Below are 56834 nucleotides of genomic sequence, written 5' to 3'. Positions count from 1 at the left end.
GGCGACGGCTCCGCGCACGCCCTTGAGGGGGATGCGGACGCCTGCGGCGGACGAGGCCGACGGGACCGGGGCGGGCAGGCTCGTGACGGCGGAGGCCGCCGCGGTGGCCGCCTCGGCCGAGGGGCTGTCGTGGGCCGCCTTGGCGCGCAGTACGTCCTCGACGTCCGCGCGCAGGATCAGTCCGTCCGGGCCCGAGCCCGCCAGCTGCCGCAGGTCCACCCCGCCCTCCCGGGCGAGCTTGCGCACCAGCGGGGAGATCACGGGAACGGGGCCTTCGGGGTGGCGGGCGGGCACGCGCGCGTGGACCGCTCCGGGGGAGAGCGGAGTCCCGTTCTGCCGCGCCGCTCCGGGCTCCGTCGCCGCGCCCCGCTGCCCGGTCCCTCGTGCCCCGGGCTGCGGGCTCGCGACGGGTGTGCCGTCTTCACCGGTGCCTGCGCTCGCACCGCCGGACGTCACCGGTGTCGGCCGCACCCTTCGGCGCCGCGCGGGCGCTTGCGACGTGCCGTATCCGACCAGGACGTTGCCGGAGCCCTCCGGTTCGGTGTGCGGCACCGGTTCGCCCACCGCCACGGTCAGCAGCGGCGCCCCGACGGGCAGTTCGGTGCCCTCCTCGCCGAAGCGGGAGGTGATCACGCCGCCATAGGGGCAGGGCACCTCGACCATGGCCTTGGCGGTCTCGACCTCGACGACCGGCTGGTCGACGGCGACGACGTCGCCGACCTGGACCAGCCAGCGGACGATCTCCGCCTCGGTGAGCCCTTCGCCGAGGTCGGGAAGCTTGAACTCCAGCACCTGTGCCATCAGCCCTCGGCCTCCCACTGCAGGCGCGCGACGGCGTCCAGGATGCGGTCGACGCCGGGCAGGTGGTGCCGCTCCAGCATGGGCGGCGGGTAGGGGATGTCGAAGCCGGCCACGCGCAGCACCGGCGCCTCCAGGTGGTGGAAGCAGCGCTCGGTGATCCGGGCCGCGATCTCGCCGCCCGGCCCGCCGAACCCGGTGGACTCGTGGACAACGACCGCGCGCCCGGTGCGCCGGACGGACGCGCAGACCGTCTCGTCGTCGAAGGGCACCAGCGAGCGCAGGTCGACCACCTCCAGGTCCCAGCCCTCGGACTGGGCCGCTTCGGCGGCCTCCAGGCAGACCGGCACGGAGGGGCCGTAGGTGATGAGGGTGGCGCTGCGGCCCGGGCGGCGGACGACCGCTCGCCCGATGGGCTCGACGTCCGTCGGCTGCTCGGGGTTCCAGGAGTCCTTCGACCAGTACAGCCGCTTGGGTTCCAGGAAGACGACCGGGTCGTCGGAGGCGATGGCCCGGCGCAGCAGGCCGTAGGCGTCGGCGACGGTCGCGGGCGTGAGCACGTGCAGCCCCGGTGTGGCCATGTAGTAGGCCTCGGAGGAGTCGCTGTGGTGCTCGACGCCGCCGATGCCGCCTCCGTAGGGGACACGGACGGTGATCGGCAGCGGCATCCGCCCGCGTGTGCGGTTGCGCATACGGGAGACATGGCTGATCAGCTGCTCGAACGCCGGGTAGGCGAAGGCGTCGAACTGCATCTCCACCACCGGGCGCAGGCCGTACATGGCCATGCCGACGGCGGTGCCGAGGATGCCCGCCTCGGCGAGCGGGGTGTCGGTGCAGCGGTCCTCGCCGAACTCCTTGGCGAGGCCGTCGGTGACCCGGAAGACACCGCCGAGCGTGCCGACGTCCTCGCCCATGACGTGCACGGTGGGGTCGGCGGCCATCGCGTCGCGCAGTGCGCGTGTGAGGGCCTGCGCCATGGTGGCGGGCTTGACGGCGACAGTGGTCATCGGGCGCCGCCTTCCTGCTCGCCGTGGTGCTCCTGCTCGGCGTCCAGCTCGGCCTGCAACAGGGCGCGCTGTTCCCGCAGCTGAGCGGTGGTCTCGGCGTAGACGTGGTCGAAGAGCGCCATGGGGTCCGGTTCGGGGTCGCGGTTCATGTGTTCCCGCAGGGAGGCGGCCATCTCCTCGGCGTCCTGCCGGGCGGCTTCGAGCGCCGCCGCGTCGATCAGTCCGCGCGTGGTCAGCTCCGCCTCCAGCAGCTCGATCGGGTCGTGCGTGCGCCAGGCCTCGATCTCGTCGTCGCCGCGGTAGCGGGTGGCGTCGTCGGCGTTGGTGTGGGCGTCGATGCGGTACGTCACCGCCTCGACCAGGGTGGGGCCACCGCCCGCGCGTGCGTGGCGGACGGCGTCGCTGAGGACCTCGTGCACGGCCGCCGCGTCGTTGCCGTCGACCAGCCGGCCCGGCATGCCGTACCCGACGGCCTTGTGGGCCAGGGAGGGCGCGGCGGTCTGCTTGGCGAGCGGGACCGAGATGGCAAAGCCGTTGTTCTGTACGAGGAAGACGACCGGTGCCTGCCAGACGGCGGCGAAGTTCAGCGCCTCGTGGAAGTCGCCCTCGCTGGTACCGCCGTCGCCGACCAGGGCGAGCGCGACCACGTCGTCGCCCTTGAGGCGGGCGGCGTGCGCGAGGCCGACGGCGTGCGGCAGCTGGGTCGCGAGCGGGGTGGACAGGGGGGCGACGCGGTGGGTGTGGGGGTCGTAGCCGGAGTGCCAGTCGCCGCGCAGCAGTGTGAGCGCCTCGACGGGGTCCACGCCACGGGCGACGACGGCGAGCGTGTCGCGGTAGCTGGGGAAGAGCCAGTCGCGCTCCTCAAGAGCCAGGGCGGCGGCCACCTGGCAGGCTTCCTGGCCGGTGCTGGAAGGGTAGACGGCGAGGCGCCCCTGCTTGGTCAGCGCGGTGGCCTGCGTGTTGTAGCGGCGGCCGCGGACCAGCTGGGCGTAGAGCCGGCGCAGCAGGTCCGGGTCGGCCTTGGCGGCCGCCTCGGTGCCGAGGACGCGGTGGGGCTCGGCATCGGGCAGCAGCGGCGCGGGGTCCGTACGGGGCTGCCAGGCGGGCGGCGGGGATGGCCGGTAAGCGCCCCGCTGCTCCATGACCGTCATGACGGCACCTCCTCGTGGGAGCGGCTACGGAAGGCGGGTCGGCGGTGACCCGTCTCCCTACCGATTGTTCGGTCGTCGGCACATTTTGGCTACAGGCCCCTTCAGCCTGTGGACAAACGGTTCTCCACGGCCTGGAATGAATGCAGGACGTCCACGGCGAGGGAGCGGGGGGACATGGCAGCTGAACAATTGGCCGACGGACCGCAGGACGGCGTCCCACTGCCGCCCTCGCGTCCGCTGGACGCCATCGATCAGGACATCCTGAAGATCCTCCAGTCGGACGGCCGTGCCTCGATACGGTCGGTCGCCGAACGCGTTCATGTATCGCGTGCCAACGCCTACGCGCGCATCAACCGGCTCGTCGAGGACGGGGTGATCCGTGGTTTCGGCGCACGCGTGGATCACGAGCGGGCCGGGCACAGCACGTCGGCGTACGTCACGCTCAAGATCGTCCAGAACACCTGGCGCACGGTCCGCGAGCAGCTCCGGCAGCTGCCCGGCGCCTCGCACATCGCCCTGGTGGGCGGCGATTTCGACGTCCTGCTGCTGGTCCACACGCCCGACAATCGGGCGCTGCGCGAGCTGGTGCTCACCCGGCTCCAGGCGATCCCCGAGGTGCTCAGCACGCGCACGCTGCTGGTGTTCGAGGAGGAGGACCTGGAGCCGGAGGACTAGACCGGACGGCGCGAAAGGGTGTCCCGCAGGCGTGGCGTCAGGTGCTGCGCAGGCCCGAGAAGACGACCTGGACGACCGCGTCGGCCACCTCGCGCTCGCCGGAGCCACGCGGGTCGGGCCGGTACCACTCCACGATCGAGTTGATCATGCCGAAGACCAGCCGGGTGGCCAGGCGGACCTCCACGTCGCCGCGTACGTCGCCGTCGGCGGCCGCGGCCTTGAGCAGTTCGGCGACCCGGTGGTCGAAGTCGCGCCGCCGCTCCAGTGCCCAGCGCTCGGTCTCGGTGTTGCCGCGCACGCGCAGCAGCAGCGTCACGTACGGCAGCTCGCCCATGAGCACCTCGACCATGCGGCGCACGACGTGCTCCAGCCGGTCGACGGGGCGCCCCACGCGCGCGTGCTCCTCGTCCAGGATGGTGAACAGGCCGTCCAGGGCGCGGCTGACGGCCCGGCGCAGCAGTTCCTCCTTGCTGCTGACGTGGTGGTAGATCGACGACTTGGAGATGCCGGCCGCCTTGGACAGATGCTCCATGGAGGTGCCGTCGTAGCCGCGCTCGTTGAAGACCTGCACGGCGACGGACAGGAGTGTCTCCGGGGTGTACGTGTCACGTCTGGCCGTGGTCATGAGGCGCCCTCCCGCTTGTCGACGGCGTACGCGTGGCGGTAGAGCGCGAGCGAAGGGGCGTAGCGTCCGGACGGGTCGCGCTCGTGCATCTCGTCAAGGACGTCGATGGCGAAGTCGCGGCCGAGCCTGCGGTCCCACTCGAACGGGCCGAGCGGGTAGTTGACCCCGAGGCGCATGGCCGTGTCGATGTCCTCCTCGGTGGCAACGCCCTTGGCGACGGCGTCATGGGCGAGGTCGATGATCCGGGCGACCGTGCGGGCGACGATCATGCCGGGGACGTCGCCGATGACGCTGACGTCCTTGCCCAGCGCCTGGAACAGGCCGATGGCCTCGGCGAGGGTCTGCGGCGAGGTGTCGTGGACGGCGGACAGGGCGATGCGGGTGGCCGTGCGGTAGTCGAGGGCGAGGTCGAAGTAGACGACGTCCCGGAACTCCGCGGAGGTCTGCCCGTCGGCGAGGACGAGCTGGCCGCCGCTGGGCAGCGCCAGGCGGGTGCCGTTGTCCTCGTCCTCCTCGCGGACCTGGATGCCCGCCTCGCGGATCAGCGCGATCAGGTCGGCCGCAGGGCCGAGGCCGCCCTCGACGACGACGTACGCGGGCGGCTGTTCCTTGTCGGCGGTGTGCGGCTCGGCCCGCTCGGCGTCCTCGGCGTAGTCGTACCAGCCGTGCCCGCTCTTGCGGCCGAGGCGGCCGGACTCCACCAGCCGGCGCTGCGCCAGGGAGGGCGCGAAGCGCACGTCCTGGAAGAAGGACTGCCACACCGAGTGCGTCACGGACTCGTTGACGTCCTGTCCGATCAGGTCGGTGAGCTCGAAGGCGCCCATCTTGAAGCCGCCGGAGCCGCGCAGCACCGCGTCGATGGTGGCCGGGTCGGCCGCCTGGGCCTCGTAGACGGCGAACGCCTCGGCGTAGAACGGCCGGGCGATGCGGTTGACGATGAAGCCCGGGGTGTCCGCGCAGGCCACCGGGGTCTTGCCCCACGCGCGGGCGGTCTCGTACGCGCGCGTGGCCGACGTGACGTCGGTGGCGAACCCGGAGACGACCTCGACCAGCGGCAGCAGCGGGGCCGGGTTGAAGAAGTGCAGGCCGACGAAGCGGCCGGGATGGCGCAGGGCACCGCCGATGGCCGTCACGGACAGCGAGGAGGTGTTGGTGGCGAGCAGGCAGTCCTCGGCGACGAGGTCCTCCAGCTCGCCGAAGAGCTGCTGTTTGACGTCCAGCCGCTCCAGGGCGGCTTCGACGACCAGTGCGCAGTCCGCCAGTTCCGCGAGGCCGTCCACGGGCAGCAGGCGGTCGCGGGCCGCGTCCCGGTCGGCCGCGGCGAGCCTGCCCTTCTCCACGAGCCGGTCCAGGCGGGCGCCGATCGCTTCGGCCGCTTCCCGGGCCCGCCCGGCGACGGCGTCGTAGAGCCGCACGGGGTGGCCGGCGACCAGCGCGACCTGGGCGATGCCCTGGCCCATGGTGCCGGTGCCGACGACGGCCACGGGGCTGCTGAGGTCGAGTGCTGTCATGTGCGCGATCCTCCCGCACGGGGTTTTCCACAGATGCGCCGGTCCCCCTTGTCCCGACCGATCGTTCGGTTACTCTAGCTCTGACCGTCTCATCCCGCTGCTCTTTCTGCCAGGTCGTGAACTCGACGAAGAGTTCCCCAGACGAGGAGTTGGTCCCGCATGGCCGCCGAACTGACCGTGTCCGAGCTGATCGCAAAGCACCGGCCCACTCTCGACCAGGCGCTGGAAGCGATCCGTACGCGCGCGTACTGGTCCCCGCACCCCGAGCACCCCAAGGCCTACGGCGAGAACGGCAGCCTGGACGCGGCGGCGGGCAAGGGCGCCTTCGACGCCGTGCTGCACACCCGCCTGGACCTCGGCCAGCCCGGCACGGACGGCTGGACGGGCGGCGAGGTCTCGCCGTACGGCATCGAGCTGGGCGTGGAGTACCCGCACGCGGACGCCGACGTGCTGCTGCCCGCGATGAAGGCCGGGCAGCGCACCTGGCGCGACGCGGGCGCGGAGACACGCGCGGTGGTCTGTCTGGAGATCCTCAAGCGGATCAGCGACCGGACGCACGAGTTCGCGCATGCTGTCATGCACACCAGCGGCCAGGCCTTCATGATGGCCTTCCAGGCGGGTGGCCCACACGCCCAGGACCGCGGCCTGGAAGCGGTGGCGTACGCGTACGCGGAGCAGGTCCGCACACCCGAGGCGGCCGAGTGGACCAAGCCCCAGGGCAAGCGGGACCCGCTGGCCCTGACCAAGCAGTTCACGCCGGTGCCGCGCGGCATCGCCCTGCTCGTCGGCTGCAACACCTTCCCGACGTGGAACGGCTACCCGGGCCTGTTCGCCTCTCTCGCCACCGGTAACGCGGTCCTGGTCAAGCCGCACCCGCGCGCGGTGCTGCCGCTCGCGCTGACCGTGCAGGTCGCGCGCCAGGTGCTCGCCGAGGCGGGTTTCGATCCGAACCTGGTGGCGCTGGCCGCCGAGCGCCCCGGCGAGGGCATCGCCAAGACCCTCGCCACCCGCCCCGAGATCCGGATCATCGACTACACCGGCTCGACGGCCTTCGGCGACTGGCTGGAGGCCAACGCCCGCCAGGCGCAGGTCTACACCGAGAAGGCCGGCGTAAACACGGTCATCGTGCACTCCACCGACAACTACAAGGGCATGCTGTCCAACCTGGCGTTCTCACTGTCCCTGTACAGCGGCCAGATGTGCACCACCCCGCAGAACCTGCTCGTCCCCCGCGACGGCATCCGCACCGACGAGGGCCCCAAGACCTTCGACGAGGTCGCCGCCGACCTCGCCCGCGCGGTCGACGGCCTCCTCGGTGACGACGCGCGCGCGAACGCCCTGCTGGGCGCGATCGTCAACCCGGACGTCAAGGCCCGCCTGGAAGCGGCGGCCGGCCTCGGCGAGGTCGCCCTCGCCTCCCGCGAGATCACCAACCCGGACTTCCCTGACGCGGTCGTGCGCACCCCCGTCATCGTCAAGCTGGACGGCGCCAAGCCGGACGACCAGGCCGCCTACACGAGCGAGTGCTTCGGCCCCGTCTCCTTCGCCGTCGCGGTCGACTCGGCGGCCGACGCGGTGCAGCTGCTGCGCCGCACGGTCCGCGAGAAGGGCGCGATGACGGTCGGCGCCTACACCACCGACCCGGAGGTCGAGCGGGCCGTCGAGGAGGCCTGTCTGGAGGAGGCGGCCCAGCTGTCGCTCAACCTGACCGGCGGGGTGTACGTGAACCAGACCGCCGCCTTCTCCGACTTCCACGGCTCGGGCGGCAACCCGGCGGCGAACGCCGCGCTCACCGACGGCGCGTTCGTGGCCAACCGGTTCCGGGTGGTCGAGGTGCGTCGAGAGGTCTAGGCAAGGGCCCGAGCGGGCGCGGATGCGCCCCCGGTGAGGCTCCAGTGGTACAGCGTCATCGCGACGCTGGTGGCCAGGTTGTAGCTGGAGACCTGGGGGCGCATCGGCAGCGCCAGCAGATGGTCGGCACGCGTGCGCAGCTCGGCGGACAGGCCGCTGCGCTCCGAGCCGAACGCCAGCACGGCGTCGTCGGGCAGCTTGGTGCCCCGGATGTCCTCGCCCTCCGGGTCGAGGGCGAACAGCGGCCCGGCGGGCAGCTCGTCGACGCCGAGGTGCTCCACGGCGGTCGCGAAGTGCAGCCCTGCACCGCCGCGCACCACGGTGGGGTGCCACGGGTCGAGCGTTCCGGTGGTGACCACCCCGGTCGCCCCGAAGCCGGCGGCCAGCCGGATCACGGCACCGGCGTTGCCCAGGTTGCGGGGGTTGTCCAGGACCACGACCGGTGCGGTGCGCGGTGCACGGCCGAGCGTGCGCAGGTTGGCCTCACGGGAGGGGCGTACGGCGAGCGCGGCCACACCGGTCGGGTGGGGCCGCTGCACCAGCGAGGCGTACGTCCGGGCCGGCACCTGGACCAGCAGGGCGTCCAACGCGTCCCGCACGTCCCCGGCCAGTTCCTCGGCCAGGGCGAGCGCGGCCGGCCGGTCGGTGGTGACCGCCACCGGCACCTCGGCCCCGAAGCGCAGCGCGTGCTTCAGGGCATGGAAGCCGTCGAGCAGCACGGCGCTGCCGGCGTGTTCGCGCCAGCGGGTCAGTGGGTCGGTCATGCCGTGAACCCTACGCGGCCCCCACGGATCCCGGCGCGCTCTCCTGCGCCGCCTCCATGGAGCGCGGCGACGGCACCGTACGCTGCCCGCCCCGGGCGGTCCGCCCCCGCGCGCGTGCCGCCAGCGCGCCCAGTCGGCGCAGGAAGGACGTCGGCAGGAAGACCGCGTCCGCGGTGATCATCGCCAGCGAGAAGAACGGCAGCCCGAGGACGACCGCGATCACCGCGTGCTCGAGCATCATCGCCACCAGCAGGACGTTCTTGACCCGCCGGTTGAACAGGGTGAACGGGAAGGCGACCTGCACCATCACCGTGCCGTAGGCCACGGCCATCATGATCGTGCCGCTGGAGGACATCAGATCGGCCAGTCCCGGCCAGGGCGAGAAGTAGTCCAGGTGGAGCGGGTAGTACACGGCGGTGCCGTCCTGCCAGCGGGAGCCCTGGATCTTGTACCAGCCGGCCGTCGCGTAGATCAGGCACGCTTCCGCCATGATCACGGCCAGGGCGCCGTTGTGCAGGATGTTGGCGACGACGTCCAGCAGGATCCTGGGGTCGCGTGCCTTCGCCCAGCGGCCGACGGCCCACCACAGGGCGAGCACCACCAGGACCGTCCACAGCAATGCGGGGATCAGCCAGCCGTTGTCGAACCGTCCGGTGACCGTCACGACAACGAGCGCCAGACCGAGTACCGCCCACAGGGCCGGGCCCACCCGGTCGGCGGAAATCTCCTCCCCCCGCGCGCGTGCCTCCTCGGCTCGTGCCGCCCGCCGCGCGTCCAGCGACCACACCTGACCGCAGCGGGTGAACACGAGGTATATCGACATCAGGTGCAGGACGTTGTCACCGCCGTCGCCGACGAAGACGCTGCGGTTCTGCAGCGACAGCACACCCACCATGAACAGCACGGACGCCGTCCGGGTGCGCCAGCCGAGCAGCAGCGCGACGCTGGCGAGGATCGCCAGCGCGTAGAAGCACTCGAACCAGAACTGCCCGTCGGACCACATCAGCGCCGTGAAGGCGTGGTTGTCGGCGGTCAGCTCCCGGGCCAGGCTCCAGCCCCACGGCCCGGCCGGCCCGTACAGCTCCTGGCGGTGCGGGAACTCGCGCAGCAGGAACAGCAGCCAGGTCCCGGCGAACCCGATCCGGATCACGGCGCTCTGGTACGGCCCGAGAGCGGCTCCGGTGACCCGGGCGATCCCACGCGAGAGAGTCAGGGAGAGACGGTTCACGACCGCACACCCCCCGCGGCCTCGTCGGCGGTCACGGTCCACCAGGACAGCTGGCGGTATACGGGCTGGTCGGACACGCGCTCAGGACTCCACTTCGGCGGCTGCACATTGGTGGTGCTGGAACGGACCTGCACCCGCTGGATGACGCCCAGCCGGTCGGCCGGCTCGTCCCGGTACAGGCGCATCACCACGATCCGGCGCAGGTACTGCTCGGAGAGCGAGCCGCGCGCGCCCACGGGCCGGTTGTCCGCGCCGTGCGTGGCGACGAAGAAGTCCCAGGCCCTGCGCAGCTCGTTCTGCTCGGTGTGGCTGGGCGCCAGGTTGCCGTCTATGGCGGCGCCGTCCTCGGCGGACAGATCGGTCCATCCGGTGGTGCGCAGCCCGCCGTCCTTCGTCCGCACCTCGGCGCGCACCTGGACGGCGATGTTCTGCTGCAGCGGGTTCGGGGCGAACAGCTTCCAGTTCTGCTCGAACTCGGGGTACACCCACTCCTCGACGGCCTTGCCGTGCTGCTTCGTCACCGTGTTCTCGGGGGCGAGGCTGAGGAACACCATCAGCAGATGGACACCGGCGGCCACACCGACCACCGCGAGGGCCAGCGCCGCGCCGACCTGGTAGCGGGGGGAGAGGGCGGCGACACCGGCACGGGGCTGCGAGGGTGCGGGCGCAGGGTCCGGTTCGGCAGACGTGCCCGGCTCGGCGTCCTGAGCCGATCGGGCCTCCGGACCCGGCTCGGCCGCCCAGGCCGGCCCGGACGCCCGGCCCCGCGCTCCGGCCGAGGCCGACCCGTCGGCGCCCGACCCGCCACTTCCCGACCCGTCGCCGCCCAGGTCACGGCCGCCGGTGTCGGTGTCGGTGTCGGTGTCGGTGTCGGTGTCGGTGTCGGCCAAAGGCTCCTCCGGGAGACGCGCCCCGGTCGACCCGTCGGGGCCGGGTCGGACCCCGGCCCCCGAGTCCTCGTCGTACGCGTCCATCCCGTCCCGTCCCCCATTTCGTTTCGGTTCAGTCGTGCGGCCCCGTGATGCGCTCAGTGATCCGGCATCGATCGGTATCCATGCTGCGGCGCCCGTACCGAGCCCCATGGTTCACACACGCCACGGTGCGGCGTCCGCAGAACGGTACTCAGACCCGGCAGTCGAGCGCAGCCCCGGGTACCGGCCGACCCCCGTGGTCCTCGCCACGCCGTACGGCTCGGAACCCTGCCGTACCCGCCCCCGCTCACCTTGTCCACAGGCCGTCCGCAGGAGTTTTCCACAGCGGTTGACACCCCACCGCGGCCCGGCACACCATTGACATCACACGGACCGAACGATCGGTCGGGACCATGTTCACCGCAGAGCCCGAGGTCAGGGGGACCGCAATGGCCACAGCAGCCGCGCAGCGCACAGCCCGTACGGACACGGACAGCACACCGGACACCGTCGACACGACGGCCTACCAGCGCGCCTTCGACACAGCCGTGGCCTCCGACGAGCGCATCGAGCCACGCGACTGGATGCCCGACGCCTACCGCGCCACCCTGGTCCGGCAGATCGCCCAGCACGCACACTCCGAGATCATCGGCATGCAGCCGGAGGCCAACTGGATCACCCGCGCCCCCAGCCTGCGCCGCAAGGCCATCCTGATGGCCAAGGTCCAGGACGAGGCCGGCCACGGCCTGTACCTCTACAGCGCGGCCGAGACCCTCGGCACCAGCCGCGAGGAACTGCTCGACAAACTGCACAGCGGCCGCCAGAAGTACTCCTCGATCTTCAACTACCCGACCCTGACCTGGGCCGACGTCGGCGCGATCGGCTGGCTCGTGGACGGCGCCGCGATCACCAACCAGGTCCCGCTGTGCCGCTGCTCCTACGGCCCGTACGCCCGCGCCATGGTGCGGATCTGCAAGGAGGAGTCCTTCCACCAGCGCCAGGGCTACGAGCTGCTGCTGGCCCTCGGCAAAGGCACCGCGGAACAGCACGCGATGGCGCAGGACGCGGTGAACCGCTGGTGGTGGCCCTCCCTGATGATGTTCGGGCCGCCCGACGACGAGTCCCAGCACTCCGCACAGTCCATGGAGTGGAAGATCAAACGCCACTCCAACGACGAGCTGCGCCAGCGGTTCGTCGACATCTGCGTCCCCCAGGCCGAGTCCCTCGACCTCACCCTCCCCGACCCTGACCTGCAGTGGAACGAGGAACGCGGGCACTACGACTTCGGCCCGATCGACTGGACCGAGTTCTGGGACGTCCTCAAGGGCAACGGCCCCTGCAACGAACAGCGCATCACCCAGCGCAGGCGCGCCCACGACGAGGGAGCGTGGGTCAGAGAAGCGGCAGCGGCCCACGCGGCCAAGCACACCCCCGGCACCGGCAGCACCCCCGGCACCGGCACAACGGCACACACGACAGGAGCGGAGCGAGCATGAGCACCACCGACTGGCCCCTGTGGGAGGTCTTCGTGCGCTCCCGGCGCGGCCTCTCCCACACCCACGCCGGCAGCCTGCACGCCCCCGACGCCGAGCTGGCCCTGCGCAACGCCCGCGACCTGTACACCCGGCGCGGCGAGGGCGTCTCGATCTGGGTCGTCCCGGCCACCGCGATCACCGCGTCCTCCCCGGACGAGAAGGACCCGTTCTTCGAACCGGCCGCCGACAAGCCCTACCGCCACCCCACCTTCTACGACATCCCGGAAGGGGTGAAGCACCTGTGACCGGCCCCGCCACCGTCCCGGTGACCGCCGCGCTCGCCCTCGGCGACGACGCCCTGGTGCTCTCCCACCGGCTGGGGGAGTGGGCCGGCCACGCTCCCGTCCTGGAGGAGGAGGTCGCCCTCGCCAACATCGCCCTCGACCTGCTCGGCCAGGCCCGGGTACTGCTGTCGATGGCCGGCGACGAGGACGAACTGGCCTACCTGCGCGAAGAGCGCGCCTTCCGCAATCTCCAGCTGGTCGAGCAACCGAACGGCGACTTCGCCCACACCATCGCCCGCCAGCTGTACTTCTCCACCTACCAGCAGCTGCTCTACACCGAACTCGCCGCCACCGACGGCCCGTTCGCACCCCTGGCCGCGAAGGCGGTGAAGGAGGTCGCCTACCACCGCGACCACGCCGAGCAGTGGACCCTGCGCCTCGGCGACGGCACGCAGGAGAGCCACGAGCGGATGCACCGCGCCTGCGAGGCCCTGTGGAAGTTCACCGGTGAGATGTTCCAGCCGGTCGAAGACCTGGACGCCGACTGGTCACGCCTGGACGAGCGCTGGCAGGAGTCCGTCGAAGACATCCTCCGCCGCGCCACCCTGTCCCTCCCCGAAGGACCACGCACCGGCGCCTGGTCGGCGGGTGCAGGCCGACAGGGCCTGCACACCGAACCGTTCGGCCGGATGCTCGCCGAGATGCAGCACCTGCACCGCAGCCACCCGGGGGCGACATGGTGACCACCACCGCCCTGGAAACGGAACTGCTGGAGCTGGCCGGCGCGGTGCCCGACCCCGAACTGCCCGTACTCACCCTGCACGAGCTGGGCGTGCTGCGCGCGGTACACGTCCAGGGCACCGACACGGTCGAGGTCGACCTGACCCCCACCTACACCGGCTGCCCCGCCATCGAGGCGATGACCCTCGACATCGAACGGGTCCTGCGCGCCCACGGCATGCGCGAGGTCACGGTCCGCACGGTCCTCGCACCCGCCTGGTCGACCGACGACATCACCCCCGAGGGCCGCCGCAAACTCCAGGAGTTCGGCATAGCTCCCCCACGGGTGCGCGAGAACTTCGGCCCGGTGCCGCTGCCCCTCGGCCCGACCCGCACGATCGCAACGGACGTCACCGCGGATCAGGACCCCGTCCGCTGCCCGCACTGCTACTCCACCGAAACCGAGCTGCTGAGCAGGTTCTCCTCCACCGCCTGCAAGGCGCTGCGCCGCTGCCTCGTCTGCCGCGAACCGTTCGACCACTTCAAGGAGTTGTGATGGCACGCTTCCACCCGCTCCAAGTGGCAGCGGTCGACCGGATCACCGACGACGCCGTCGCCCTCACCCTCACCGTCCCGACCGCACTGCGCGCGGAGTACCGGCACGCGCCCGGCCAGCACCTGGCGCTGCGCCGCAGAGTCGACGGCGCGGAGATCCGGCGCACCTACTCGATCTGCTCCCCCGCCCCCGACCCGGGTGGCGCGGGCCCGGACACCCTGCGGGTCGGCGTGCGGCTGGTGGAGGGCGGCGCCTTCTCGGCCTACGCGCTGAAGGAGATCAACGTCGGCGACGAGCTGGACGTGATGACCCCGGCCGGCCGCTTCACCCTGGACCCGGCGCCGGGACTGTACGCGGCGATCGTCGGCGGCAGCGGCATCACCCCGGTGCTGTCCATCGTCTCCACGCTGCTGGCCCGCGAGCCGGCGGCCCGGTTCTGCCTGATACGCGGAGACCGCACGGCAGCCTCGACGATGTTCCTGGAGGAGGTCGCCGACCTGAAGGACCGCTATCCGGAGCGGTTTCAGCTGGTGACCGTGCTCTCCCGGGAGGAGCAGCAGGCGGGCCTGCCGTCCGGCCGGCTCGACCGGAAGCGGCTGACCGGGCTGCTTCCCGCGCTGCTGCCGGTCGAGCAGGTCGCGGGCTGGTTCCTGTGCGGGCCGTACGGACTGGTGCAGGGCGCCGAGCAGGCGCTGCGCAAGCTGGGCGTGGACCGGTCCCGCATCCACCAGGAGATCTTCCACGTGGACGCGGGCTCGCCTTCCACGGCCCCGGCCGAGGCTCCCACGCACAGCACGGTCACCGCCCGGCTCGACGGACGCGGCGGCACCTGGCCGGTGCGCGACGGCGAGACACTGCTGGAGACGGTCCTGCGCAACCGCTCCGACGCGCCCTACGCCTGCAAGGGCGGAGTATGCGGCACCTGCCGGGCCTTCCTGGTCTCCGGCGAGGTCCGCATGGACCGCAACTTCGCCCTGGAGACGGAGGAGACGGAGGCCGGGTATGTGCTGGCCTGCCAGTCACACCCGTTGACGGAGCGGGTGGAGCTGGACTTCGACCGCTGAGGGCTGCACGGAATCGAATCGGGGGGGAGGGAGGGGGAGGGGGAGGGCCCCAGAAAGGCCAGGAAGACTCCGAAGAAGCCCCAGAAACACCAAGTCCCCCGCCCATTCCCTTCTCCTAGAACCTGTTCTATCTTGACGCTCCGTCAGGTTACTGGGACCCGCCGGAGGGACAGGCCGTGGACTTCACCTTCACCGAGGAGCAGCGAGCGGCGGCCGAGGCGGCGCGCGGGGTGTTCGCGGGCGTCGTACCGGACGCGGTGCCGAGCCCGGCTCTCACCACCGGCGCCGTGGCCGAGGGCTTCGACCGGGAGCTGTGGGCCCGGCTCGCCGAGGCGGACCTGCTGAGTCTGCTGCTCGACGAGGCGTACGGCGGCTCCGGCCTGGACGCGATCGCGCTGTGCCTGGTGCTGCGCGAGTCCGCCCAGGTGCTCGCCCGGGTGCCGTTGCTGGAGCACAGCGCGGCGGCCGCGGCCGTACAGGCCTACGGCGGACCGGAGTTGGCGGAGCGCGTACTGGGGCGGGCCGGCCGGGGCGAGCTGGTGCTCACCGTCGCCGCGAACGGCCGCAGCGGACACGACCCGGCCGAACTGGCCGTGGGTGCACGGCGGGACGGTTCGGCGTGGGTGCTGGACGGGGTGCAGACGGCGGTGCCGTGGGCGTTCGACGCGGACCTGGTCGTCGTACCGGCGCATCTCGAGGGGACGGCCGACGAGCGAAGCGTGCTCGCGCTGGTGCCGCGGGAGCGGGACGGGGTGGTCCTCGCCGAGCAGGTGTCCACCAGCGGGGAGCGGCTGGCCGAGGTGCGGCTGACGTCCGTACGGATCGACGCGGGCGAGGTGATGGAGGCCGACGGCGCCTGGGAGTGGCTGCATGCGCTGCTTGCCACCGGTACCTGTGCGCTGGCGCTCGGGCTGGGCGAGCGGGTGCTGCGGATGACCGCCGACTACACCGCGAAGCGGGAGCAGTTCGGGTATCCGATCGCGACGTTCCAGGCGGTGGCCGTGCAGGCCGCGGACCGGTACATCGATCTGCGCGCCATGGAGGCCACCCTCTGGCAGGCTGCCTGGCGGATCGCCTCGGGGGCGGCGGGGGCGTTGCCGGCCGCCGGGGATGTCGCGGTGGCGAAGATCTGGGCGGCCGAGGGGGTGCGCCGGGTGGTGCAGACGGCACAGCATCTGCACGGCGGGTTCGGTGCCGACACCGACTATGTGCTGCACCGCTATCACGCCTGGGCCAAGCACCTGGAGCTGGCGCTCGGACCGGCGGCGGCGTACGAGGAGCGGCTCGGGGATCTGCTGGCTGCCCATCCTCTGGGCTGAGCAGGGAGCACCGGGCAGGGGAGCTGCAGAGGCCCCCAAGAGGGAAGCTGCAGTGGCCCCAGCGCAGGGGAAGCCACCGAGGCTCCCGGTCGAGGGACCGGCGGAAGCTCCCGGGCAAGCGAGCTGGAGGGAGCCCCCGGCCGGGAGGAGCCCGGAGGACGCAACCGGCCGGGAGGAGCCCGGAGGACGCAACCGGCCGGGAGGAGCCCGGAGGACGCAACCGGCCGGGAGGAGCCCGGAGGACGCAACCGGTCGGGAGGAGCCCGGAGGACGCAGCCGGGCAGGGGGAGCTAGAGGACGAAGCCGGGCTGGCCGTCGTTCGTGATCACCGGGCGGCCTGCGGCCTGCCAGATCTGCATGCCGCCGTCGACGTTCACGGCGTCGATGCCCTGCTGGACCAGGTACATGGTGACCTGGGCCGAGCGACCGCCGGAGCGGCAGATGACATGGACGCGGCCGTCCTGCGGGGCGGCCTCGGTCAGCTCGCCGTAGCGGGCCACGAACTCGCTGATGGGGATGTGCAGTGCTCCCTCGGCGTGGCCTGCCTCCCACTCGTCGTCCTCGCGGACGTCCAGCAGGAAGTCGCCGTCCTTGAGGTCCGTGACCTCGACCGTGGGCACACCAGCTCCGAAACTCATGTCTCCGACGCTACCCGAAAGGTCGGCGGTGTCCCGCGCGAGGAAGCCGCGGCTCAGCCCTGCCCCAGCAGGGACGCCAGCTCGGCCTCCCGCTGGGCGATGTCGGCGCGCAGCCGGCCGGCGATCTCCTCGAGCAGCCCGTCGGGGTCGTCCGGGGCGAGCCGGAGCATGCCGGCGATCGCGCCGCCCTCCAGTTCCCGGGCGACGAGAGTGAGCAGTTCCTTGCGCTGGGCGAGCCATTCGAGGCGGGCATACAGCTCCTCGGCGGGGCTCGGCCGTCGCTCGGGCGGTACCGGTCCGGCTGCCCATTCCTCGGCCAGCTCCCTGAGCAGGGCCTCGTCGCCGCGGGCGTAGGCGGCGTTGACGCGGGTGAGGAATTCCTCACGTCGCTTCTGCTCTTCTTCTTCCTGCGCCAGGTCGGGGTGGGCCTTGCGGGCCAGCTCGCGGTAGAGCCTGCGGGCCTCCTCGCTGGGCCGTACCCGCTCCGGGGGCCGTACGGCCTGTTCGGTGAGCATGGCGGTGGCCTCCGGGAACAGGCCCTGGCCGTCCATCCAGCCGTGCAGCAGTTCTTCCACGCCGGGGATCGGCAGGACCAGGGCGCGGGCCTCCTCGGCGCGCCGGATGTCCTCCGGGTCACCGCTGCGGGCGGCCTTCGCCTCGGCGATCTCGGCGTCCAGTTCCTCGATACGGATGTAGAGCGGGCCGAGGCGCTGTTCGTGCAGGCGGGAGAAGTTCTCGACCTCGACGCGGAAGGTCTCCACGGCGATCTCGTACTCGATCAACGCCTGCTCGGCGGCCCGTACGGCCCGTTCGAGCCGTTCCTCGGGCCGCGGCGCCTGGGACTGATCGGCTTCCGGGGTCGTCACGCCCACAGCGTAGGCGATGCGGCATCCCGCCGTGGGGCTGCCGGTCGTCTTCCGACGCCTTACGCCCCCATACTGCGCGTTACCTCCCCGTACGGTGCGTTACACCCCGTACGAGGGGTCACACCCCTATTTCTGCCGGGATCCGCCCGGCGCGCACCGCCGTCACCAGCTCGGCGTGGTCCGCCTCGGTGCGGTCGGCGTAGGCGACGGCGAAGGCGGCCATCGCCTCGTCCAGTTCCGTGTTCTTGCCGCAGTACCCGGCGATGAGCCGCGGGTCGGCGCTGTGGGAGTGGGCGCGGGCCAGCAGGGCGCCGGTCATCCGGCCGTAGTCGTCGATCTGGTCGGGGGCGAGGGCGGCGGGGTCGACGCTGCCCTTGCGGTTGCGGAACTGGCGGACCTGGAAGGGGCGCCCGTCGACGGTCGTCCAGCCGAGCAGGATGTCGCTGACGACCTGCATCCGCTTCTGCCCGAGGACGACCCGGCGTCCCTCGTGTTCTGCCGGCGCTGTCTCGAAGCCGGCCGTGGCCAGGTGCGGGACGAGCGCGGAGGGCCGGGCCTCCTTCACCTGGAGCACGAGCGGCTGTTCGCGGTGGTCGAGGAGGAGGACGACGTAGGAGCGGGTGCCGACGCTGCCGGTGCCGACCACTCGGAAGGCCACGTCGTGCACGGCGTGCCGGGCGAGCAGCGGGTGCCGGTCCTCGCTGAGGGTGTGGATGTACGGCTCCAGGGACGCGGCGACCGCGTGTGCCTCCTCGTCGGGGATACGGCGCAGGACCGGCGCGGCGTCCATGAACCGCCGTCCGCCGTCCTCGACGGCCTCGGTCGACTTCGCGGCGAACCGGCCGCTGGTGTTGGCCCGGGCCTTCTGCGAGACCCGCTGCAGGGTGCCGAGGAGATCGTGGGCGTCGGTGTGGGAGACGAGTTCCTCGTCGGCGATGGCGTTCCATGCGTCGAGGGCGGGCAGTTTGGCCAGTAGGCGCATGGTGCGGCGGTAGGCGCCGACCGTGTCCTGTGCGGCAGCACGGCAGGTGTCCTCGTCGGCGCCGGCCTCTCGTCCGGCGAGGACCAGGGAGGCGGCGAGCCGCTTCAGGTCCCACTCCCAGGGGCCGTGCACGGTCTCGTCGAAGTCGTTGAGGTCGATGACGAGGTCGCCGCGGGGGTCGCCGTACAGGCCGAAGTTGGCCGCGTGCGCGTCTCCGCATATCTGGGTGCCGATCCTGGTCATGGGTGTGCGGGCCAGGTCGTAGGCCATGAGTCCGGCCGAGCCGCGCAGGAAGGCGAACGGGGTCGCCGCCATCCGTCCGACGCGGATGGGGGTCAGTTCGGGGATGCGGCCGGCGTTGGACTCGACGACGGCGCTGACCGCGTCGGGGCGGACGGTGTCCACGTCGAGGATGCGATGCGTGTCCCGCGGCACGCGCGTGCGCAGTGCTTTGCCCTCCTCCTTGGGCGAGCCCTGGCGCGGCCACTCGGCGAACCCGCGCACCCGGGGCACGCGACGCACGCCGCGCCCGGCGACGGCCACTTCGTCCACAACGGCCGCCCCGTCCACCGCGGTCGTCCTCTCCGCAGTCGTCCTGTTCTCGGTCATCGGCTCCGCGGTCATCGGCTCCGCGGTCATCGGCTCCGCGGTGATCACCTCCACCGCGTCCGTCACTGCTTCCCCGACGGTTTCTCTGCCGGCACCGGTCACCGCGACCGCCTCCCCCGAACACCCAGTAACCGATAAACGGCCTGCACGAACATCAACGAGTGCAGACCGTACAACTCGTCGGCGTGCGGCGAACGTCCGGGAAGGAGAGCTTCCTCACACGAGGCTCAACGCCGGGCGGCATCGATTCGGGGGCGGTGGTGGCGTGATCGGTCTGCGGGCAGCAACGGGCGGCCCTGCCAGAGCGGTTGCACAGTGTCGTGGGCGTGGGCCGGCGCCGGTCCGCGCACCGGCCTCGGCATCGTTCGGTCCCGCCTGCGGGTGATCTGCTCGCACTCCGCCGGTCCGGTTCTCGCTGTGCCTGACGTCGGCTCACCGCAGTCGCGCCCCGCCTGGCAGGCAGGCAGCGAAGGACGGACGGAGGGAGGGAGGGACGGAGGGAGGTAAGGAAGGCGAGAGAGACGGGCGAAGGAAGGTAAGGAGCGAGGGACACCGTCTTCACCTCACCGTCACCCGATCCTGAGACCTTCCTCACAAGCCGTCAGCGGCGCCTGGCGCATCAGCCGAAGATCCACACCTCGGAACCGGGCCGTGTTCTTGCCCACACAGCCGAATGGGCGGCATCGTCTTCACGATGCCGCCCATTCCGTCGGTGCGCGAGGGGGGAGTTGAACCCCCACGCCCTTGCGGGCACTGGAACCTGAATCCAGCGCGTCTGCCTATTCCGCCACCCGCGCATTGGGTGTGTCTTCCGGTTCCTTCCCTTTCGGGTTGGCCCCTTCCGACACCCAGAACATTAGCACGTCGTACGGGGTGGGTTCACATCCCTTCCTGCTGGCCCGGCCCGCTTCGCCGCCCGTCGTCCCAGGCCCCTGCCTGCCCTCGCGTCGCGGGCGGCGGCGCACGTATCAAGCAGACGCGGTTCACGTATCAACCTCGTACCGGTCCCGGCCGTCTGCCCAGGAGGCGGCCGGGTCCACAGCCGGGTGCGGGACACTGGTCTTCGCTCGCCTCTACGATCCATGGCAGGAACCGGCTGATCGCCGGGCGCGTAGATACGATCAGTGAGCAGAGCGAGTAGTACGAAGTAGTCAGCAGTACTGAGCACGGCAAGGCAGACAGTCGACAGGGACGGAGGAGGTGCCCCATGGGAGTCCTGAAGAAGTTCGAGCAGCGTCTCGAAGGTCTGGTGAACGGCACCTTCGCCAAGGTGTTCAAGTCCGAGGTCCAGCCCGTGGAGATCGCCGGTGCGCTCCAGCGTGAGTGCGACAACAACGCGACGATCTGGAACCGCGACCGGACTGTCGTACCCAACGACTTCATCGTGGAGCTGAGCGCGCCGGACTACGAGCGCCTGAGCCCCTACTCCGGGCAGCTCGGTGACGAGCTGGCCGGCATGGTGCGCGACTACGCCAAGCAGCAGCGCTACACCTTCATGGGCCCGATCAAGGTCAACCTGGAGAAGGCCGACGACCTCGACACCGGTCTGTACCGGGTGCGCAGCCGCACCCTCGCCTCCTCCAGCAGCCAGGCCGGCGAGGGCCAGCAGGCACCGCAGGGCGCCGCGGGCGGCTACGGCGGTCAGCCCGCCATGCCCGCCGGTGCGCCCCCGATGCCGTCCGCGCCGCCGGCCGGCGGCCGCGGCGCGGGACAAGGGGCAGGAGGCGGCGGTTACGGCTACCCGCAGCCCGCCGGCCAGCGGCCCCCGGCCGCTCCCGCGAGCGGCGGGCGCCCCCGCTACTGGATCGAGATCAACGGCACCCGCCACCAGATCTCCCGCGCGACGCTGGTTCTGGGTCGCAGCACCGAGGCCGACGTGCGGATCGACGATCCCGGCGTCTCGCGTCGGCACTGCGAGATCCGGACCGGAACGCCCTCGACGATCCAGGATCTCGGCTCCACGAACGGCATCGTGGTGGACGGGCAGCACACCACCCGCGCTACGCTCCGCGACGGCTCGCGGATCGTCGTGGGCAGCACCACCGTTATCTATAGGCAAGCCGAAGGGTGAAGCGGGGGCAATGTCAGAGCTGACCCTCACGGTCATGCGGCTGGGTTTCCTGGCCGTACTGTGGCTGTTCGTGATCGTGGCCGTGCAGGTCATCCGGAGCGACCTGTTCGGTACGCGTGTCACCCAGCGCGGATCGCGTAGGGAGGCCGGGCGCCAGCAGCAGGCCCCCCGGCAGCAGGCCGCCGCACCCCCGCCGCAGCGCGCCCAGCAGCGTGGGCAGCAGAGCGGCGGCCGACGCGGGCGCAACGCCCCCTCCAAGCTGGTCGTGACGGAAGGCACACTGACCGGCACCACCGTCGCCCTGCAGGGCCAGACGATCACACTGGGCCGGGCGCACGACTCCACGATCGTGCTGGACGACGACTACGCCTCCAGCCGGCATGCCAGGATCTACCCGGACCGCGACGGCCAGTGGATCGTCGAGGACCTGGGCTCCACCAACGGCACGTACCTGGACCGGTCCCGGCTGACGACCCCCACACCGATCCCGCTGGGCGCACCGATCCGCATCGGCAAGACCGTCATCGAGCTGCGGAAGTAGTGCTACATCATGAGTGAGCGCGAGCGGAGCGAGCACGCAGCGGCAGGCCGCCATCCGGCCGCCGGCGCGCTCCCGACCGGAGGGTGGGCAGTGTGGCTCGACACGACCGGCTGTACCCGGAACCGACGGGCGAGGTGGGCATGAGTCTGTCACTGCGCTTTGCCGCCGGATCGCACAAGGGCATGATCCGGGAGGGCAACGAGGACTCCGGTTACGCCGGTCCGCGGCTGCTCGCGATCGCCGACGGCATGGGCGGCCAGGCGGCCGGTGAGGTCGCCTCCTCGGAGGTCATCTCCACCCTGGTCACGCTCGACGACGACGTGCCCGGCTCCGACATCCTCACCTCCCTCGGCGTCGCCGTGCAGCGCGCCAACGACCAGCTGCGCGCCATGGTCGAGGAGGACCCCCAGCTCGAGGGCATGGGTACGACCCTGACCGCGCTGCTGTGGACCGGGCAGCGGCTCGGGCTCGTGCACGTGGGCGACTCGCGCGCCTATCTGCTGCGTGACGGAGTGCTCACGCAGATCACCCAGGACCACACGTGGGTGCAGCGGCTCGTGGACGAGGGCCGGATCACAGAAGAGGAAGCCACCACGCATCCCCAGCGCTCGCTGCTGATGCGCGCCCTCGGCAGTGCCGAGCACGTCGAGCCGGACCTGTCGATCCGCGAGGTGCGCGCCGGCGACCGCTATCTGATCTGCTCGGACGGTCTGTCCGGTGTCGTTTCCCACCAGACGCTGGAGGAGACCCTCGCCAGCTACCAGGGCCCGCAGGAGACCGTGCAGGAGCTGATCCAGCTCGCGCTGCGCGGCGGCGGCCCCGACAACATCACGGTCATCATCGCGGACGTACTCGACCTGGACACCGGTGACACCATGGCCGGGCAGCTGTCCGACCAGCCGGTCGTGGTCGGTGCCGTCGCCGAGAACCAGCACCACCTGCACGACAACGGCATCATGCAGACCCCGGCCGGCCGCGCCTCCCACCTGGGCCGCCAGGGTCACGGGCACGGCGGCGGCGAGTTCGGCCCGCCCGGTTCCGGCGACACGACCGGATACGTCCCTGAGGGCAGCTTCGGCGACTACACCGACGACGACTTCACCAAGCCGCGCGGGCGCAGGTGGCTCAAGAGGTCCCTCTACGGCGCCCTCGCCCTCGCCGTGATCGGTGGCGGCCTGTACGGCGGCTACCAGTGGACGCAGACGCAGTTCTACGTGGGCGCCCAGGGCGAGCACGTGGCGCTGTACCGCGGGATCAGCCAGGACCTGGCCTGGGTGTCGCTGTCGAAGGTGGAGAAGGACCACCCCGAGATCGAACTCAAGTACCTGCCGCCGTACCAGCAGAAGCAGGTCGAGAACACGATCGCGGCGGGTGGTCTGGCGCAGGCCGAGGCGAAGATCCAGACGCTGTCGGTGCAGGCCTCCGCGTGCCGCAAGCAGGCGGAGCGGGCGGCCGCGCAGAGCACGAACGAGAAGAACACCAAGGACCGGATCAAGGCCTCGGGCACCACGGGAACCACTCCCAGCGCCTTCACGTCCAAGGCATCACCGACGCCGAACCCGTCGACGTCCGGGACCTCCCCGCACTCCTCGAAGTCCCCGTCCGCGACCGCCAGTCCCAACCCCGGCCCGAGCCTCTCCGAGGATGAGCAGAAGGTCGTCGATCAGTGCGGCAAGCAGTAGCCCCGCCGCGAGAGGCCCTGTCACACGATGAGCAGTACGAGTAATTCGCCTACGCATCACACGTCCACGATCGGTGCGATCGGCGCGCCCAGCCGCCGCAACACCGAACTGGCCCTGTTGGTCTTCGCCGTGGTCATTCCGGTGTTCGCCTACGCCAACGTGGGCCTGGCCATCGACGACAAGGTGCCGGCCGGTCTGCTGAGCTACGGGCTCGGCCTGGGCCTGCTGGCCGGTGTGGCCCATCTCGTGGTGCGTAAGTTCGCGCCGTACGCCGATCCGCTGCTGCTGCCGCTGGCCACCCTGCTCAACGGGCTCGGCCTGGTCTGCATCTGGCGTCTGGACCAGTCCAAGCTGCTCCAGCAGATCCATGTCGCGGGCGGCAAGGCGACCAACCAGCTGCTGTACACGGCGATGGGTATCGCGCTCTTCGTCGTGGTGCTGGTCTTCCTCAAGGACCACCGCACGCTCCAGCGCTACACCTACATCTCCATGGTCGGCGCGCTGGTCCTGCTGCTCCTGCCGCTCGTGCCGGGCCTCGGCCTGAACGTCTACGGTGCGAAGATCTGGATCCACGTCGGCAGTTTCTCCATCCAGCCCGGCGAGTTCGCCAAGATCGTGCTGGCGGTGTTCTTCGCCGGTTATCTGATGGTGAAGCGGGACGCGCTGGCCCTGGCCAGTCGCCGTTTCATGGGCCTGTACCTGCCGCGCGGCCGTGACCTCGGCCCGATCCTGGTCGTCTGGGCGATGTCGGTCCTCATCCTGGTCTTCGAGACGGACCTCGGTACGTCGCTGCTGTTCTTCGGCATGTTCGTGATCATGCTGTACGTCGCCACCGAGCGGACCAGCTGGATCGTCTTCGGTCTGCTGATGTCCGCGGTCGGTGCCGTCGGTGTGGCGAGCATCGAGCCGCACGTGCAGCAGCGTGTGCAGGCCTGGATGAACCCGATGAAGGAGTTCAAGCTCAGCCGCCAGGGCGTCGGCGGCCACTCCGAGCAGGCCATGCAGGCGCTGTGGGCGTTCGGCTCCGGCGGCACCCTCGGCACCGGCTGGGGCCAGGGCCACTCCGAGCTGATCCGGTTCGCCGCCAACTCCGACTTCATCCTCGCCACCTTCGGCGAGGAGCTGGGCCTGGCCGGCCTCATGGCGATCCTGCTGATCTACGGCCTGATCGCCGAGCGCGGTGTGCGCACCGCGCTCGCCGCCCGTGACCCGTTCGGCAAGCTGCTGGCCGTCGGCCTGTCCGGTGCCTTCGCGCTGCAGGTGTTCGTCGTGGCCGGCGGTGTGATGGGTCTCATCCCGCTGACCGGTATGACCATGCCGTTCCTTGCCTACGGCGGTTCCTCCGTGATCGCGAACTGGGCGCTGATCGGCATCCTGATCCGGATCAGCGACACCGCCCGCCGCCCGGCGCCCGCCCCCGCCGCCAACCCCGACGCCGAGATGACCCAGGTGGTCCGCCCGTCATGAACAAGCCCCTGCGCCGGATCGCGATCTTCTGCGGCCTCCTCATGCTGGCCCTGCTGCTTCGCGACAACTGGCTCCAGTACGTCAAGGCCGACTCGCTGCGCACGGCCCCGGAGAACCGCCGGGTGCTCATCGAGCGGTACGCCTCGCCGCGCGGCGACATCATCGTCGACGGCAACCCGATAACCGGCTCCGTCGAGGCCAAGAACGGCGACTTCAAGTACAAGCGCACCTACAAGGACGGGTCCATGTGGGCCCCCGTCACCGGCTACTCCTCGCAGGCCTTCGGCAGCACGCAGCTGGAGAACATCGACGACGGCATCCTCAGCGGCACGGACGACCGGCTCTTCTTCCGCAACACCCTCGACATGATCACGGGCAAGCAGAAGCAGGGCGGCAACGTCGTCACCACGCTGAACACGGCTGCGCAGAAGGCGGCGTTCGACGGCCTCAAGTCGCAGGGCGGCAAGGGCGCGGTGGTCGCGCTGGAGCCGTCCACCGGCAAGATCCTGGCGCTGGCCTCGTACCCGTCGTACGACCCCTCGTCCTTCGCGGGCAACTCCCTCGGCTCGGACACCCAGAACTGGAACAAGCTCCAGAAGAAGAACGACCCGGCCGAGCCGATGCTGAACCGGGCGCTGCGCGAGACCTACCCGCCGGGCTCCACGTTCAAGGTGGTCACCGCGGCGGCCGCGCTGGAGAACGGGCTGTACACGTCGGCGGACACCCCGACGAACTCGCCGTTGCCGTGGATCATGCCGGGCACCACGACCCCGCTCAAGAACGAGGGCAACATCCCCTGCAAGAACGCCACCTTGCGGGCCGCCCTGCAGTACTCCTGCAACTCGGTCTTCGGCAAGATCGGTGCCGACCTCGGCAACGCCAAGATGCTGGCGGAGGCGAAGAAGTTCGGCTTCGACTCCCCGCAGGACACGCCCGTGCGCGCCTATCCGTCGGTGTTCTCCGACAACATGAACTCGTCGCAGACCGCGCTGTCCTCCATCGGCCAGTTCAACACCGCCGCGACCCCGCTGCAGATGGCCATGGTCGCCTCGGCGGTCGCCAACGACGGCAAGCTGATGAAGCCGTACATGGTGGACAAGCTCCAGTCGTCCAACCTCGACACGGTCTCGCAGACCCAGCCGGAGGAGCTGAGCCGGCCGCTGTCCTCGCAGAACGCGCAGGTCCTGCAGTCGATGATGCAGACGGTGGTCGAGAAGGGCACCGGTACGAACGCGAAGATCGGCGGCATCACCGTCGGCGGCAAGACCGGTACCGCCCAGCACGGCGTGGCGAACAGCGCGAACCCCTACGCGTGGTTCATCTCCTTCGCCAAGATGCCCGACGGCAGCTCGCCGGTGGCGGTGGCCGTGGTCATCGAGGACGGGAGCGCCAACCGCGACGACATCTCCGGTGGCGGTCTGGCCGCGCCGATCGCGAAGAGCGTCATGCAGGCGGTCATCAACTCCAAGAAGTGACCTCGACCCCCTCAGGGAGTGACGCCCGTCACGCCATCTTCACATCGTTGCACGTTGCGATACCGGTCCTGTATCGGGTTCCGGGCTTGGCCAGGTCATACAAAGCGAGCCGGGTACGGTAGGCCCGGAAGCAGCCTCCGGCAGCGCACGACGGTGTGCGGCCGGGACCGACGGAGAGGGCTGGTAGGTAGCTATGGAAGAGCCGCGTCGCCTCGGCGGCCGGTACGAGCTGGGCCAGGTGCTCGGCCGTGGTGGCATGGCGGAGGTCTACCTCGCGCATGACACCCGGCTCGGCCGCACCGTGGCGGTGAAGACGCTGCGCGCGGATCTCGCGCGTGATCCGTCCTTCCAGGCCCGGTTCCGCCGGGAGGCCCAGTCGGCCGCCTCGCTCAACCATCCCGCGATCGTCGCGGTCTACGACACGGGCGAGGACTACATCGACGGGGTCTCGATCCCGTACATCGTGATGGAGTACGTCGACGGCTCCACGCTCCGTGAGCTTCTGCACAGCGGCCGCAAGCTGCTGCCGGAACGCGCGATGGAGATGACCATCGGCATCCTGCAGGGCCTGGAGTACGCCCACCGCAACGGCATCGTCCACCGTGACATCAAGCCGGCCAACGTCATGCTGACGCGCAACGGCCAGGTCAAGGTGATGGACTTCGGCATCGCCCGCGCCATGGGCGACGCCGGGATGACGATGACGCAGACGGCGGCGGTCATCGGTACGGCCCAGTACCTCTCGCCGGAGCAGGCGAAGGGCGAGCAGGTGGACGCCCGCTCGGACCTGTACTCGACCGGCTGCCTGCTCTACGAGCTGCTCACGGTCCGCCCGCCGTTCGTCGGTGACTCGCCGGTGGCCGTGGCCTACCAGCATGTGCGCGAGGAGCCCCAGTCCCCGTCGGTCTTCGACCCGGAGATCACGCCCGAGATGGACGCGATCGTCCTGAAGGCGCTGGTCAAGGACCCGAACTATCGCTACCAGTCGGCCGACGAGATGCGCGCCGACATCGAGGCCTGCCTGGACGGCCAGCCGGTCGGCGCGACGGCAGCCCTGGGCGCGGTCGGCTACGGCGGCTACGCCGACGACCAGGCGACGACCGCGCTGCGGGCGGAGCCGGGCGGCGCGGCGGCGACCACCATGCTTCCGCCGATGAACCCGGACGACGGCGGCTACGGCTACGACGAGCGCCCCGACCGCCGGGGGCGGGGGCAGAAGAAGTCCAACACCTCCACGATCCTCCTGGTGGTCGCGGGCGTGCTGGTCCTGATCGGCGCGATCCTGATCGGCAAGTGGGCGTTCAGCGGGAACAGCGGGAACCAGTCCTTCGACGCCCCGAACTTCGTCGATCACACCTACGCCGACGCCCAGAAGATGGCGGTGAACTCCGACCTCAAGCTGGCCGCGCCCACCCGCAAGCCCTGTGCGAACGAGCCCAAGGGCACGGTCTGCTCCCAGGACCCGGCGGCGGGCTCGCAGGTGAAGAAGGGCGACACGATCACCCTGGTGGTGTCGACGGGCGCGCCCAAGGTGGCGGTGCCCAGTGTCCTCGGCCAGAGCTACGAGGACGCCAAGGCGACGCTGGAGGGCGACCAGTACCAGTTCAAGGTCGTACGCAAGGACGAGGTCTCCTCGGAGCAGGCGGGCACCGTCCTGAACCAGGACCCCAAGCTCGGCGCGGAGGTCCAGAAGGGCTCCACGATCACCCTCACCGTCGCCAAGGCGGAGGAGAAGGTGACCATCCCCGGCGACCTCGTCGGCAAGTCCTGTGACGACGCGAAGAGCGAACTGACCCAGCTGGGTCTGTCGCCGAGCTGCAACGACAGCCCGACGACCGACCAGACGCAGGACGGCAAGGTCATCTCGACCAACCCGCAGGCCGGCGATTCGGTCGTCAAGAACACCAACGTGGTGATCAACGTCGGCAAGTTCCAGGGCGGCGGCCAGACGCAGGGCCAGGTGCCGAACGTCGTCACCCAGACCCTGAAGCAGGCCCAGCAGACCCTGCAGCAGGCCGGCTACACGCAGATCCAGGTCAGCGGTCCGACCGACGACAAGGCACGGGTCATCACCCAGACCCCGCCGGCGGGCAGCCAGGCCAATCCGAGCAGCACCACGATCGTCCTGACCACCATGGACATCGGCGGAAACGGCAACAACGGCGGCGGCCTCTTCGGCGGCAACAACGGCTGACGCCGAAGCCCGGCCCCAACGGCACAGGCCCCGGAGCGCGCGTGCGCTCCGGGGCCTGTGCCGTACGGCTTCAGCGCAGCTCCGCCGGCGGTGTCCGCTTGCCGTCCACCTTCTCCACCCGGACCAGCTCGCCCCACACGACGTAGCGGTACTCCGAGGTGTAGACGGGCGTGCACGTCGTCAGCGTGATGTAGTGGCCCGGCTTGGTCGTGCCGGACTCCTTGGGGACCTGAGTGAGGACCTTGACGTTGTACTTCGAGGTCTCGGGGAGGATCGAGTAGACCTTGTAGACGTACCAGTCGTCCCGTGTCTCGAAGACGATCGGGTCGCCCTTCCCGATCTTGTCGATGTTGTGGAACTTCGCGCCGTGGCCGTCGCGGTGGGCGGCGAGGGTGAAGTTTCCGTCCTTGCCGGTCATGGGGAGTGTGGCCTTGACCGGGTCGGTGTAGTAGCCGGCCACGCCGTCGTTGAGGACGTCCGTGCCGGTGCCCTTCTCGACCAGCACCTCGCCGTTCTTCATCGCCGGCACGTGCAGGAAGCCGATGCCGTCCTTGGTGTCCAGCGCGCCGGGCCCGGAATCCTTCTCCTGCGCCCAGTGCTGACGCACCTTGTCGGCCTGTTTGTCCGCCTTGCGGTCCGCTATCACGTTCGTCCACCACAGGGAGTAGACGACGAACAGAGCGAGCAACAGGCCCGCCGTGATGAGGAGTTCACCGAAGACGCTCACCGCCTTCGCGATCCGCCCGGGTCGCCGGTGGTGCTCGGCGGGCTCCGGCTCGGACGCGTCCGGGTGTGTTTGGGTCTCGTCGGCGGTCGCTGCCACTGTCTTCCTCTGCCCCTGTGTGATGAGCCCTACTCGATGAGCGCGTCCGGCTTGCCCTCGCTGCGCGGGCGTTCCTGGACCATCTTGCCCCAGACGATCAACCGGTACTTGCTGGTGAACTCCGGCGTGCAGGTGGTGAGGGTGATGTAGCGGCCGGGCCCGGTGAATCCGGAGCCCCTCGGAACCGGGTCCAGCACGCTGGTGTTGGACGGCGAGGTCACCGGAAGCGTCGACGTCACCTTGTACACGTAGTAGGTGTCCTGCGTCTCGACCACGACCGCGTCACCGGGCTTGAGCCTGTTGATGTACCGGAACGGTTCGCCATGGGTGTTGCGGTGCGCCGCGAGACCGAAGTTGCCGGTCCTGGCGTCGGGCATCGCCGTCTTCAGCGGCGCCTCGCCGTAGTGCCCGACCATGCCCTTGTCGAGCACCTTCGCGTTGCTGACGCCCTCCGCGATCGGCGCCACCACGTCCAGCGTGGGGATGTGCAGGATGGCGAAGCCCTGCCCCGGCGCGAAGACGCCCGGGTTGCGCTTGCCGCTGGCCCAGTCGTCCTGCAGCTGGTGCGTCTCGCTGCCCGCCTGCGCATGGGCGCGGACGTTGGTCCACCACAGCTGGTAGGTGACGAACAGCAGCATCAGCACACCGGTGGTGATGAACACCTCGCCGATGGCCCGGCTCGCAACGACGGCCGGAGACGGTTTGCGCAGCCGCGCCTGCCGGCGGGCCTCGACCCGGGACAGCGGCCGGCCGGTTTCCGGTGCCGCGGCGGGCGCGGTCCCCCGGTTCCCGCCGTGCCGCCCGCCGCCACGGCGCTTGGCGGCCTTTCTGCGGGCCGCACGACCGCCGGCCGCGGGTTCGGGCGAGGAGGAGGCCGAAGAGCCCGCAGAGACGCTTACAGCCTCGTTCTGCGGGCCCGCCGCCGGATCGGGGACCCGTAGCGCCATCGTCTCGTCGTCGAGAGGATCCCGGTACGGCTCGTACGGCTCGTACGGCTCCTCGTACGGCTCCTTGTAGGACCCCTGTGCCCCGTGCGGCTCACGGGCGCCCGTCGCGTCCCACTGCCCGAGCGCACCGGAGGCCTCGTACGACTGATCCCCGTACGAGGCATCGGTCTTGCGCTCCGGGCGCAGCGCGGTCACGCCGTGGCCCTGCCCACCACCGGGGCGAGCCCCGCCGACCTCGCCACGGCACCCTGGTCGCCGCATTCCACCAGCCAGTTGGCCAGCATCCGGTGCCCGTGCTCGGTCAGCACCGACTCGGGATGGAACTGCACGCCCTCGACCGGCAGTTCACGGTGGCGCAGGCCCATGATGATGCCGTCGTGCGTGCGGGCGGTCACTTCCAGCTCGGCCGGGACCGTGTCCGGCTCGGCGGCCAGCGAGTGGTAGCGGGTCGCGGTGAAGGGCGAGGGCAGGCCCGCGAAGACGCCCTTGCCCTCGTGCTCGACCAGCGAGGTCTTGCCGTGCAGCAGCTCGGGCGCCCGGTCCACCACGCCGCCGTACGCCACCTGCATCGACTGCATGCCGAGGCAGACGCCGAAGACGGGGACGCCGGTGGCCGCGCAGTGCCGGACCATCTCCACGCACACGCCCGCCTGCTCCGGCGTGCCCGGGCCGGGCGAGAGCAGCACACCGTCGAAACCGTCCTGGGCGTGCGAGGTCGACACCTCGTCGTTGCGCAGCACCTCGCACTCGGCGCCCAGCTGGTACAGGTACTGGACGAGGTTGAAGACGAAGCTGTCGTAGTTGTCGACGACGAGGATCCGGGCACTCACTGGTTGTTCACCGTCACATCGTTGAAGGGCAGCAGCGGTTCGGCCCACGGGAAGACGTACTGGAAGAGGACGTAGACCACGGCCAGGATCAGTACGAGCGAGATGAGCGCCCTGACCCATGCGTTCCCCGGCAGATGCCGCCAGATCCAGCCGTACATGCCGTTCCTTCCGTATCCCCACGGCACCTGACTCACGCCGTACGCCACCAGACTAATGGCGCAGAGCCTTCGGTTGGCCTGCCTCCACAGGTTGTGTGGAATCCAGGTGCGCCCAGACGATGAGCCGGTGACTGTGCCCCCATTCCGGATCGCACGTGGTCAGCGTCAGATAGCGGCCCGGACGCGTATACCCGGACTTACGTGGCACAGGGTCGATGACCTCAACGTCCGTCGGCACGGTTTTGTAGGGCCCTTTGTCGATCCGATACGTGAACCAGGTCGTCCCGTCCGTGAGCACCACGGCGTCGCCCGGCCGCAGCTCGGGGAAGTCCAGGAACGGGTCGCCGTAGGTGCGCCGGTGACCGGCCACCGCGAAATTGCCCTCCTGGCCGAGCCCGGCGGTGCCCTGGTAGTGGGCGAGTCCCTTGGCCAGCACGTCCCGGCCGGTGCCCTCCAGGACGGGCTTGTTCCACGTGAAACCGAACCGCGGGATGTACATGATCGCGAAGGCCCTGCCGTAGTGGTACGGCGCCGGGTCCGACACGGCCGGCGTCTTCTTGCCCGGGGTGGCGGCGGCCGGCTGCACGCTCCCCTTCGCCCACTGGCGGTGCAGCTGGTCGATCTGGTCGCTCATGGCGCCGTCGGCCCGCACACCCGTCCAGAACAGGATGTAGGCAACGAAGAGCACGATCAGGGCACCGACGGTGAGGCACAGTTCGCTGAAGGTCCTGACGATCACGCGCACCGGCGCCTCCGGGACGGATGGCTACTGCACGGGCTTGGCGTAGTGCAGATCCACTGTGCCCGAGTAGCCGGGAAGAGTCACCGTCCCGTCGTCGGTGACTTTCCAGCCGAGGCCGTAGACGTTGACGTACACCATGTAGGTCTGGATCGCCTTGCTCGCCGCGAGCGACTGCTGGAGTTTTCCGGGGTCCCCGATCGCCGTGATCTTGTACGGCGGCGAGTAGACGCGGCCCTGGAGGATCAGGGTGTTGCCGACGCAGCGCACCGCGCTGGTGGAGATCAGCCGCTGGTCCATGACCTTGATGCCCTGGGCGCCGCCCTGCCACAGGGCGTTCACCACGGCCTGCAGGTCCTGCTGGTGGATGACCAGGTAGTCGGGCTGGGGCTCGGGATAGCCGGGGAGCTTGGCGGTGGCGTTGGGCGGGGCGTCGTTGAGGGTGACGGTGAGGCCGTGGCCCGTCAGCGGCTGGGTCCCCGCGCTGCGCTCCAGCCCGCGGACCTCGCGGTCCTGGGCCTTGCTGCTGCCGCCGTCACTCTTGGCGAGGGACTCCACGCTCTCGCGCAGGGCCGCGTTGGACTCGTCCAGGCCCTTGTTCTTGCGGCTGCGCTGCTGGATCAGGTCGGACAGCTTGAGCAGCGAGCCGTCCTGCCGGATGTCGGTGCCCTTGGCCGTGTTGAAGCTGGTGAAGAAAATCAGCCCGGCGAGGGCGAAGACGGCCGCGGTGAGCACCCGCACCGGGCGCAGACGCGGACGGACGCGGGGGCCGGAGCCCGTTGATTGCGTCCCGGGGGAGTCGGCAGAATTGCTCAACGGACCCTTATCTCCTTCAGCGCCGCGGAAGCACTACGCTAACGGACGCCCGGGGGAGTACACAGAGTCGTCATGGTGGCCCCTTGTACGCTGCCCCGAGCCCCGAACCGGTTACCTGCGCGGCCACGCAGCGCATCGACAGGAGAGACCCTCGTGCCGAAGTCACGTATCCGCAAGAAGGCCGACTTCACGCCGCCGGCGGCGAAGCAGGCGCAGGCGATCAAGCTGACCAGTCGCGCCTGGGTCGCGCCTGTCATGCTGGCCATGTTCGTCATCGGTCTGGCCTGGATCGTCGTCTTCTATGTGACCGACGGTTCGCTGCCCATCGACGCCCTGGACAACTGGAACATCGTGGTCGGCTTCGGCTTCATCGCCGCCGGCTTCGGTGTCTCCACGCAGTGGAAGTAGCTCTCCCCAGGGCTATCCACTGAGTTATCCACAGCCGTTTTCCACAGTGGGGAAAAAGAACGACGATCTGTGGATAACTCATCGAGTGTTGACGCCGGTGTGACTGCCCCACCGGTCCTCACACATCTGTTCGCCCCCTGTCCGACCTGGGAAAACACATCCGAGCGACAGGGGGCACAGCTGTGCCCGCACGCGGTGCACAAGATCCGGCACACGCTGTGGACAACGGTTCGGTATCGGCTTCGGATCAGGTGAGCTGAGCGGTTCTGACCAGGGTGAGGACCACGGCCACCACCAGGACGAGGGCACAGGTGCCGTACTGCACCAGCGCCCGCCGCTCGCGCGGGGCGTGGACCATGGCGTACCCGGTGACCACGCCGGCCACCAGACCGCCGATGTGTGCCTGCCAGGCGATGCTGCCCCAGCCGAAGGTGATGACCAGGTTGATCACGAGCAGCGCGATGACCGGCCGCATGTCGTAGCGCAGCCGGCGCATCAGCACCGCGGTCGCTCCGAAGAGGCCGAAGATCGCTCCGGAGGCGCCGAGCGAGGCCTCCGTCGGCGAGGCGAGCAGGTACGTCAGCGCACCGCCGGCCAGGCCGGAGACGAAGTAGACCGCGAGGTAGCGGGCCCGGCCCAGGGCTGCCTCCAGCGGACCGCCGATCCACCAGAGGCTGAGCATGTTGAAGCCGATGTGCCAGTACTCCTGGTGCGTGAACATCGACGTCACCAGGCGGTACCACTCGCCGTCGGCCACGCCCATGGTCGGCGCATACGGCTTCGGGGGCCACACGCCGATCAGCACCAGCTGGTCCAGAAGGGACTTGTCGGCCTGGACGGCGATGAACACCGCGATGTTGATCCCGATGAGGATCTTGGTGAGGAGCCGGGGATCGGCGGCCACCGTGCCGCCCGCGACCGTGCGCGGCCGGGACGCCGAAGCGGCGTGTCCCGTGCCGGACCCGGAGCGGACACAGTCCGGGCACTGGAAGCCGACCGAGGCACTGATCATGCACTCCGGGCAGATGGGGCGGTCACAACGGGTGCAGCGCACACCGGTCTCGCGGTCCGGGTGCCGGTAGCACACGGGCACACTGCGGGCGGCGTCCTGCGCGCTGCCTTCGGCCTGGTCCATCGGTTCCCCTTGCTCGTCGTGGGCATGCCCCCCCCGGCAACGCCCCGCCCCGCACATCCTTGGTACGGACGAGCGGGGCGTTTGGTTCCCCTCGCCGTTTTCCCGCGAGGGGGCTGGGCCGTGGTGGTCGGCCCTAGGTCCTGTCCTCACATTCCCGTCGCGAGGCAGACGGAATGTGACGACAGGGCCTAGCGCTTCTCGATGACGACCGACTCGATGACGACGTCGTCGGCCGGACGGTCGTTGCGGGCCGTCTTCACCTCGGCGATGGCCTGGACGACGGCCTGACTGGCCTTGTCCGTGACCTCACCGAAGATGGTGTGCTTGCGGTTCAGCCACGTCGTCGGGGCGACGGTGATGAAGAACTGCGAGCCGTTGGTGCCCGGGCCGGCGTTGGCCATGGCCAGCAGGAACGGCCTGTCGAAGGACTTCTCCGGGTGGAACTCGTCGCCGAACTTGTAGCCGGGGCCGCCTATGCCGGTGCCCAGCGGGTCGCCGCCCTGGATCATGAAGCCGCTGATGACGCGGTGGAAGATGGTGCCGTTGTAGAGCGGCTTCTTCGCCTTCTCACCCGTGCCGGGGTGCGTCCACTCACGCTCGCCCTGCGCCAGCTCGACAAAGTTGCGGACCGTCTCGGGCGCGTGGTTCGGGAAAAGCTCGACCACGATGTCGCCGCGGTTGGTCTTGAGGGTGGCGTACAGCTGCTCAGCCACGATCTGCCTTCCGTTGTCTTCGAGTGACTCACCGATCCTCGCACGGCCGGATCCGTACGCCGCCGACCGGCCATGATTTCCGCGACTTCGGCCGGGAAGGAAGCGCTCGGCCCCGATTCGTGGCAGTGTCGACAACAGGCTCGGCTTGCCCGGCATTCACCCGGAATCGAGCTGAAAGAGCGGTCAGCACCCATATGCCCGCCCGCACATGCCGCACAGGCGGTTGGCAGGCATGATCCGTAAAAGGGTGGAAAGTCGAAATACCGTACGCCACCGAGGAGGAGGAACCCGTGACCCGCATCGACAGCGTGCGCGCCGCAACCGGCTCGGCGAAGGACAGCGTGCTGCACGCCGCGGAAGTGGTGGCGCCCTACGCCGACACGGCCAAGGAGCGTGCTGCGCTCTATGCGCAGGAGGCACGCGTACGGCTGGCGCCCGTGATGTCGCAGGCCGCCGACCAGGCCCGCGTGCAGTACGACGCCCGGCTCGCCCCACGGCTGGAGCAGGCCCGCGCGCATGTACCGCCGAAGGTGGATCTGGCGGCGCACGAGGCTGCCGTCCGCACCCGCAAGGCTGCCCGGCAGGCCGCCGAGTACTCGCGCCCCAGGCTCGAGCAGGCCAGGGCCGCGGCCGTCCCGGTGCGCGACGAGGCCGCCGCCCGCGGCGCCGCCGCCCTGGCCGCGCTGCGTGGCAATGTCTCGGCCGAGGACATCCAGAAGCTGGCCCGCAGGAACAAACGCCGGTGCCGCGGCGCCCGCGCCCTCAAGGGGCTCGCACTGCTGGCCATGCTGGCAGGCGGCGCCTTCGCTGCCTGGAAGTGGTGGGACAAGCAGGCCAACCCCGACTGGCTGGTCGAGCCCCCGGCCGCGACGGAGGTCCCCGAGTCGAACCGCCTCGGCTCAGTGGACGGCACCTCTCCCCTGGACCCCGACGTCCAGGCCAAGCAGGCCGAGGAGGATGCCGCGGACCGCGAGGACCGGGACTGATCCCTCACCGCCTGCGGCCTCATGTGTGCTGCCCACGGCTCGTTTCACGTGAAACCACCTGGCACGCCACACACCGCACTGCGCACCCTGTACCCCACACTCCGCATCCCCATCCCGTGAAAGTGCCCTCCCACACTGCGTCTGCGCAGGTGGGAGGGCATTCCTCTGGGCGGTGGGGCAACGGCCGTCCGCCACGGAAAACGCCCCCTGAACCCGCGTTTCCGCAGTTCAGGGGGCGTCTGACAAGTGGAGCCTAGGGGAGTCGAACCCCTGACATCCGCCATGCAAAGACGGCGCTCTACCAACTGAGCTAAGGCCCCGGAAAGGAGTGACCGGCCGGAGAAATCATGTTCCGGCAGGCACCGCAGACCAGAGTACCGGGTCACCCCCGGTATTCCGCAAAAAGATTGGGGGTCCCCGCGGATGACCACTCTCCGTAAGATGCTCGGCGTGGTTCGCTACAGCGAACCGCGGTTTTCTGGGGAAGCGATGGGGAGACGCAATGGACGCCGCACAGCAGGAAGCCACCGCCAGAGCGCGGGAGCTGCAGCGGAACTGGTACGGGGAGCCGTTGGGGGCGCTCTTCCGTAAGCTCATCGAGGATCTCGGCCTCAATCAGGCCCGTCTCGCGGCGGTCCTCGGGCTGTCCGCTCCGATGCTCTCGCAGCTGATGAGCGGTCAGCGGGCCAAGATCGGCAATCCCGCCGTGGTCCAGCGGGTGCAGCTGCTGCAGGACCTGGCGGCCCAGGTGGCGGACGGCAGCGTCAGCGCCGCCGAGGCGACCGAGCGCATGGAAGAGATCAAGAAGTCGCAGGGGGGATCCGTGCTCAGCAACACCACCCAGACCACGAGCGGTTCCGGCGCGCCGACCGTCAAGCGCGTGGTCCGCGAGATCCAGTCGCTGCTGCGCTCGGTGGCCGCGGCAGGCGACATCATCGACGCCGCGGACAGCCTCGCCCCGACCCACCCCGAACTGGCCGAGTTCCTCCGCGTCTACGGCGCCGGCCGCACCTCCGACGCGGTCGCCCACTACCAGTCCCACCAGAACTGACCCGTCGGAAACCGGGGGGTAGTAAGACCAGTGGTGGGGGTAGTGGGGGCTTAGCGGTCAGGGGGACGCGCGGGGCGAGGGGGAGGAGCTACGGGCTGCCATGGGTGAGGTCTTCGCCGGCCGGTACGAGCTGGCCGACCCGATCGGACGTGGTGGTGTGGGCGCCGTATGGCGCGCCTGGGACCACCGCCGACGGCGTTATGTGGCCGCCAAGGTGCTCCAGCAGCGCGACGCCCACTCCCTGCTGCGCTTCGTGCGCGAGCAGGCCCTGCGGATCGACCACCCTCACGTCCTCGCCCCGGCCAGCTGGGCCGCCGACGACGACAAGGTGCTGTTCACCATGGACCTGGTCGCCGGCGGCTCGCTGGTCCATCTGGTCGGCGACTACGGTCCCCTGCCGCCGGCGTATGTGTGCGCCCTGCTCGACCAGCTCCTGTCCGGGCTCGCCGCCGTCCACCGGGAAGGAGTAGTGCACCGGGACGTCAAGCCCGCCAACCTCCTCCTCGAAGCCACCGGAACCGGCCGACCCCGGCTGCGGCTGTCCGACTTCGGCATCGCCATGCGGCTCGGCGAACCCCGCCTGACGGAGACCAACCTCGTGGTGGGCACGCCCGGTTACCTCGCCCCCGAGCAGCTGCTCGGCGCCGAACCCGACTTCCCGGCCGACCTGTTCGCCGTCGGCCTGGTCGCCCTGTATCTCCTCGAAGGCGCGAAACCCGACGCCAAGGCACTCGTGCAGTACTTCGCCGAGCACGGTACGCCCCCCGCGCCCAAGGGCATCCCCGAACCGCTCTGGCAGGTCGTGGCCGGCCTGCTCCAGCCCGACCCGGCCGCCCGTTTCCGCACGGCCACAGGCGCGCGCAAGGCCCTCGCCGGTGCGGCGGAACTCCTGCCGGAACCCGACCTCGACGACGAGCTGATCGAGATCTTCGACCAACTCGGCCCGCTTCCCCCCGGGTTCGGCCCCGCCGGCCCCCTCAAACCGGCTCCCGGAGTGGCCAGGGAGCTGATCCCGAGGGGGGATTCGGACCCGGACGCGGACGCCGCTTCCGGCCGTAACGGTGGCGCGGAACCGACCGGCACCGGCTCCCTGTCGGACACCGGAAGCTTCCGGCTGCCGCCGCCCCAGGCGCTTCCGACCCCGGCTCCCGAGCCGTACACCCTCCCCCACGACACCCCTCACGGCTGTCCCCGCAACTCCCCCCACGGCACGGCGGATTCGGTGCCTTCTCCGTCTCCTGCGCCGCCGGACGCGCCGCCACTGCCGCAGTCCCCCGCTCCTTCTGCCCCTGCCGCCTGGTCCGCAGAGCTGTCGGCTGCCGATCTGGCGGCCACCGACCCGTCCCTCACCGCTTCGTACACCGCCCGGGACCCGCAACTCCCGTCGTTTCCAAGGCCGATGGCCCCTCCGACGGCCCGGGCGAGGCCCCCCGGGCACGGTCGGCGCGGGCGCCGGGCCCGCCGGGGGCGGCCCGGCCCGCCGGCCAAGGCAGTGGTACCGATCCTGCTGCTCGCACTGGCCTGTTACGCGGTGGGCTTCTGGGCGCTGACCCGGGTGGTCTGAGACCGCCGGGCCGCCACCGTCCACCCGCCGAGCACCAGCAGCAGGAGCGTGCCCAGGCCGATCCCGCCGGCCGCGACCAGCTTCATCACGAGGTCGCCCCCGCTCCCGGCGCCGCCCTCGCCCCCACCGCCGCTGCCGCTGCCGGTGAGCACCGCCGCCCGGTCCTCGGCCGTGACCGTGAAGACGTCCCCCGGCACGGGCCGGCCGGCGTACTGCGGCCCCGCGTGTGCCTGCCCGGCCACCCGGACCCGCAGGGTCACACCGAACGGCCCCCGCCCGAACGGGCCGGCCAGCTGGTCGCTGAGGTGCAGGACCAGGTAGTAGTCACCGGCGAAACGGACGGAGGTCACCGCGGCAGGGACGGCGTAGCGGTTGGCGTACTCCACCGGCGGGACCGGGGCGAGCACCGCGGACTTGGGGGTGCCGGTGTAGCCGGGGGCGACGTCCTCGACGTAGCCGCGGACGGGGTTGTAGAGGGAGAGGTTCAACGCACCGCCCACCAAGGCGTGCCCCTGGGCGCCGCCCAGTTCGGCGGAGGCGTGCAGTTGCCGCCCCCAGTCGAGGGGCACCTTGTAGAACCGCGTCTCGCCCGGCACCAGTTCGGTGCGCCACACCCCCTGGCCCAGCGGGCGGGCCGAGGCGAAGCCCGCGCCGCCCGGCCGGTCCTCGGGTGCCCCGGTGACCGGCTCTGGCGTGGCGGAGTCCCAGGTCTGCGGTGCGGCGCCGGTGCCTGCGTGCGCCGGGCGCGGTTCCGTGACCGGCGCGATCTCCAGGTCCCAGCGCCGGGCCGGGGCCGATGCGCCGGAACTCCCGGTCTCGATGCGCTGGACCTGCACGTAGTAGGTCCCGCCGCCCTGGCACAGCGTCCGGCCGGTCTCGCGCTGCGCCAGCGCGGTGACCGGGCGCGGGCTGAGGCCGGCGCCGAAGCGGGCCGAGGCGATGGAGCAGAGCGTGCCGCTCGCGTTGCGCACGGAGACGCTGATGCCGTCGGTGGCGGAGACCGGGGCGTTCGCCGGGGGTACGGCGGTGACCGGGACGTACGCCGTGTCGGCGGCCGTGAGCCGCAGCCGGTAGGAGAGCTTGCCGTTGTCCGGCAGGAAGCTGCGGTAGACACGGCCGGGCTCCAGCCGCCCGGCGTCCGCGGTGCCTTTCCCGCCCGCGACCGTGCGCGCGCCGGGTGCGAAGGCGTACGAGGCGTCGCCGGCGGCAGCGGCCGTGGCGCCGGGCAGCGCGACCAGGGCACAGAGCCCCGGCAGCAGGGCCAACCACCACACCGTCAGTCGCCTTCGCCCCCGCACGTGCCGGCCTCCCCAGTCGTCGCTCCGCAAGCCGTACCGGACCGTGGCCCATCCTGCCCCGCGCGCGCCCGCGCCATCCCGGGAACGCGGACGGCCGTCCGAAAAGCCCGGCACCCACGGCAGAGGCCGGACGACGGTCCGACGCCACCGGGAAGGGCCGTGCACCGACCCGACGCCACCGGAACAGGCCGGACACAGACCCGGCACCACCGAAAAAAGGGCCGCACACCGACCCGGCACCACCAGCAAAAGCCGCACACCGACCCGGCACCACCGCCAAAAGCCGCACATCGACCCGGCACCACCGCCAAAAGCCGCACACCGACCCGGCACCACCGGCAAAAGCCGCACACCGACCCGGCACCACCGCCAAAAGCCGCACATCGACCCGGCACCACCGCCAAAAGCCGCACACCGACCCGGCACCACCGGCAAAAGCCGCACACCGACCCGGCACCACCGCCAAAAGCCGCACATCGACCCGGCACCACCGCCAAAAGCCGCACACCGACCCGGCACCACCGGCAAAAGCCGGACCCCGGCCGGCCTGTCGCCCCCGCCACACGCCTACCGCACCCCGCGCGCCCCCGCAAACGCAGAACCCCGGCCGCTCGGGCGACCGGGGTCTGTTCAGATTCTGGTATCAGGCACTCACGAACCCGTGGGCACGGAGTCAGTCGCCTCCGTCCACAGGTCCTGCTCGGCGCGATCCGCCTGGATCTGGCGGTACACGAGGAGCCCGCCGATGGCGGCCAGTGCGACCAGGAGCAGCTTCTTCACCGCGCGACCTCGTCTTTCCTTGACGTAGGGGACCTCTGCCGCCCGACTATACACACCGGCCGATATCGATCGGTGACCTGCGTCAGGGCTCAACTCCCGCCTCCGTGAGCGCAATAGGGCAGGTCCGGGGCCGTTCCGATCGGAGGGTGATCACACCTCCACGGAAGGTTACTTTGCTCCCTCTTCGCTCACCCTCACCAGGTTTTAGGCGCTTTCCAGCCCTCTTGCGGCCATCCGGGTGGTGTTCATCGGAACATCGACGCGCCACGGGCGTCGGTCCACCACTTCGCGACCCACATACACATCATGAGGAAAGTACGCAAATCGCCCAACCCGAAAGTGAGGGGCCATGACCCAGAACAAGGTCATGAACCTGTGGACCGCCATCGTCACCGCCTTCCTCGCGCTGTGCACGGCGCTCGGACTCGTCACCACCACGACCGCCACGACCGCGACGGCCGCACCCGAGAACGAGAGCCCCCACACGGGCACCAAGGAACGAACGGCCCCGACGATCATCCCGGCACAAAGCCGCTGGGCCTGGTCCCACGCCAGAGCGCTGCCCCCCACGATGAAACAGCGGATCCGGGCGGAAGCCCACGGAAAGTCCCCGAGCTGCCGGCACCGGCCCCTCGACACGACGGAGGCGGAGGAAACCGCCCCTGATCATCCCCCGGCGGCACTGCTCGACTGCTGATCCGCCGTCGGCAGCACCGCAACCGCAGCCGTCTCGACGAAAAGGGCGACTTGCGTACCTCACGAGTCGACACGGAAAAGACCCCCGGCCGGGGCCCCGGCCGGGGGTCTCGCGCTGTCGGGCCTGCCGCACCGCACGGAGGAGGGCCGGGCAGTGCCTCCTGACTCCTACTCCGCTCCGTCCGTGAGCGTGATTGCCTGCGAAGGGCACTTCTCCGCCGCTTCCCTCACCTCCGGCTCGTCGCCGGACCCCGCACCGCCGGGCCGTACGACGCCGTATCCGTCCTCGAAGGCGAACACGGCCGGCGCCCGGTGCGCGCACTCGGCGGAGCCGTAGCACAGGGAGCGGTCGACGGAGACCTTCATGCGTCCTCCAGTCGTGGGCGAGAGCTTCCAGGACGTCACTGCCCCGCGAACCACGCCCCGAACCGGGTCCGCCAGCGCTACTGCCCGCCGCCCGCGACCGAGAGCCAGTGGGCCACCCGGCGGACCGTGGGCTCGTCGAGCAGGTCGGCCATCGCCCGCACCGCCTCGCCGTCCTCGGGGCCCAGGTCGTACAGGCCCGCCTTGCCCAGCCCGGCCATCAGCACCTGGTGGCGGCGGTCCGTCATGCGTTCCACGAGCCTGGCCGGTCCGGCGGCGCCGGAGGCGGGCCCGTCGGCCGGGGTGGCGGGCGCCTTGGCGGAAGCCGGAGTGTCGAACAGGCGCCAGGCGCCGTCCTCGGGCCCCCACAGCGCGACCGTCACCTCCTCGCCGCGCGCCCGTACGGTCCGGGTCATGTCCGCGACGGCGTAGAGCACGGGAGCCCGGTCCGGGGCCTCGGCGCCCACCGTCCAGGAGTCCTGCGCGGGCCCGCGGAACATCGCGACCCAGCGCGGAGCACCGGGCGGCTGCGGGCACGAGGGACGCTTCTCCATGACACTCCACCCCTTCGGGAACGACCGGCTGGGCGACCGTATCTGACGATGCGTCAGATATCCAGGCCGCCGACCCGGGATCGCCGCACGCTTCTGGCCTCTTCGGGTCCGGCATGGCACCCTGCCGCCCGCACCCAGGGAGGCCGAGGATGAGCGAACGGGACGAGCCGAACGGACGGGCCAAAAAGGATGAACGGCACGAGCCAAGTGAACGGGACGAACAGAAAGAACAGGAAGAAACGGCGGCCGAAGCACTGCGCAGGACCCATGGCGCCCGCGCGCACAGCGCCTACGACCGGGCACTCGCCGCATGCCGGTACGCCGGTGTCGACGAGGACGCGGCCGTGACCGTACCGAGGGACCCCGTCGGCCGGGCCGCCAATGCGCTACGGCTGTCGGCCACGTCGCTCGCCGGCCTGGCCTCGTCCGCCCCGGACCCCGCCGCGGACGCCCGCTGCGCCCGCAACACCGCGGCCACCGCGGCACTGGCCGCCCAGCTGGCCGCAGCCCACGACGGCAGCGCGGCCTCCGCATCAGCGCTGCGCGCTGCACTGGCGGCGTCCCTGGCCGCCGCGGGCGCGGCCGGCGGGAGCACACCGGGACAGGACCCGTCCCTGAACACCTCCGCCGATCAGGCCGAGCGGCACGCCGTGGCCACGGCTCAGGCAGCGGGCTGGGTCTGAACGGCCCCCGGGCGAACACCTGAGGGAGCATCGAGAAGGCCACCGCCCGCCCGGCACCGGTCCCTCCCCTCGTGGGGACCGGTGCCGAACGGAGCGGGGCGATCGACCCGTGCCGCGTCGGCTCGTCACGGGTCGACGAAGGAGGCTGGTTCCTGGACTGGTCGCGGAATCACGCGCCGGCCTCGCAGCCGCTCCCTGTCTGCGGTGGAACCCACTCGTCCGCTCTCGGCGGAAGTTGGCCGAGATCCTTCGCCTACGTGGGCTGCCTTTCCCCACACGAGGCCGGTGGCCTGTCCGGACGGTGTGTGATGGGTCCACTACCCGGACCGGATCCTGCCATCTGTCGTCGCCGACGAGGAGATTCCGGTCTCCGGTCTCGTGCTTACTCGCAGGTCAGGCGTATAAGGTGAGTTTTCCGGTCCGGACATCCAGATACGGGGGGAACGTAAAGGGGTGGGGCCTTGAGTTCCGACTCAGGGGCACGCACAGCTTTCGCCGAGCGCCTTGCGCTCCTCTACAAGGAGGCTGGAAACCCTCCCCTCAAGAGCGTCGCCGAGGCGGTCGTCCGGCTGCAGCGCGTCGACGAGCGCGGGCGGCCCGTGCGGGTGTCCGCCCAGCGCATCAGCGACTGGCGCCGGGCCAGGAACGTACCGGCGCAGTTCGCCGCGCTCGCCGCGGTGCTGCACATCCTGATCCCGGAGGCCCGCCGGCTGCGGCCCGGACCGATCTCCACCGGTCTGTACGACCTCGCGCACTGGCAGCGGCTGTGGGAGTGCGCGCTCGCCGACCCGGTCGGCGACCGGCCCGCCCCGCCCGCCGAGGAGAACCGGCGGCCACCCGCCCAGACCCCGCCCGTCACCGGAGGCGTGTGCCCCTACCGGGGGCTGTCCCCCTACCGGCAGGAGGACGCCCGCTGGTTCTTCGGGCGGGAGCGCAGCACGAGCGCACTCGTCGCCCAGTTGCGGGCCGCGGAGCGCACCGGTGGTCTGGTGATGCTGGTCGGCGCCTCGGGAGCGGGCAAGTCGTCCCTGCTCAACGCCGGTCTGGTCCCCGCCGTCCGCGGCGGCGCCCTCGGCGGGGGCCGGACCGGCACGCCGGGTCCCGTGCTCCAGCTGGTGCCGGGCGCCGATCCACTGGGCGAACTGGTCCGCCGTATCCCGGAACTGGCTCCGGTCGCCGCCGAGGCGCGCGAGGCGGAGCGGGAGGCGACGCGGAACCCGGCGGTGCCCGGCTCCGACACTCCCCGGCTCGCCCGGGCGGCACGCGAGGCGGTCTCGGTGTGGGCGCGTCGCGCGACACCCACCGGGACGGAGCCGACCGAGTCCACGCCCTCCGACGGTCCGCCCGCCGCCAACCGGGCGGCCGACAGCCGGGCGGCCGACAGCCGGGCGGCCGACAACCAGGCGGCCGACAGCCGGTTTTCCGGCAATCGGTTTTCCGGCAATCGGGCGTCCGACGGCGAGCCGTCCCCCGACACCCGCCCAGTCGTCATCGTCGACCAGTTCGAGGAGGCCTTCACCCTCTGCCCCGACGAGGCGGACCGCCGTACCTTCCTCCAGTTGCTGCACGCCGCCTGCACCCCGCCCGCCGGCGGGGACGGCCCGGCCCCGGTCGTCGTCGTGCTCGGCATCCGCGCCGACTTCTACGAACAGTGCCTCGGCTACCCGGAACTCGCCGACGCCCTCCAGCACCGGCACATGGTGCTCGGCCCGCTGACCAGCGCAGAGCTGCGCGAGGCGGTGACCGGACCGGCCAAGGCGGTCGGGCTCGAGCTGGAACCGGGGCTCGCCGAGCTGATCGTGCGCGAGGTGAGCGTCGACGGCCCGCGCGGGGCGCACGACGCGGGCGTGCTGCCACTGCTGTCCCACGCCCTGCTCGCCACCTGGCAGCGCAGGAAGGCCGGACGCCTGACGCTGGCCGGCTACCGCGCGGCGGGCGGGATCCAGGGCGCGGTCGCGGCGACCGCCGAGCGCGCCTGGTCGGGGCTCGACCCCGCGGCCCGTACGGCGGCCCGGCTGCTCCTGCTGCGCCTGGTACGCCTCGGCGAGGACACCCAGGCCACTCGCCGGCGCGGCACCCGGCGTCAGCTCGCGGAGGAGTCGGCGGACCCCGGCAAGACGGAGGAGTCCCTCGAGGCCCTCGTCCGGGCCCGGCTGGTGACGCTGGACGCGGACACCGTGGAGATTACCCACGAGGCGCTGCTGCACGCCTGGCCCCGGTTGCGGCACTGGATCGACGACAACCGCAACGACCATCTGCTGCGCCAGCGGCTGGAGGAGGACGGCCGGGCCTGGGAGGACTCGGACCGGGACAACTCGCTGCTGTACCGGGGCTCACGGCTGGAGCAGGCCCGCAGCTGGGCCAGGTCCGCCGGTGACACCTTCCTCACCCGCAGCGCGGTGGAGTTCCTGGCCGCCTCGGTCCGGCTGCGCCGGCGCTCGGTGTGGCTGAGCCGCGCCGCGGTGGCCGCGCTGGTCGTGCTGGCCCTGGTGGCCGGCGGCTCGGCGGTGATCGCCCGGCAGCAGCGGGACGACGCCGTGTTCGAGCAGGTACTCGCCGAGGCGGACCGGGTGCAGCACACGGACCCCTCGCTGGCGGCCCAGCTCGCCCTGGTCGCGCACCGGCTGCGCCCGGACGACGAGGGGACGTACAGCAGACTGATCTCGATCGTGAACGCGCCGCTGGCCACCCCGCTGTCCGGCCACACCGGCGCCGTCTACCTCACCTCCTACAGCCCCGACGGCAAGACCCTCGCCACGGCCAGCTACGACCGGACGGTCCGGCTGTGGAACGTGGCCGATCCGAGCCGCCCGAAGCCCCTGGGCCGGCCGCTGACCGGCCACACCAGCTGGGTGAGCAGCGCGGTGTTCAGCCCGGACGGCCACACCCTGGCCAGCGCGGGCGACGACGGCACGATCCGGCTGTGGGACGTGACCGACCCCGCCCACCCGACCGCCGTCGGCAGACCGCTGACCGGTCACACGGGCACGATCTACCTGGTCGCCTTCAGCCCCGACGGCCGCACCCTGGCCTCGGCCGGCGAGGACCACACCGTACGGCTGTGGGACGTGGCCGATCCGCACCGGGCGAAGCAGCTGAAGGTGCTGGGCGGACACACCGCCGCGGTGCGCTCCGTGGCGTTCAGCCCCGACGGCAGGACCCTGGCGGCGGGCGGCGACGACGAGACCATCCGGCTGTGGAACACCGCCGACCCGCGTCGGCCCGAGCCGCTGCCGGCCGTGCTCAAGGGCCACACGGACATCGTTCACTCGGTGGCCTTCAGCCCGGACGGCCACACCCTGGCCAGCGGCAGCGCGGACGACACCATCCGGCTGTGGGACCTGTCCGACCTCGCCCACCCGGCACAGCTGGGCTCCCCGCTGACCGGCCACACCGGCCCCATCTGGTCGGTGGCGTTCAGTCCCGACGGCGGACGGCTGGCCGCCGCGAGCGCGGACAGCACGGCGAGTCTGTGGAACGTCAGCGACCCGTCCTCCCCCTCGCAGATCGGCGAGCCGCTCGAGGGCAGCAGCGGCGAGATGTACGCGCTCGGCTTCAGCCCGGACGGGCGGACGCTGGCCACCGGCAGCGGTGACAGCAAGGTGCGGCTGTGGTCGATCCCGACCTCGGACATGATCGGCCACAGCGCCGCGTTCCGGCAGGACGGGCGGATGCTGGCGACGGCCGCGCGGGACGGCCGTGTCCGGCTGTGGAACGTGGCCCGCGCCGACCGGCCCAAGCCGCTCAGCACGCCGTTCATGCCCGCCGACAGCGGCCAGCGGGACCTGCGGTTCTCCCCCGACGGCCGCACCCTGGCCGTCCTCACCGGCGCACGCAGGATCTATCTGTGGAACGTCGCCGATCCGGCCCACCCGGTGATCGCCGGACCGCTCCTGCATCTGGCGACGCGTTTCATGGGCCCGGACGCGCTGGCGTTCAGCCCGGACGGCCGCACCCTCGCCACCGCCTGGGACGATCACACCCTGCGGCTGTGGAACGTCACCGACCCCGCCCATCCCGCACCGCTCGGCAAGCCGGTCACCGGATTCCGGGGCTACGTCAACGCCCTCGCCTTCAGCCCGGACGGCCGGACCCTGGCCAGCGGCAGCGCGGACAGCACCATCCGCCTCTGGCGGGTCACCGCACCGGCCCACCCGGTCCCGCTCGGCCGGCCGCTGACGGAGCACTCCGGCCCGGTCAACGCACTCGCCTTCACCCCCGACGGCCACACCCTGGCCAGCGGCAGCGATGACGACACGGTACGACTGTGGAACGTCACCGACCCCGCCACCGCCAGCGCCCTCGGCGCCCCGCTCACCGGGCACACCGAGGCGGTCACCTCGCTGAGCTTCAGCCAGGACGGCCGGACGCTGGCAAGTGGCGGCAACGACAACACCGTCCGGCTGTGGAACGTCACCCGCCCCGCCTCGGCGACCCCGATCGGCCAGTCGATGAGCCCCAACGCCAAGACGGGCTACTTCCTCTCCTTCAGCCCCGACAGCCATGTCATCGGCGTCTCCAGCGGCGCCGACACGGTCCGCCTGTGGAGCCTGGACGACGAGGCGGCAATCAGCCATATCTGCTCGGTCACCCGGGGTGTTTTGACCCCGCAGAAGTGGCACGAGTACCTGCCCCGCCTCTCCTACGACCCTCCGTGCGGTCGCTGATCGGCCAACCTGCCCATTTCCCCGTCGACTTGGCCCCCGTAATCAGCCCAACCTTGTTACCCTTGGCCATAGCCCGATCGCTGGTGCATCCCCCGTCGCCAGCGGTCGGGTCTTTCCATGTGCACCAGGACCTGTCCGGGCCGGGGCGTGCCAACACCTGCTCGCCGGGCTCGAGCTGGGCCGCGGCGGCCGTGGACGGATCGGCTCGCCCGGGCCCGGCCGCCCAAGCGCGGGCCACGGTCGCATCGCCGTGGCAGCCGCTCTCCCCTCACGACCGTGTGCGACGAACTCGCCGAGCCGGATCATGGTCGGCGCTCCGGCCGGGCAACAGAAGAAGACCCCCGATCCATCCGGACCGAGGGTCGACACTCCTGATGACCAGGGTGTGCACGTGTGTCGTGCTCTGCACTCTCGCCGCCTCAGACCCCGTTCGCTTCCTGATTCGGGCGAACGCTGCCGGGGTCAACCGGCTCGGCGGTGATCATTGCAAGGGCGTCCTGGAGTCGGCGGACGGCATCCTCCGCCTCCGTGTATTCCTCAGGGCCTGGGAGGACAGTGCCGAAGCTGCCGCCACGGTCGGCTGGCAGGGCACGCCAGCGCAGGACGGGCTCAAGCGCATTGAGAGCGCCAGAGAGAAACCAGGCCAGACGGCCGTGAGTACGCGCGAGGGAGATGGCCAGGGCGGCGAGACATTCCCGCAGGTGTTCAAGCCGCTTGATCTGCGGCAAGGCCTCCTGGACGTCCGGCGGGCCGACAACGTTGCGCAGGCGGGCTTCGGTCTCAAGGGCGAGTGCGCGGTCGCTCGGCGCCAGATCCCACACCTGGTCTTGAATCTGCTGCTCAGCTTCCTCGGCCAGCACTGCGACGATCCTGCGCATGTCCATGCAGATCATTCCAAAAGAACGGGCTTGGGCATGGGGGTACACGTCGGTCGTCACTGAGCGGCTTCGGACGGCCCATCCAGTGGCGCGGCACACCCTGTTGAGCTGCTCTCTCTCAGTTAGGCGGCGGCGGCGTCGGTCACGGTCTCTCGTATCACCAGGATGGTGTCGGTTCCGGTGATCTCGAACAGCCGCTGAAGCTGTGCTGGCGGTGCGGCCACGCGCAGGGTTCCCGCTTGGTGGGCAAGGATCAGCAGGTTGAGGAATGTCGAGTCCGCGAAGTCAACGCCAGAGGCGTCCAGGACGACCTTCGCATGCTTCCTGACAGCGGCGTCCAATGCCTCCGCCAGAGGCGGGGACGAGTGCATGTCATAGGAGCCGTGAGCGGCGACCACCCACGCGCCACGGCATTCGTACTGACGCAACGCAGTCGTCGGCCCAGGCTCACTGGATTGCACCGACCACCGCTTGCCACCGACGCCACTCGTGAGCGTTGGCATGACGGCCTCACTCGCAGACACCTTCGGGGCTCCTTCCGTGGCGCGCCAGCGCAAAGCCGCCAGCGGTTACCGGAAAAGTATGTCATGTAACTGAGTTCGGGCAATGGGGGTCCCCTAAAAAATGGGGGTCCCCTAAAATGCGAGGCATGGTTGGAGTGCCCGAACCTCACAGCGGATGGACGTTCATCACCAGTCACGCGCGCGTACTGGCGGCCATCGCCGACAAGCCGAACGTCCGGATCCGCGACATCGCCGCCCACTGCCGGCTCACAGAGCGCGCGGTCCAGCGCATCATTTCCGACCTCGAGCAGGACGGTTACCTCTCGCACACCCGTGAGGGGCGCGCGAACACTTACCGCATCGAGCCGGACAAGGTGCTGCGCCATCCGGCAGAAGCCGGCCTGCCCGTGGCGTCCCTGCTCTCTCTGCTCGTGCAGGACGAGAGCCATCGCGGCAAGGCGTCGGGGCCGATCATGGCGGATGCCTCCTCGACCCACCACTGACCCCAGCTCCCATCCCGTACGCCGTCGACCCACACCGCACCGTGGAGCGGGCGTGGTTCCTGGCATCCAGGTGGAGCGCGCCACTGCACGAACGACCTGGACGCCAGGGGCCGCGCCTGCTCGGCTCTGCCTGGGTCGACGGTGTGCGGGATGGGAGCCCCAGCATCCGCCACGATGGACCCGCAGTCGGCGACGGCGTCCCTCCATCCCGGTGCCGGCCGACCCCCGCCGGAGGCACGGTTCTGACCCGGCCGCGTATGCGGTGATCGACTCATGGCCACCGGCCCAGTCCACACGTGGGCGCGCGTCGGCGCAGCGCGGGCGGAGCGGGCCGGAGGCAGGAGCGGCGCCCGCCGCGGAGCCGGGAGCGCGCCCGGCGGAGCGGAGCGCAGCCGGGGCTTGATGAGGTAGAGAAACCTGTAACAGCTCATGGTCAATACGGGTGTCCGATCCCGGTAGATGCTTGACAGTTCGGTCCCAGCTGATGGTTGACAGTGGCCGTGATCGGCTTTTCTGTGCGTGTCGTTGCGGCGCGTGTGGGGAGGCCGGGATTGGCGCTGGTGGAGTTGTCGGTTGTCGAGCAGAGATACCGGGCTGTCCTGGCTGTGCTGGCGGGTGCGACGGTGACCGAGGTCGCCGCGTCGTTGGGGGTGTCCCGGCAGACGGTCAGCGGCTGGAAGTCCCGGTATGAGACCTCCGGTCTGGCCGGGTTGGCGGATCGTTCGCGCAAGCCGGCGTCGTGTCCGCATCAGGTCTCTGCCGAGGTGGAGGCGGCCGTGTGTGAGCTGCGGCGCAAGCACCCGAAGTGGGGTCCGCGGCGGATCGCGCATGTGCTGGAGCGGTCCGGGGCGGTGAGCCCGGTGCCGTCGCGGATGACTGTGTATCGGATCCTGGTCCGTCACGGCCTGGTGGAGCCGGGGGTGCGGCGCCGGAAGCGGTCGGATTACAAGCGCTGGCAGCGGGACCGGCCGATGCAGCTGTGGCAGATGGACATCGTTGGCGGCGTGATGCTGGTCGACCCGGTGACCGGGGAGCTGACCGAGGCCAAGGTCGTGACCGGGGTGGACGACCATTCCCGGTACTGCGTGATCGCGTCGGTGGTCGAGCGGGCGACCGGGAGGGCGGTGTGTGCGGCCTTCGCCCGGGCCTTGCAGGCGTTCGGGGTGCCGGAGGAGGTGCTGACGGACAACGGCAAGCAGTTCACCGATCGGTTCGGGCAGGGCGGTGAGGTGCTGTTCGACCGGATCTGCCGGGAGAACGGGATCGCGCACCGGCTCACCCAGCCGGCGTCGCCGACCACGACGGGCAAGGTCGAGCGGTTCCATCAGACGCTGCGGCGTGAACTCCTCGACGACTGCGGTGCGTTCGAGAGCATCGAGGCGGCTCAGGCGGCGCTGGATGCGTGGGTGGAGGAATACAACTCCATGCGGCCGCACCAGGCGCTGGACATGCAGTTCCCGGCGGACCGGTTTACCCCGGTTGCTGAGCAGGAGCGGGACGTCCTGGGCCTGAGGGTGCCCGGAGTGCTCGCGCTGGTGCCGCACCAGCGGACGGCCCCTGCGGTGACGTCGGAGCCGGCCGAAGCGCCGCCTGCCCCTGCCCCTCTTCCCGAGGCGGTGCAGGTGGACGAGGGCGGGCCGGTGGAGTTCGAGCGGGTGGTGCCTGCGAGTGGGAATCTGCAGGTCGCGGGCAAGCAGTTCTGGCTTGGACCGGCCCGCTCAGGGCTGACGGTGACCTTCTGGGCGGACACCTCGGTGATCCATCTGCTGATCGCCGGGGCGCGGATCAAGACCGTGCGGTCGCACTTGTCTGTGGCGGATCTGGGACGGCTGGCCGCCCGGGGCGGACGTGCGGCCGGGCCGGCACCGCTTCCGGCCGGTGAGGGGGCGGCGTTCGAGGTGGACCGGGTCGTGAACAACAGCGGCCTGGTCGGCCTGGGCGGGCACCAGGTGCTGGCAGCGGAGATCCTCGGCGGCCGCCAGGTGGGCATCCGGATCGATGACGAGACGCTGTCGTTCTTCGATCCGTCCTCGCGGGAACTGCTGAGGGTGCGGCCCAACCCGCTGACCGGCGAGGAAGTCCGCAGGCTGCGGGGCTTGCGTCCGGCCGGACCGCCGCCGCGGCCGGGTATCGAGCCGGTGCGGGTGCAGCGGCGGGTCAGCGCGGTGGGCACGGTCATGGTCTGCCGGCAGGTCGTGTCCCTCGGCCGCCCGTACGCAGGGCAGACCGTGACCGTGCACGTGTCGGACACGACGATCAGTGTCGAGCTGGACGGCCAGGTCCGGGTGATCCGGCGCACGACCGACGTCCCGGTCCGTAACGTGAAAGCGAACAAGCCCCACGGGGCTCCCTATGTTGTCTAGGTCCACCGTCAAGCATCACCTGGGACCAGAACGTCAGGCATCAGCTGGGATCCGACAATGGTCAATACGGGTCTTGGCGCTGGTCATGACTCCGTGGTGATCTGGCAGCGAAGCACAGACAGGGGGGCAGGGTGCAGCCAGACGACTTGGCGGAGAACCGGCCGGGCGACGCGGTGCGCCGCAAGATCCGTGAGTTGCAGCCGAACCCACTGCTGAGGCTGATCGGCCGGCGGATGCCGGGCTCGGAGATCCACAGTTGGGCTGGCGGATGAGAGGGTCCGGTCTACCTGTTCAACCTTGAGCACGAGGACCCGCTATCTACCAGGTAGCGCGGGATGCCCGAACCTGGGCCGGTTAGGACCTGTCCGACGGGTCGCGTCACTGCCCCGGCACCCGACAGCGCTGTCACTCGAATGGCGCAACATCACATGCCACCCACATGGGCGAAGATCAAGCTGACTAGTGGCCCCAACCGAGGCAATCCGTGAAAGGGGAACCAAATGCGCATTCGACGAATCCTCGCCGCCGTCATCGCCACGGCAGCCCTCGCCGGACTCGGCCTCACAGGTGCCGCCAGCGCCGCCACCACCGCACAGGGCGCCCCATCGTACGTCACCCCTTCTCAGTGCAGGCAGGGCGGCGGAACGGTCGACCTGAAGGACAACCTCTGCAAGGGCGGTACGCACGACGGGCAGAAGATCGACTAAACCCCACAAGGCGCCCCGCAGCCACGCGCCGCGGGGCGCTCCCGCGCGAGCGCAGCCAGGAGAGTCGCAGGGATTGGGCCGACCCATCGGGCACGCCCCCAAGGGCCGTTCGTGAGTGACCTGACAGTCTCAGGCGGAGGGCTTGCCGGTCGCCATGAGTCGGCTGGTGAACCCTGCACGGCACAACCGCTCGTACGCCTCGGTCACATCGTCCGGTACCTGCTGGCTGATCATGAAGCCCTGCTCTGGGTAGATCAGCAGTCGCTGTAGCGCCCCCACAAGCATGTCGATCACCAAACGGGCGTCACCGATGGAGTCGACGTACTCGTCCAGCGTCATCGGGCTGGACGCGCTGACGATCTCAACTTCGGGCCATAGCTTGCGTGCGGTGGCGTAAGCCCGCCTCTCCTCGTACGGCTTGCTGATCAGCAGGACAGACGACACATCGACGCCGACCTCTTCCAACAGCTCTCGGGAGAAGCGGATGTTCTCGCCCGTGTTCCGGGCGCGCTGCTCCACCAGGACAGCTGAGCTGGGGACGCCAAGCTCAAGTGCGCGCTCTCGGTAGTGGACGGCTTCGCCTCGGGGCATGCGTTCCCGCGTCGTGGGGCTGGTGGCTCCGGTGAACACGAGAAGTGGAGCCATGCCGCGCTTGTACAGGTCGACCGCTGCGTCGGCCACGCCCAGGTCGTGACTGCCGAGTCCGATTGCAACCGAGCACGGTCGGGGCATGTGGCCCATCTGGTGGTAGTCCCACAGGCACCGAGTGTCCGCCCAGTCCTGTGCCGTGATCACTGCTGACCTTCCCTGTCCTTCGCCGAGTCGGGAACCTGGAAGTCGTACTCCCACGCGAAGCGTGAAGCCGCGTGCACCCCGATGGCGAATTCGACCACTGTGCCGGAGGCCGTGTAGGTCGTCCGGTGCAGCTCCACGACAGGTTCGCCTGGCGGCAGCTGAAGAAGCTTCACCTCGTCCGGGCTGGGGGAACGAGCGAAGAGTTCTTCCTTCATGTGATCGATCTCGTAACCGTCGTCGTACAGCACGCGAAATCCGCCGCCTCGGCCGGCTGGGCCCGGCGTCGGGTCCACCAGACGCGTTCCCTCAACGTGCTCCGGCCGGTAGTAGCTGGTCAGCATGTGTGTTGGCTGCTCGCCTTCCTTCACCAGCCGCGCGCGCGTAGACCTCGGCGCCGACCGGTAGCGCGTGGGCGGCTGCCACCGCGGGGGGGTGCTTCGACGAGACTGACGGTCTGGGTCTGTTCGTTGCGGCGGAACGCCCGGCCGGTGGCCACGCGGTCCGCGATGAATGCCACCTCGTCCCCGTCCCGCCACTTCGCCTTGTCGTACCGCGCGATGCCAAGGCGCTTGAGTGGGACCTGCTGCCGCACGACAGTGCCATGGCCTCGCGACGAGGTGACCAGGCCTTCCGCTTCCAGCGCCTTGTAAGCGGCGTGGACGGTGGCCTTGGAGCCCTCGCCGGCCTCGGCCAGCTCTCTGATGTGCGGCAGCTGCTGGCCCGGAGCGTAGTCACCCCTCTTGATCTGCTCGGCCAGCTTGTCCGCCAGCTCTCGCCGCTTGGGCGCCATCACGAACCCCTCTCGCCTCCGAGCACGGCGGCCTGATCGATCCGGTCGGCTTCTCCCGGACCTTCGAGCGGCTCGTGAAGCATGCCGACGTCCGCCGCATCACGGTCCGGCTCGCCCGGCACACCTGCGGCACCCTGCTCGCCTTCCCCAAGATCGCTCAGGCGATCCTGTGGCACAGTCAGATCAGCATGACCATGGACGTCTACACGCACGCGGTGGGTGACAGCGAAAGGGAAGCTGTCGGGATGCTCGCCGAACTCCTGGAAGACCCGCTCATCGGCTGACCGTCGCAATGCACGGCCGTTGATGTCAGCCATAGATGTCAAAGACCCCCAGGCTTGATCGCCTGGGGGTCTCCTCGCTGGTGGGGCTAACAGGATTTGAACCTGTGGCCTCATCCTTATCAGGGATGCGCTCTAACCAACTGAGCTATAGCCCCGCCGCGCTCTGCGGTGTGTGTCCCGCGCGCTGACTCCTGAAGATTAGCGCACGACCACGTCAGTCCCAAAATCGGTTGTCGGGGGACCATCAGGTCAGGGACTCGCGGGGCGGCCCAAGGGCCTCACTCGTCCTCGGCCAGGGTCAGCTCGATGCCGCCCACGAAGCTCGCGGAGAGGTTGTAGATGAACGCGCCGAGCGTCGCGAGCGCCGTGGCCAGGACCACGTCGATGACCGCGATGATCGTCGTGAACGTCAGGACGTGGGGGAGGGAGAGGAACGACTGCAGGTCGAAGCCGTTCGCCTCGTTCGACCCGGTCGCCTCCGAGATCGTGCCGCCCACCGTCGAGAACACGCCCATCGCGTCCATGACCATCCACAGCACCGCCGAGGCGACGATCGTGCAGATGCCGAGCGCGATGGAGAGCAGGAAACTGACCTTCATCACCGACCACGGGTCGGCCTTGGCCACCCGCAGCCGCGCCTTGCGGGTGCGCGGCGTCGTCCGCACGCCGGTGCGCGGCCGGCGTACGGCACCGGCCGGCGCCTCGGCCGCCGGATAGGCCTGCGGCGGGTGGTACGGCCCGGCAGGCTGCTCGGGGCTCCGCTCGTGGGGGAGCGGCGACGACGCCTGCGCCTCACCGGCCGGGACCGGGCCTCGGGTGTCCGTCACAGTTCCCCCCTGGGGTGACGTGCCGGAGGAGGTCCTGCCCGGAGTCCCGGAGTCCTTCACCGGCTTCAGGTTGGTCGTGTGCGGGTCGGTGGCCCGGTCCGCACGCACGGCAGAGCCACGGCCGCCGCCGTCCGTTTCCGTACCCGTGGAGGTACCGGCCGATCCGGCGCCCGTGGCTCCGCTCACGATGACTCTCTCCTCGTGCTACTCGGCCGAGGGCGACTCACCCTCGTCCGTGCCGGCGGCCTGGGCACCCTCGGCGGTCTCGTCGACGATGTCCCCACCGTCGACCTCCTCCGCCTCGCGCCCGGCCTCGGCGTTACGTGCGATACCGACCACGGCATCGCGCTTGCCCAGGTTGATCAGTTGGACGCCCATGGTGTCACGGCCCGTCTCCCTGACCTCGTTGACTCGCGTACGAATCACACCGCCAGAGAGGGTGATCGCGAGGATCTCGTCCGTCTCCTCGACGACCAGCGCGCCGACGAGCGAACCACGGTCCTCCACGATCTTGGCGGCCTTGATACCGAGGCCGCCACGGCCCTGGACGCGGTACTCGTCGACGGCCGTCCGCTTCGCGTACCCACCGTCGGTGGCAGTGAACACGAACGTACCGGGTCGCACCACATTCATCGACAGAAGTTCGTCGCCCTCACGGAAACTCATGCCCTTGACGCCGGAGGTGGCGCGGCCCATCGGGCGCAGGGAGTCGTCCGTGGCCGTGAACCGGATCGACTGGGCCTTCTTGCTGATCAGAAGGAGATCGTCGTCGGCCGAGACCAGCTCGGCGCCGATCAGCTCGTCGTCCGAACCGTCCTCGCGCTCGCGCAGGTTGATAGCGATCACACCGCCGGAGCGGGGCGAATCGTAATCCTTCAGAGGCGTCTTCTTGACCAAGCCGGACTTGGTGGCCAGCACCAGGTACGGCGCCGCCTCGTAGTCGCGGATGGCGAGGATCTCGGCGATCGCCTCGTCCGGCTGGAAGGCGAGCAGGTTCGCCACGTGCTGGCCGCGCGCGTCCCGGCCGGCCTCGGGCAGCTCGTACGCCTTCGCCCGGTACACCCGGCCCTTGTTGGTGAAGAACAGCAGCCAGTGGTGGGTGGTGGAGACGAAGAAGTGGTCGACGATGTCGTCTTCCTTGAGCTTCGTACCGCGCACGCCCTTGCCGCCGCGCTTCTGCGCCCGGTAGTCGTCCGTCTTGGTCCGCTTGACGTAGCCGCCGCGCGAGACGGTGACGACGATGTCCTCCTCGGCGATCAGGTCCTCGATGGACATGTCGCCGTCGTAGGGCACCAGCATCGTCTTGCGGTCGTCGCCGTACTTCTCGACGATCGCGGCCAGTTCCTCGCTGACGATCCCGCGCTGGCGGACCGGGGAGGCCAGGATCTCGTTGTACTCGGTGATCTTCGCCTGGAGTTCGTCGTGCTCCTGGACGATCTTCTGCCGCTCCAGGGCCGCAAGGCGCCGCAGCTGCATCTCGAGGATCGCGTTCGCCTGGATCTCGTCGAT

The 56834-nt window shown here is 70.6% G+C and carries 53 protein-coding genes, 3 tRNA genes and 1 pseudogene (2 of these 57 running past the window's edge); 25 read left to right on the top strand and 32 right to left on the bottom strand.

The genetic code is table 11. The features are described 5' to 3' along the window. The 3 genes in view from GQF42_RS23185 to pdhA are tightly spaced (each overlapping or abutting the next) and all read right to left on the bottom strand, a layout consistent with a single transcriptional unit that may run on beyond the window. Positions 1-801 carry the 5' portion of a dihydrolipoamide acetyltransferase family protein gene (locus GQF42_RS23185; RefSeq protein ID WP_158922847.1) on the bottom strand. The gene continues 645 nt to the left of window position 1, outside the view, so only the first 801 of its 1446 coding nucleotides appear in the window; it begins with the start codon at positions 799-801; its stop codon lies off the left edge, out of view. Then, positions 801-1805, bottom strand: coding sequence for an alpha-ketoacid dehydrogenase subunit beta (locus GQF42_RS23180; RefSeq protein WP_158922845.1), 1005 nt, complete (start codon positions 1803-1805; stop codon positions 801-803). Before GQF42_RS23180 ends, GQF42_RS23185 begins: the two co-directional genes overlap by 1 nt. Then, positions 1802-2956: a pyruvate dehydrogenase (acetyl-transferring) E1 component subunit alpha gene (gene pdhA / locus GQF42_RS23175; protein WP_158922843.1), complete on the bottom strand. Its 1155-nt coding sequence runs from the start codon at positions 2954-2956 to the stop codon at positions 1802-1804. The genes GQF42_RS23180 and pdhA overlap by 4 nt, the downstream gene beginning before the upstream one ends. A 174-nt stretch (positions 2957-3130) precedes the next feature. On the opposite strand from pdhA, the gene GQF42_RS23170 reads away from it, so the two are divergent. Further along, complete coding sequence (locus GQF42_RS23170; RefSeq protein ID WP_158922841.1) at positions 3131-3631, top strand: Lrp/AsnC family transcriptional regulator; 501 nt, start codon at positions 3131-3133, stop codon at positions 3629-3631. Between the two features lie 37 nt (positions 3632-3668). Here GQF42_RS23170 and GQF42_RS23165 read toward each other — a convergent pair whose 3' ends face one another. After that, entirely contained in the window at positions 3669-4256 is a 588-nt protein-coding gene (locus GQF42_RS23165; RefSeq protein ID WP_158922839.1) for a TetR/AcrR family transcriptional regulator, read from the bottom strand. Beyond that, a complete protein-coding gene (locus tag GQF42_RS23160) occupies positions 4253-5767 on the bottom strand; it encodes a 3-hydroxyacyl-CoA dehydrogenase (RefSeq protein WP_158922837.1) in 1515 nt (504 codons plus the stop codon). Before GQF42_RS23160 ends, GQF42_RS23165 begins: the two co-directional genes overlap by 4 nt. A gap of 159 nt (positions 5768-5926) precedes the next feature. On the opposite strand from GQF42_RS23160, the gene paaN reads away from it, so the two are divergent. Next, positions 5927-7618 (top strand): phenylacetic acid degradation protein PaaN, encoded by a 1692-nt coding sequence (gene paaN / locus GQF42_RS23155; protein WP_158922835.1) that lies wholly within the window; start codon positions 5927-5929, stop codon positions 7616-7618. Here the strand turns inward: paaN and GQF42_RS23150 are convergent. From GQF42_RS23150 to GQF42_RS23140, 3 genes are read right to left on the bottom strand one after another with little or no spacing between them, the layout of a single operon-like run. Further along, entirely contained in the window at positions 7615-8382 is a 768-nt protein-coding gene (locus GQF42_RS23150) for a TrmH family RNA methyltransferase (RefSeq protein ID WP_158922833.1), read from the bottom strand. The genes paaN and GQF42_RS23150 overlap by 4 nt on opposite strands. Before the next feature lie 10 nt (positions 8383-8392). Continuing rightward, the gene (locus GQF42_RS23145) at positions 8393-9610 is read right to left on the bottom strand and encodes an HTTM domain-containing protein (RefSeq protein WP_158922831.1); all 1218 of its coding nucleotides are present in this window, start codon (positions 9608-9610) and stop codon (positions 8393-8395) included. Then, complete coding sequence (locus GQF42_RS23140) at positions 9607-10584, bottom strand: DUF5819 family protein (protein ID WP_158922829.1); 978 nt, start codon at positions 10582-10584, stop codon at positions 9607-9609. The genes GQF42_RS23145 and GQF42_RS23140 overlap by 4 nt, the downstream gene beginning before the upstream one ends. A 386-nt stretch (positions 10585-10970) precedes the next feature. Between GQF42_RS23140 and paaA the strand changes: the two genes are divergently transcribed. The 6 genes from paaA (at position 10971) to GQF42_RS23110 (ending at position 15939) form a co-directional block, all read left to right on the top strand. Continuing rightward, positions 10971-12017 (top strand): 1,2-phenylacetyl-CoA epoxidase subunit PaaA, encoded by a 1047-nt coding sequence (paaA, locus tag GQF42_RS23135; RefSeq protein WP_158922827.1) that lies wholly within the window; start codon positions 10971-10973, stop codon positions 12015-12017. After that, the gene (gene paaB, locus GQF42_RS23130; RefSeq protein WP_053660983.1) at positions 12014-12301 is read left to right on the top strand and encodes a 1,2-phenylacetyl-CoA epoxidase subunit PaaB; all 288 of its coding nucleotides are present in this window, start codon (positions 12014-12016) and stop codon (positions 12299-12301) included. The genes paaA and paaB overlap by 4 nt, the downstream gene beginning before the upstream one ends. After that, complete coding sequence (gene paaC, locus GQF42_RS23125; RefSeq protein WP_158922825.1) at positions 12298-13023, top strand: 1,2-phenylacetyl-CoA epoxidase subunit PaaC; 726 nt, start codon at positions 12298-12300, stop codon at positions 13021-13023. Before paaB ends, paaC begins: the two co-directional genes overlap by 4 nt. Next, on the top strand, positions 13017-13556 hold the full coding sequence (paaD, locus tag GQF42_RS23120) for a 1,2-phenylacetyl-CoA epoxidase subunit PaaD (RefSeq protein WP_158922823.1): 540 nt from the start codon (positions 13017-13019) through the stop codon (positions 13554-13556). Before paaC ends, paaD begins: the two co-directional genes overlap by 7 nt. Continuing rightward, on the top strand, positions 13556-14620 hold the full coding sequence (locus tag GQF42_RS23115) for a 2Fe-2S iron-sulfur cluster-binding protein (protein ID WP_158922821.1): 1065 nt from the start codon (positions 13556-13558) through the stop codon (positions 14618-14620). Before paaD ends, GQF42_RS23115 begins: the two co-directional genes overlap by 1 nt. A 176-nt stretch (positions 14621-14796) precedes the next feature. Further along, positions 14797-15939, top strand: coding sequence for an acyl-CoA dehydrogenase family protein (locus GQF42_RS23110; protein WP_158922819.1), 1143 nt, complete (start codon positions 14797-14799; stop codon positions 15937-15939). Positions 15940-16229: 290 nt separating this feature from the next. Here GQF42_RS23110 and GQF42_RS23105 read toward each other — a convergent pair whose 3' ends face one another. The 4 genes from GQF42_RS23105 to GQF42_RS23090 all read right to left on the bottom strand — a co-directional run bounded on the left by GQF42_RS23105 (position 16230) and on the right by GQF42_RS23090 (position 19831). Further along, positions 16230-16559 (bottom strand): rhodanese-like domain-containing protein, encoded by a 330-nt coding sequence (locus GQF42_RS23105; protein ID WP_158930467.1) that lies wholly within the window; start codon positions 16557-16559, stop codon positions 16230-16232. 71 nt (positions 16560-16630) lie between these two features. Beyond that, the gene (locus GQF42_RS23100) at positions 16631-17443 is read right to left on the bottom strand and encodes a hypothetical protein (protein ID WP_158922817.1); all 813 of its coding nucleotides are present in this window, start codon (positions 17441-17443) and stop codon (positions 16631-16633) included. A gap of 118 nt (positions 17444-17561) precedes the next feature. After that, positions 17562-19064: a DUF2252 domain-containing protein gene (locus tag GQF42_RS23095; RefSeq protein WP_375990985.1), complete on the bottom strand. Its 1503-nt coding sequence runs from the start codon at positions 19062-19064 to the stop codon at positions 17562-17564. Between the two features lie 683 nt (positions 19065-19747). After that, positions 19748-19831: transfer RNA gene (locus GQF42_RS23090), tRNA-Leu, on the bottom strand. Positions 19832-20241: 410 nt separating this feature from the next. On the opposite strand from GQF42_RS23090, the gene GQF42_RS23085 reads away from it, so the two are divergent. The 6 genes from GQF42_RS23085 to pknB all read left to right on the top strand — a co-directional run bounded on the left by GQF42_RS23085 (position 20242) and on the right by pknB (position 28464). Next, positions 20242-21105 carry an FhaA domain-containing protein gene (locus GQF42_RS23085; RefSeq protein ID WP_158922815.1) on the top strand — a complete coding sequence of 288 codons (864 nt, stop codon included), beginning with the start codon at positions 20242-20244 and terminating at the stop codon, positions 21103-21105. Positions 21106-21115: 10 nt separating this feature from the next. Then, entirely contained in the window at positions 21116-21646 is a 531-nt protein-coding gene (locus GQF42_RS23080) for an FHA domain-containing protein FhaB/FipA (RefSeq protein WP_158922812.1), read from the top strand. A gap of 140 nt (positions 21647-21786) precedes the next feature. Continuing rightward, positions 21787-23328 carry a Stp1/IreP family PP2C-type Ser/Thr phosphatase gene (locus GQF42_RS23075; RefSeq protein ID WP_199272763.1) on the top strand — a complete coding sequence of 514 codons (1542 nt, stop codon included), beginning with the start codon at positions 21787-21789 and terminating at the stop codon, positions 23326-23328. Positions 23329-23355: 27 nt separating this feature from the next. Next, on the top strand, positions 23356-24795 hold the full coding sequence (locus GQF42_RS23070) for an FtsW/RodA/SpoVE family cell cycle protein (protein WP_158922810.1): 1440 nt from the start codon (positions 23356-23358) through the stop codon (positions 24793-24795). Next, on the top strand, positions 24792-26270 hold the full coding sequence (locus GQF42_RS23065; RefSeq protein ID WP_158922808.1) for a peptidoglycan D,D-transpeptidase FtsI family protein: 1479 nt from the start codon (positions 24792-24794) through the stop codon (positions 26268-26270). Before GQF42_RS23070 ends, GQF42_RS23065 begins: the two co-directional genes overlap by 4 nt. Positions 26271-26463: 193 nt before the next feature. After that, a complete protein-coding gene (pknB, locus tag GQF42_RS23060) occupies positions 26464-28464 on the top strand; it encodes a Stk1 family PASTA domain-containing Ser/Thr kinase (RefSeq protein ID WP_158922806.1) in 2001 nt (666 codons plus the stop codon). Between the two features lie 70 nt (positions 28465-28534). On the opposite strand, the gene GQF42_RS23055 is transcribed toward pknB, so the two are convergent. The 6 genes from GQF42_RS23055 to GQF42_RS23030 are packed head-to-tail and all read right to left on the bottom strand — an operon-like array spanning position 28535 to position 32777. Beyond that, a complete protein-coding gene (locus tag GQF42_RS23055) occupies positions 28535-29287 on the bottom strand; it encodes a class E sortase (protein WP_158922804.1) in 753 nt (250 codons plus the stop codon). Between the two features lie 29 nt (positions 29288-29316). Continuing rightward, positions 29317-30429 (bottom strand): class E sortase, encoded by a 1113-nt coding sequence (locus GQF42_RS23050; RefSeq protein WP_233273428.1) that lies wholly within the window; start codon positions 30427-30429, stop codon positions 29317-29319. Next, the gene (locus GQF42_RS23045; protein ID WP_158922800.1) at positions 30426-31064 is read right to left on the bottom strand and encodes an aminodeoxychorismate/anthranilate synthase component II; all 639 of its coding nucleotides are present in this window, start codon (positions 31062-31064) and stop codon (positions 30426-30428) included. Before GQF42_RS23045 ends, GQF42_RS23050 begins: the two co-directional genes overlap by 4 nt. Continuing rightward, complete coding sequence (locus GQF42_RS23040; RefSeq protein WP_199272762.1) at positions 31061-31222, bottom strand: hypothetical protein; 162 nt, start codon at positions 31220-31222, stop codon at positions 31061-31063. Before GQF42_RS23040 ends, GQF42_RS23045 begins: the two co-directional genes overlap by 4 nt. Before the next feature lie 52 nt (positions 31223-31274). Then, on the bottom strand, positions 31275-31967 hold the full coding sequence (locus GQF42_RS23035) for a class E sortase (RefSeq protein WP_158922797.1): 693 nt from the start codon (positions 31965-31967) through the stop codon (positions 31275-31277). Positions 31968-31988: 21 nt separating this feature from the next. Beyond that, a complete protein-coding gene (locus GQF42_RS23030) occupies positions 31989-32777 on the bottom strand; it encodes a DUF881 domain-containing protein (protein ID WP_158922795.1) in 789 nt (262 codons plus the stop codon). Between the two features lie 153 nt (positions 32778-32930). Between GQF42_RS23030 and crgA the strand changes: the two genes are divergently transcribed. After that, a complete protein-coding gene (gene crgA / locus GQF42_RS23025) occupies positions 32931-33185 on the top strand; it encodes a cell division protein CrgA (RefSeq protein WP_158922793.1) in 255 nt (84 codons plus the stop codon). Positions 33186-33432: 247 nt separating this feature from the next. On the opposite strand, the gene GQF42_RS23020 is transcribed toward crgA, so the two are convergent. After that, a complete protein-coding gene (locus GQF42_RS23020) occupies positions 33433-34320 on the bottom strand; it encodes a rhomboid family intramembrane serine protease (RefSeq protein WP_158922791.1) in 888 nt (295 codons plus the stop codon). 188 nt (positions 34321-34508) lie between these two features. After that, positions 34509-35033 (bottom strand): peptidylprolyl isomerase, encoded by a 525-nt coding sequence (locus tag GQF42_RS23015; protein WP_158922789.1) that lies wholly within the window; start codon positions 35031-35033, stop codon positions 34509-34511. 290 nt (positions 35034-35323) lie between these two features. On the opposite strand from GQF42_RS23015, the gene GQF42_RS23010 reads away from it, so the two are divergent. Next, entirely contained in the window at positions 35324-36019 is a 696-nt protein-coding gene (locus GQF42_RS23010; protein WP_158922787.1) for a DUF5324 family protein, read from the top strand. Positions 36020-36266: 247 nt separating this feature from the next. Here the strand turns inward: GQF42_RS23010 and GQF42_RS23005 are convergent. Further along, a tRNA-Ala gene (locus GQF42_RS23005) sits at positions 36267-36339 on the bottom strand. Positions 36340-36521: 182 nt separating this feature from the next. Between GQF42_RS23005 and GQF42_RS23000 the strand changes: the two genes are divergently transcribed. Further along, on the top strand, positions 36522-37070 hold the full coding sequence (locus GQF42_RS23000; protein ID WP_158922785.1) for a helix-turn-helix domain-containing protein: 549 nt from the start codon (positions 36522-36524) through the stop codon (positions 37068-37070). Between the two features lie 100 nt (positions 37071-37170). Then, positions 37171-38634, top strand: coding sequence for a serine/threonine-protein kinase (locus tag GQF42_RS22995; RefSeq protein ID WP_158922783.1), 1464 nt, complete (start codon positions 37171-37173; stop codon positions 38632-38634). Here GQF42_RS22995 and GQF42_RS22990 read toward each other — a convergent pair. Together GQF42_RS22990 and GQF42_RS46025 are read right to left on the bottom strand one after the other, a co-directional pair. Further along, positions 38595-39908: a hypothetical protein gene (locus GQF42_RS22990; protein WP_233273788.1), complete on the bottom strand. Its 1314-nt coding sequence runs from the start codon at positions 39906-39908 to the stop codon at positions 38595-38597. The genes GQF42_RS22995 and GQF42_RS22990 overlap by 40 nt on opposite strands. Positions 39909-40583: 675 nt before the next feature. Beyond that, the gene (locus GQF42_RS46025; RefSeq protein ID WP_003999697.1) at positions 40584-40712 is read right to left on the bottom strand and encodes a DLW-39 family protein; all 129 of its coding nucleotides are present in this window, start codon (positions 40710-40712) and stop codon (positions 40584-40586) included. A 349-nt stretch (positions 40713-41061) separates the two neighbouring features. On the opposite strand from GQF42_RS46025, the gene GQF42_RS22980 reads away from it, so the two are divergent. Then, a complete protein-coding gene (locus GQF42_RS22980) occupies positions 41062-41409 on the top strand; it encodes a DUF6344 domain-containing protein (protein WP_158922777.1) in 348 nt (115 codons plus the stop codon). Between the two features lie 167 nt (positions 41410-41576). Here GQF42_RS22980 and GQF42_RS22975 read toward each other — a convergent pair whose 3' ends face one another. Both GQF42_RS22975 and GQF42_RS22970 read right to left on the bottom strand, forming a co-directional pair. Then, positions 41577-41774: a ferredoxin gene (locus GQF42_RS22975; protein WP_158922775.1), complete on the bottom strand. Its 198-nt coding sequence runs from the start codon at positions 41772-41774 to the stop codon at positions 41577-41579. Positions 41775-41851: 77 nt separating this feature from the next. Beyond that, a complete protein-coding gene (locus tag GQF42_RS22970) occupies positions 41852-42325 on the bottom strand; it encodes a hypothetical protein (RefSeq protein ID WP_158922773.1) in 474 nt (157 codons plus the stop codon). Between the two features lie 149 nt (positions 42326-42474). Between GQF42_RS22970 and GQF42_RS22965 the strand changes: the two genes are divergently transcribed. After that, positions 42475-43008, top strand: coding sequence for a hypothetical protein (locus GQF42_RS22965; RefSeq protein ID WP_158922771.1), 534 nt, complete (start codon positions 42475-42477; stop codon positions 43006-43008). A gap of 461 nt (positions 43009-43469) precedes the next feature. Further along, a complete protein-coding gene (locus GQF42_RS22960) occupies positions 43470-47675 on the top strand; it encodes an nSTAND1 domain-containing NTPase (RefSeq protein WP_158922769.1) in 4206 nt (1401 codons plus the stop codon). Between the two features lie 419 nt (positions 47676-48094). Here the strand turns inward: GQF42_RS22960 and GQF42_RS22955 are convergent, their stop codons facing one another. Next, positions 48095-48559, bottom strand: a complete 465-nt coding sequence (locus GQF42_RS22955; protein WP_233273427.1) for a hypothetical protein — start codon at positions 48557-48559, stop codon at positions 48095-48097. A 116-nt stretch (positions 48560-48675) separates the two neighbouring features. Continuing rightward, complete coding sequence (locus GQF42_RS22950) at positions 48676-49056, bottom strand: STAS domain-containing protein (protein WP_158922767.1); 381 nt, start codon at positions 49054-49056, stop codon at positions 48676-48678. Positions 49057-49202: 146 nt separating this feature from the next. On the opposite strand from GQF42_RS22950, the gene GQF42_RS22945 reads away from it, so the two are divergent. The 3 genes from GQF42_RS22945 to GQF42_RS22935 all read left to right on the top strand — a co-directional run bounded on the left by GQF42_RS22945 (position 49203) and on the right by GQF42_RS22935 (position 52629). Beyond that, a complete protein-coding gene (locus GQF42_RS22945) occupies positions 49203-49559 on the top strand; it encodes a helix-turn-helix transcriptional regulator (RefSeq protein WP_158922765.1) in 357 nt (118 codons plus the stop codon). A gap of 551 nt (positions 49560-50110) precedes the next feature. Next, on the top strand, positions 50111-51922 hold the full coding sequence (locus GQF42_RS22940; RefSeq protein ID WP_158922763.1) for an IS481 family transposase: 1812 nt from the start codon (positions 50111-50113) through the stop codon (positions 51920-51922). Between the two features lie 500 nt (positions 51923-52422). Further along, entirely contained in the window at positions 52423-52629 is a 207-nt protein-coding gene (locus tag GQF42_RS22935) for a hypothetical protein (RefSeq protein WP_158922761.1), read from the top strand. Positions 52630-52758: 129 nt separating this feature from the next. On the opposite strand, the gene GQF42_RS22930 is transcribed toward GQF42_RS22935, so the two are convergent. Continuing rightward, a complete protein-coding gene (locus GQF42_RS22930) occupies positions 52759-53424 on the bottom strand; it encodes a YdcF family protein (RefSeq protein WP_158922759.1) in 666 nt (221 codons plus the stop codon). Beyond that, positions 53421-54214: pseudogene (locus GQF42_RS22925) on the bottom strand (GntR family transcriptional regulator). The gene GQF42_RS22930 and the pseudogene GQF42_RS22925 overlap by 4 nt, the downstream one beginning before the upstream one ends. 74 nt (positions 54215-54288) lie before the next feature. Between GQF42_RS22925 and GQF42_RS22920 the strand changes: the two are divergent. After that, positions 54289-54498: a site-specific integrase gene (locus tag GQF42_RS22920; RefSeq protein WP_233273426.1), complete on the top strand. Its 210-nt coding sequence runs from the start codon at positions 54289-54291 to the stop codon at positions 54496-54498. 78 nt (positions 54499-54576) lie between these two features. On the opposite strand, the gene GQF42_RS22915 is transcribed toward GQF42_RS22920, so the two are convergent. From GQF42_RS22915 to gyrA, 3 genes are all read right to left on the bottom strand, one after another. Continuing rightward, positions 54577-54653, bottom strand: a tRNA-Ile gene (locus GQF42_RS22915). Positions 54654-54776: 123 nt separating this feature from the next. Beyond that, on the bottom strand, positions 54777-55511 hold the full coding sequence (locus GQF42_RS22910; RefSeq protein WP_158922757.1) for a DUF3566 domain-containing protein: 735 nt from the start codon (positions 55509-55511) through the stop codon (positions 54777-54779). An 18-nt stretch (positions 55512-55529) separates the two neighbouring features. Continuing rightward, positions 55530-56834: the 3' portion of a DNA gyrase subunit A gene (gene gyrA / locus GQF42_RS22905; protein ID WP_158922755.1), read on the bottom strand. Its footprint extends 1293 nt past the window's final position; 1305 of the gene's 2598 nt are visible here — the last part of the coding sequence; its start codon lies beyond the right edge, outside the window; it ends in the stop codon at positions 55530-55532.

It is taken from the genome of Streptomyces broussonetiae, assembly GCF_009796285.1.
Lineage (GTDB): Bacteria > Actinomycetota > Actinomycetes > Streptomycetales > Streptomycetaceae > Streptomyces > Streptomyces broussonetiae.
Note: the sequence above shows the minus strand (reverse complement) of the source record. Positions and strands in the feature narration are given on the sequence as shown.

Coding starts and splice junctions, on each gene's coding strand:
- GQF42_RS22955 (WP_233273427.1), bottom strand. CDS start 48,559: ATGGACATGCGCAGGATCGTCGCAGTGCTGGCCGAGGAAGCTGAGCAG.
- GQF42_RS22995 (WP_158922783.1), top strand. CDS start 37,171: ATGGGTGAGGTCTTCGCCGGCCGGTACGAGCTGGCCGACCCGATCGGA.
- paaB (WP_053660983.1), top strand. CDS start 12,014: ATGAGCACCACCGACTGGCCCCTGTGGGAGGTCTTCGTGCGCTCCCGG.
- paaD (WP_158922823.1), top strand. CDS start 13,017: ATGGTGACCACCACCGCCCTGGAAACGGAACTGCTGGAGCTGGCCGGC.
- GQF42_RS22945 (WP_158922765.1), top strand. CDS start 49,203: ATGGTTGGAGTGCCCGAACCTCACAGCGGATGGACGTTCATCACCAGT.
- pdhA (WP_158922843.1), bottom strand. CDS start 2,956: ATGACGGTCATGGAGCAGCGGGGCGCTTACCGGCCATCCCCGCCGCCC.
- GQF42_RS22980 (WP_158922777.1), top strand. CDS start 41,062: ATGACCCAGAACAAGGTCATGAACCTGTGGACCGCCATCGTCACCGCC.
- paaN (WP_158922835.1), top strand. CDS start 5,927: ATGGCCGCCGAACTGACCGTGTCCGAGCTGATCGCAAAGCACCGGCCC.
- GQF42_RS22970 (WP_158922773.1), bottom strand. CDS start 42,325: ATGGAGAAGCGTCCCTCGTGCCCGCAGCCGCCCGGTGCTCCGCGCTGG.
- GQF42_RS23140 (WP_158922829.1), bottom strand. CDS start 10,584: ATGGACGCGTACGACGAGGACTCGGGGGCCGGGGTCCGACCCGGCCCC.
- GQF42_RS23040 (WP_199272762.1), bottom strand. CDS start 31,222: ATGTACGGCTGGATCTGGCGGCATCTGCCGGGGAACGCATGGGTCAGG.
- GQF42_RS23115 (WP_158922821.1), top strand. CDS start 13,556: ATGGCACGCTTCCACCCGCTCCAAGTGGCAGCGGTCGACCGGATCACC.
- GQF42_RS23075 (WP_199272763.1), top strand. CDS start 21,787: ATGAGTCTGTCACTGCGCTTTGCCGCCGGATCGCACAAGGGCATGATC.
- GQF42_RS23150 (WP_158922833.1), bottom strand. CDS start 8,382: ATGACCGACCCACTGACCCGCTGGCGCGAACACGCCGGCAGCGCCGTG.
- GQF42_RS23020 (WP_158922791.1), bottom strand. CDS start 34,320: ATGGACCAGGCCGAAGGCAGCGCGCAGGACGCCGCCCGCAGTGTGCCC.
- GQF42_RS23085 (WP_158922815.1), top strand. CDS start 20,242: ATGGGAGTCCTGAAGAAGTTCGAGCAGCGTCTCGAAGGTCTGGTGAAC.
- GQF42_RS23000 (WP_158922785.1), top strand. CDS start 36,522: ATGGACGCCGCACAGCAGGAAGCCACCGCCAGAGCGCGGGAGCTGCAG.
- GQF42_RS23065 (WP_158922808.1), top strand. CDS start 24,792: ATGAACAAGCCCCTGCGCCGGATCGCGATCTTCTGCGGCCTCCTCATG.
- GQF42_RS22950 (WP_158922767.1), bottom strand. CDS start 49,056: ATGCCAACGCTCACGAGTGGCGTCGGTGGCAAGCGGTGGTCGGTGCAA.
- GQF42_RS23070 (WP_158922810.1), top strand. CDS start 23,356: ATGAGCAGTACGAGTAATTCGCCTACGCATCACACGTCCACGATCGGT.
- GQF42_RS23160 (WP_158922837.1), bottom strand. CDS start 5,767: ATGACAGCACTCGACCTCAGCAGCCCCGTGGCCGTCGTCGGCACCGGC.
- GQF42_RS23170 (WP_158922841.1), top strand. CDS start 3,131: ATGGCAGCTGAACAATTGGCCGACGGACCGCAGGACGGCGTCCCACTG.
- GQF42_RS23180 (WP_158922845.1), bottom strand. CDS start 1,805: ATGACCACTGTCGCCGTCAAGCCCGCCACCATGGCGCAGGCCCTCACA.
- paaA (WP_158922827.1), top strand. CDS start 10,971: ATGGCCACAGCAGCCGCGCAGCGCACAGCCCGTACGGACACGGACAGC.
- GQF42_RS23095 (WP_375990985.1), bottom strand. CDS start 19,064: ATGACCGCGGAGCCGATGACCGCGGAGCCGATGACCGAGAACAGGACG.
- GQF42_RS23165 (WP_158922839.1), bottom strand. CDS start 4,256: ATGACCACGGCCAGACGTGACACGTACACCCCGGAGACACTCCTGTCC.
- GQF42_RS22965 (WP_158922771.1), top strand. CDS start 42,475: ATGAGCGAACGGGACGAGCCGAACGGACGGGCCAAAAAGGATGAACGG.
- pknB (WP_158922806.1), top strand. CDS start 26,464: ATGGAAGAGCCGCGTCGCCTCGGCGGCCGGTACGAGCTGGGCCAGGTG.
- GQF42_RS22935 (WP_158922761.1), top strand. CDS start 52,423: ATGCGCATTCGACGAATCCTCGCCGCCGTCATCGCCACGGCAGCCCTC.
- GQF42_RS23080 (WP_158922812.1), top strand. CDS start 21,116: ATGTCAGAGCTGACCCTCACGGTCATGCGGCTGGGTTTCCTGGCCGTA.
- GQF42_RS22975 (WP_158922775.1), bottom strand. CDS start 41,774: ATGAAGGTCTCCGTCGACCGCTCCCTGTGCTACGGCTCCGCCGAGTGC.